At 32.6% G+C, this 57,671-nt stretch carries 53 protein-coding genes (2 of these 53 only partly in view); 21 read left to right on the top strand and 32 right to left on the bottom strand.

Annotated elements, in window-relative coordinates; genetic code table 11:
- The 6 genes in view from C8C88_RS04340 to C8C88_RS04365 are tightly spaced (at most 38 nt apart) and all read right to left on the bottom strand, a layout consistent with a single transcriptional unit that may run on beyond the window.
- Positions 1 to 216, bottom strand: the 5' portion of a protein-coding gene (locus tag C8C88_RS04340) for a quinol:cytochrome C oxidoreductase (RefSeq protein WP_121336939.1). 1,155 nt of this gene lie to the left of the window's left edge; 216 of the gene's 1,371 nt are visible here — the first part of the coding sequence; the start codon lies at positions 214 to 216; its stop codon lies off the left edge, out of view.
- A 27-nt stretch (positions 217 to 243) separates the two neighbouring features.
- On the bottom strand, positions 244 to 789 hold the full coding sequence (locus C8C88_RS04345; protein ID WP_121336940.1) for a cytochrome c: 546 nt from the start codon (positions 787 to 789) through the stop codon (positions 244 to 246).
- Between the two features lie 8 nt (positions 790 to 797).
- Complete coding sequence (locus C8C88_RS04350; protein WP_121336941.1) at positions 798 to 1,322, bottom strand: DUF3341 domain-containing protein; 525 nt, start codon at positions 1,320 to 1,322, stop codon at positions 798 to 800.
- Positions 1,315 to 2,718 (bottom strand): NrfD/PsrC family molybdoenzyme membrane anchor subunit, encoded by a 1,404-nt coding sequence (gene nrfD / locus C8C88_RS04355; protein WP_121336942.1) that lies wholly within the window; start codon positions 2,716 to 2,718, stop codon positions 1,315 to 1,317. Before nrfD ends, C8C88_RS04350 begins: the two co-directional genes overlap by 8 nt.
- A gap of 38 nt (positions 2,719 to 2,756) precedes the next feature.
- Positions 2,757 to 5,813, bottom strand: a complete 3,057-nt coding sequence (locus tag C8C88_RS04360; RefSeq protein ID WP_121336943.1) for a TAT-variant-translocated molybdopterin oxidoreductase — start codon at positions 5,811 to 5,813, stop codon at positions 2,757 to 2,759.
- A 29-nt stretch (positions 5,814 to 5,842) separates the two neighbouring features.
- The gene (locus C8C88_RS04365) at positions 5,843 to 7,144 is read right to left on the bottom strand and encodes a cytochrome c3 family protein (RefSeq protein ID WP_121336944.1); all 1,302 of its coding nucleotides are present in this window, start codon (positions 7,142 to 7,144) and stop codon (positions 5,843 to 5,845) included.
- Positions 7,145 to 7,362: 218 nt separating this feature from the next.
- Here C8C88_RS04365 and C8C88_RS04370 point away from each other — a divergent pair, with 218 nt between their 5' ends.
- Positions 7,363 to 7,752 carry an SPOR domain-containing protein gene (locus C8C88_RS04370; protein WP_121336945.1) on the top strand — a complete coding sequence of 130 codons (390 nt, stop codon included), beginning with the start codon at positions 7,363 to 7,365 and terminating at the stop codon, positions 7,750 to 7,752.
- A gap of 246 nt (positions 7,753 to 7,998) precedes the next feature.
- Here the strand turns inward: C8C88_RS04370 and infB are convergent, their stop codons facing one another.
- The 3 genes from infB to rimP form a co-directional block, all read right to left on the bottom strand.
- Positions 7,999 to 10,854, bottom strand: coding sequence for a translation initiation factor IF-2 (gene infB, locus C8C88_RS04375; RefSeq protein WP_121336946.1), 2,856 nt, complete (start codon positions 10,852 to 10,854; stop codon positions 7,999 to 8,001).
- Positions 10,855 to 10,952: 98 nt separating this feature from the next.
- Positions 10,953 to 12,206, bottom strand: a complete 1,254-nt coding sequence (gene nusA / locus C8C88_RS04380; RefSeq protein WP_121336947.1) for a transcription termination factor NusA — start codon at positions 12,204 to 12,206, stop codon at positions 10,953 to 10,955.
- Positions 12,207 to 12,219: 13 nt separating this feature from the next.
- Complete coding sequence (gene rimP, locus C8C88_RS04385; protein ID WP_199711392.1) at positions 12,220 to 12,684, bottom strand: ribosome assembly cofactor RimP; 465 nt, start codon at positions 12,682 to 12,684, stop codon at positions 12,220 to 12,222.
- A 176-nt stretch (positions 12,685 to 12,860) separates the two neighbouring features.
- Here rimP and C8C88_RS04390 point away from each other — a divergent pair, with 176 nt between their 5' ends.
- A complete protein-coding gene (locus tag C8C88_RS04390) occupies positions 12,861 to 13,694 on the top strand; it encodes a universal stress protein (protein WP_121336949.1) in 834 nt (277 codons plus the stop codon).
- 128 nt (positions 13,695 to 13,822) lie between these two features.
- Here the strand turns inward: C8C88_RS04390 and C8C88_RS04395 are convergent, their stop codons facing one another.
- Positions 13,823 to 14,119: a co-chaperone YbbN gene (locus C8C88_RS04395; RefSeq protein ID WP_121336950.1), complete on the bottom strand. Its 297-nt coding sequence runs from the start codon at positions 14,117 to 14,119 to the stop codon at positions 13,823 to 13,825.
- A 74-nt stretch (positions 14,120 to 14,193) separates the two neighbouring features.
- On the bottom strand, positions 14,194 to 15,429 hold the full coding sequence (locus C8C88_RS04400; RefSeq protein WP_121336951.1) for a metallophosphoesterase: 1,236 nt from the start codon (positions 15,427 to 15,429) through the stop codon (positions 14,194 to 14,196).
- A gap of 132 nt (positions 15,430 to 15,561) precedes the next feature.
- Here C8C88_RS04400 and polA point away from each other — a divergent pair, with 132 nt between their 5' ends.
- A complete protein-coding gene (gene polA, locus C8C88_RS04405) occupies positions 15,562 to 18,438 on the top strand; it encodes a DNA polymerase I (protein WP_121336952.1) in 2,877 nt (958 codons plus the stop codon).
- 49 nt (positions 18,439 to 18,487) lie between these two features.
- Here polA and C8C88_RS04410 read toward each other — a convergent pair whose 3' ends face one another.
- Positions 18,488 to 19,513, bottom strand: coding sequence for a LacI family DNA-binding transcriptional regulator (locus tag C8C88_RS04410; RefSeq protein WP_121336953.1), 1,026 nt, complete (start codon positions 19,511 to 19,513; stop codon positions 18,488 to 18,490).
- Positions 19,514 to 19,852: 339 nt separating this feature from the next.
- Here C8C88_RS04410 and rplM point away from each other — a divergent pair, with 339 nt between their 5' ends.
- The 6 genes from rplM (at position 19,853) to C8C88_RS04440 (ending at position 23,962) form a co-directional block, all read left to right on the top strand.
- A complete protein-coding gene (gene rplM / locus C8C88_RS04415) occupies positions 19,853 to 20,308 on the top strand; it encodes a 50S ribosomal protein L13 (RefSeq protein WP_121336954.1) in 456 nt (151 codons plus the stop codon).
- The gene (gene rpsI / locus C8C88_RS04420; RefSeq protein ID WP_073367165.1) at positions 20,308 to 20,694 is read left to right on the top strand and encodes a 30S ribosomal protein S9; all 387 of its coding nucleotides are present in this window, start codon (positions 20,308 to 20,310) and stop codon (positions 20,692 to 20,694) included. The genes rplM and rpsI overlap by 1 nt, the downstream gene beginning before the upstream one ends.
- A 175-nt stretch (positions 20,695 to 20,869) precedes the next feature.
- Positions 20,870 to 21,649 (top strand): 30S ribosomal protein S2, encoded by a 780-nt coding sequence (gene rpsB / locus C8C88_RS04425; protein WP_121336955.1) that lies wholly within the window; start codon positions 20,870 to 20,872, stop codon positions 21,647 to 21,649.
- A 110-nt stretch (positions 21,650 to 21,759) separates the two neighbouring features.
- Positions 21,760 to 22,584 carry a translation elongation factor Ts gene (tsf, locus tag C8C88_RS04430; protein WP_121336956.1) on the top strand — a complete coding sequence of 275 codons (825 nt, stop codon included), beginning with the start codon at positions 21,760 to 21,762 and terminating at the stop codon, positions 22,582 to 22,584.
- Positions 22,585 to 22,737: 153 nt separating this feature from the next.
- Complete coding sequence (locus tag C8C88_RS04435; RefSeq protein WP_121336957.1) at positions 22,738 to 23,385, top strand: queuosine precursor transporter; 648 nt, start codon at positions 22,738 to 22,740, stop codon at positions 23,383 to 23,385.
- Between the two features lie 4 nt (positions 23,386 to 23,389).
- Positions 23,390 to 23,962 (top strand): DNA-3-methyladenine glycosylase I, encoded by a 573-nt coding sequence (locus C8C88_RS04440; RefSeq protein ID WP_121338566.1) that lies wholly within the window; start codon positions 23,390 to 23,392, stop codon positions 23,960 to 23,962.
- Here the strand turns inward: C8C88_RS04440 and aat are convergent.
- The 5 genes from aat to C8C88_RS04465 form a co-directional block, all read right to left on the bottom strand.
- The gene (gene aat, locus C8C88_RS04445) at positions 23,959 to 24,594 is read right to left on the bottom strand and encodes a leucyl/phenylalanyl-tRNA--protein transferase (protein WP_121336958.1); all 636 of its coding nucleotides are present in this window, start codon (positions 24,592 to 24,594) and stop codon (positions 23,959 to 23,961) included. The genes C8C88_RS04440 and aat overlap by 4 nt on opposite strands.
- Positions 24,595 to 24,756: 162 nt before the next feature.
- Entirely contained in the window at positions 24,757 to 27,141 is a 2,385-nt protein-coding gene (locus C8C88_RS04450; RefSeq protein ID WP_121336959.1) for a ribonucleoside-diphosphate reductase subunit alpha, read from the bottom strand.
- Positions 27,142 to 27,237: 96 nt separating this feature from the next.
- A complete protein-coding gene (locus tag C8C88_RS04455) occupies positions 27,238 to 28,215 on the bottom strand; it encodes a ribonucleotide-diphosphate reductase subunit beta (RefSeq protein ID WP_121336960.1) in 978 nt (325 codons plus the stop codon).
- Between the two features lie 354 nt (positions 28,216 to 28,569).
- The gene (locus C8C88_RS04460; RefSeq protein WP_121336961.1) at positions 28,570 to 29,139 is read right to left on the bottom strand and encodes a DUF3109 family protein; all 570 of its coding nucleotides are present in this window, start codon (positions 29,137 to 29,139) and stop codon (positions 28,570 to 28,572) included.
- Between the two features lie 57 nt (positions 29,140 to 29,196).
- A complete protein-coding gene (locus C8C88_RS04465; RefSeq protein ID WP_121336962.1) occupies positions 29,197 to 30,237 on the bottom strand; it encodes an InlB B-repeat-containing protein in 1,041 nt (346 codons plus the stop codon).
- A gap of 218 nt (positions 30,238 to 30,455) precedes the next feature.
- On the opposite strand from C8C88_RS04465, the gene C8C88_RS04470 reads away from it, so the two are divergent.
- The 3 genes from C8C88_RS04470 to C8C88_RS04480 all read left to right on the top strand — a co-directional run bounded on the left by C8C88_RS04470 (position 30,456) and on the right by C8C88_RS04480 (position 31,969).
- Positions 30,456 to 31,034 carry a MarC family protein gene (locus C8C88_RS04470; protein ID WP_121336963.1) on the top strand — a complete coding sequence of 193 codons (579 nt, stop codon included), beginning with the start codon at positions 30,456 to 30,458 and terminating at the stop codon, positions 31,032 to 31,034.
- Between the two features lie 123 nt (positions 31,035 to 31,157).
- Positions 31,158 to 31,361: a hypothetical protein gene (locus C8C88_RS04475; RefSeq protein WP_121336964.1), complete on the top strand. Its 204-nt coding sequence runs from the start codon at positions 31,158 to 31,160 to the stop codon at positions 31,359 to 31,361.
- A gap of 2 nt (positions 31,362 to 31,363) precedes the next feature.
- On the top strand, positions 31,364 to 31,969 hold the full coding sequence (locus C8C88_RS04480; protein ID WP_121336965.1) for an FAD-dependent oxidoreductase: 606 nt from the start codon (positions 31,364 to 31,366) through the stop codon (positions 31,967 to 31,969).
- A gap of 30 nt (positions 31,970 to 31,999) precedes the next feature.
- Here C8C88_RS04480 and C8C88_RS04485 read toward each other — a convergent pair whose 3' ends face one another.
- The 3 genes from C8C88_RS04485 to C8C88_RS04495 are packed head-to-tail and all read right to left on the bottom strand — an operon-like array spanning position 32,000 to position 34,619.
- Positions 32,000 to 33,589 carry a S41 family peptidase gene (locus C8C88_RS04485; protein WP_121336966.1) on the bottom strand — a complete coding sequence of 530 codons (1,590 nt, stop codon included), beginning with the start codon at positions 33,587 to 33,589 and terminating at the stop codon, positions 32,000 to 32,002.
- On the bottom strand, positions 33,589 to 34,020 hold the full coding sequence (locus tag C8C88_RS04490; protein WP_121336967.1) for a dCMP deaminase family protein: 432 nt from the start codon (positions 34,018 to 34,020) through the stop codon (positions 33,589 to 33,591). The genes C8C88_RS04485 and C8C88_RS04490 overlap by 1 nt, the downstream gene beginning before the upstream one ends.
- Before the next feature lie 5 nt (positions 34,021 to 34,025).
- A complete protein-coding gene (locus tag C8C88_RS04495; RefSeq protein WP_121336968.1) occupies positions 34,026 to 34,619 on the bottom strand; it encodes a HupE/UreJ family protein in 594 nt (197 codons plus the stop codon).
- A 179-nt stretch (positions 34,620 to 34,798) separates the two neighbouring features.
- On the opposite strand from C8C88_RS04495, the gene C8C88_RS04500 reads away from it, so the two are divergent.
- Positions 34,799 to 35,230: a TerB family tellurite resistance protein gene (locus C8C88_RS04500; RefSeq protein ID WP_121336969.1), complete on the top strand. Its 432-nt coding sequence runs from the start codon at positions 34,799 to 34,801 to the stop codon at positions 35,228 to 35,230.
- 33 nt (positions 35,231 to 35,263) lie between these two features.
- On the opposite strand, the gene fbp is transcribed toward C8C88_RS04500, so the two are convergent.
- A complete protein-coding gene (fbp, locus tag C8C88_RS04505) occupies positions 35,264 to 36,283 on the bottom strand; it encodes a class 1 fructose-bisphosphatase (protein ID WP_121336970.1) in 1,020 nt (339 codons plus the stop codon).
- Positions 36,284 to 36,542: 259 nt separating this feature from the next.
- Between fbp and C8C88_RS04510 the strand changes: the two genes are divergently transcribed.
- The 5 genes from C8C88_RS04510 to C8C88_RS04530 all read left to right on the top strand — a co-directional run bounded on the left by C8C88_RS04510 (position 36,543) and on the right by C8C88_RS04530 (position 43,873).
- Positions 36,543 to 37,022 carry a GNAT family N-acetyltransferase gene (locus C8C88_RS04510; protein ID WP_121336971.1) on the top strand — a complete coding sequence of 160 codons (480 nt, stop codon included), beginning with the start codon at positions 36,543 to 36,545 and terminating at the stop codon, positions 37,020 to 37,022.
- A gap of 65 nt (positions 37,023 to 37,087) precedes the next feature.
- Positions 37,088 to 38,341 (top strand): aspartate kinase, encoded by a 1,254-nt coding sequence (locus C8C88_RS04515; protein ID WP_121336972.1) that lies wholly within the window; start codon positions 37,088 to 37,090, stop codon positions 38,339 to 38,341.
- A gap of 145 nt (positions 38,342 to 38,486) precedes the next feature.
- Positions 38,487 to 41,918, top strand: coding sequence for a hypothetical protein (locus C8C88_RS04520; RefSeq protein WP_121336973.1), 3,432 nt, complete (start codon positions 38,487 to 38,489; stop codon positions 41,916 to 41,918).
- Between the two features lie 69 nt (positions 41,919 to 41,987).
- Positions 41,988 to 42,638, top strand: coding sequence for a hypothetical protein (locus C8C88_RS04525; protein WP_121336974.1), 651 nt, complete (start codon positions 41,988 to 41,990; stop codon positions 42,636 to 42,638).
- Between the two features lie 167 nt (positions 42,639 to 42,805).
- Complete coding sequence (locus C8C88_RS04530) at positions 42,806 to 43,873, top strand: glycosyltransferase (RefSeq protein WP_121336975.1); 1,068 nt, start codon at positions 42,806 to 42,808, stop codon at positions 43,871 to 43,873.
- Between the two features lie 76 nt (positions 43,874 to 43,949).
- Here C8C88_RS04530 and phoU read toward each other — a convergent pair whose 3' ends face one another.
- The 8 genes from phoU to C8C88_RS04570 form a co-directional block, all read right to left on the bottom strand.
- On the bottom strand, positions 43,950 to 44,627 hold the full coding sequence (gene phoU, locus C8C88_RS04535) for a phosphate signaling complex protein PhoU (protein WP_121336976.1): 678 nt from the start codon (positions 44,625 to 44,627) through the stop codon (positions 43,950 to 43,952).
- An 83-nt stretch (positions 44,628 to 44,710) separates the two neighbouring features.
- A complete protein-coding gene (gene pstB, locus C8C88_RS04540) occupies positions 44,711 to 45,469 on the bottom strand; it encodes a phosphate ABC transporter ATP-binding protein PstB (RefSeq protein WP_121336977.1) in 759 nt (252 codons plus the stop codon).
- A gap of 48 nt (positions 45,470 to 45,517) precedes the next feature.
- A complete protein-coding gene (gene pstA / locus C8C88_RS04545) occupies positions 45,518 to 46,462 on the bottom strand; it encodes a phosphate ABC transporter permease PstA (protein ID WP_121336978.1) in 945 nt (314 codons plus the stop codon).
- Between the two features lie 2 nt (positions 46,463 to 46,464).
- Positions 46,465 to 47,667, bottom strand: coding sequence for a phosphate ABC transporter permease subunit PstC (gene pstC, locus C8C88_RS04550; RefSeq protein ID WP_121336979.1), 1,203 nt, complete (start codon positions 47,665 to 47,667; stop codon positions 46,465 to 46,467).
- Between the two features lie 86 nt (positions 47,668 to 47,753).
- Positions 47,754 to 48,587 carry a phosphate ABC transporter substrate-binding protein gene (locus C8C88_RS04555; RefSeq protein WP_121336980.1) on the bottom strand — a complete coding sequence of 278 codons (834 nt, stop codon included), beginning with the start codon at positions 48,585 to 48,587 and terminating at the stop codon, positions 47,754 to 47,756.
- 32 nt (positions 48,588 to 48,619) lie between these two features.
- Positions 48,620 to 49,921 carry a porin gene (locus C8C88_RS04560; RefSeq protein ID WP_121336981.1) on the bottom strand — a complete coding sequence of 434 codons (1,302 nt, stop codon included), beginning with the start codon at positions 49,919 to 49,921 and terminating at the stop codon, positions 48,620 to 48,622.
- Between the two features lie 156 nt (positions 49,922 to 50,077).
- Positions 50,078 to 51,142 (bottom strand): cell wall metabolism sensor histidine kinase WalK, encoded by a 1,065-nt coding sequence (locus C8C88_RS04565; protein WP_121336982.1) that lies wholly within the window; start codon positions 51,140 to 51,142, stop codon positions 50,078 to 50,080.
- 78 nt (positions 51,143 to 51,220) lie between these two features.
- Complete coding sequence (locus tag C8C88_RS04570; RefSeq protein ID WP_121336983.1) at positions 51,221 to 51,904, bottom strand: response regulator transcription factor; 684 nt, start codon at positions 51,902 to 51,904, stop codon at positions 51,221 to 51,223.
- 332 nt (positions 51,905 to 52,236) lie between these two features.
- Here C8C88_RS04570 and C8C88_RS04575 point away from each other — a divergent pair, with 332 nt between their 5' ends.
- Entirely contained in the window at positions 52,237 to 52,575 is a 339-nt protein-coding gene (locus tag C8C88_RS04575) for a T9SS type A sorting domain-containing protein (RefSeq protein WP_121336984.1), read from the top strand.
- A 134-nt stretch (positions 52,576 to 52,709) separates the two neighbouring features.
- Positions 52,710 to 53,690: an acyl transferase gene (locus tag C8C88_RS04580; RefSeq protein ID WP_121336985.1), complete on the top strand. Its 981-nt coding sequence runs from the start codon at positions 52,710 to 52,712 to the stop codon at positions 53,688 to 53,690.
- An 11-nt stretch (positions 53,691 to 53,701) separates the two neighbouring features.
- Here the strand turns inward: C8C88_RS04580 and C8C88_RS04585 are convergent, their stop codons facing one another.
- Together C8C88_RS04585 and C8C88_RS04590 are read right to left on the bottom strand one after the other, a co-directional pair.
- Positions 53,702 to 54,655: a DUF3078 domain-containing protein gene (locus tag C8C88_RS04585; RefSeq protein WP_121336986.1), complete on the bottom strand. Its 954-nt coding sequence runs from the start codon at positions 54,653 to 54,655 to the stop codon at positions 53,702 to 53,704.
- Between the two features lie 40 nt (positions 54,656 to 54,695).
- On the bottom strand, positions 54,696 to 56,477 hold the full coding sequence (locus C8C88_RS04590) for a 1-deoxy-D-xylulose-5-phosphate synthase (protein WP_121336987.1): 1,782 nt from the start codon (positions 56,475 to 56,477) through the stop codon (positions 54,696 to 54,698).
- A 38-nt stretch (positions 56,478 to 56,515) separates the two neighbouring features.
- On the opposite strand from C8C88_RS04590, the gene C8C88_RS04595 reads away from it, so the two are divergent.
- Positions 56,516 to 56,959, top strand: a complete 444-nt coding sequence (locus tag C8C88_RS04595) for a nucleoside deaminase (RefSeq protein WP_121336988.1) — start codon at positions 56,516 to 56,518, stop codon at positions 56,957 to 56,959.
- Positions 56,960 to 56,995: 36 nt separating this feature from the next.
- Here the strand turns inward: C8C88_RS04595 and C8C88_RS04600 are convergent, their stop codons facing one another.
- A protein-coding gene (locus tag C8C88_RS04600) for a glycosyltransferase family 39 protein (protein WP_121336989.1) crosses the window boundary here: on the bottom strand, positions 56,996 to 57,671 show its end. Its footprint extends 857 nt past the window's final position; only the last 676 of its 1,533 coding nucleotides appear in the window; the start codon falls outside the window, past its right edge; the stop codon is at positions 56,996 to 56,998.

Consider the following 57,671-nt stretch of genomic DNA (forward strand, 5'->3'; position numbering starts at 1 on the left):
ATCAGCATGCTCTTCTGAAGCAACATTTGCTTCGTGAGAAGATTTAGATTCTTCATGCTTAGCAACACCATGAGAACCATGACTATCAGCAGCAAGTATCTTTTCAACTTCTTGAATATCTTTAGGTGCAGTTAAAAAACCATATCCAATTCCTAAAAGACCTACAGCCATTAAGATGAATGAAAAAGTTTTTAATTTACTTGAAAATGTATACATATCTATTACGATCAGTTTGTTCAACAATTATAATTGGCTTTTTAGTTTTAGAACATAGTCAGCAACTAACCAGCGTTCATGGGCACTTAATTGATTAGCATGTGAACCCATTGCATTCAAACCATAAGTTATCACATGAAAAACACTTCCTTCAGTAATAGCTCTGTCAGCATAACTAGGTACACCAAGAAATTTTTCTCTTTCTACTAATTTTCCTTTACCATTACCAGCAGCACCATGGCAACTAATACAATAAATTTCAAAAAGTTCTTTTCCTTTACCAGAATTTCTTTCAATAGAATCCAAAGGTGATTTTAGATTTGCTTTCGCTAAATCATAACCAGCGGTTGTATTTTCATATTCATAAGGTTCAAAACCTCTATTGATGGTTCCAGGAACAGGAAGTTGACCTTCTTTACCATTTTTAAACGCATCAGATTCAGAGTACGTTTCATAACCTACAGATTCGTACATGTTTGGAAAATACTGATAGTTTGGCTGTGTCTTATCATGACAAGACGAAACTAAAACGGTAAAACCAAATAAAAGTGTTATTTTATATATCCTTTTCATAGCTATGATTACTGCTTTTCTATTACTTTAACTTCAACTGCTCCTGTAGTTTTGAAAAAAGAAACTAATTCTTCTTCATTTTCATTTACAGCAACTTCCATCAAAAAATGATCATCTGTTGTTCTTACGTCTGGATTTTCAGCTTCTTTAAACGGCCATAATCTACTTCTCATATAAAAAGTAATAACCATTAAGTGAGCTGCAAAAAATACCGTTTCTTCAAACATAATTGGAACAAATGCAGGCATGTTTTCAATATAACTAAAACTTGGTTTACCACCAATATCTTGAGGCCAATCTTGAATCATGATGTAATTCATCATCCAAGTTCCAAAAGATATACCACATATCCCGTATAAAAAGGCGCAAATGGCTAATCGTGTTGGGGCAATTCCCATAGCTTTATCCAATCCGTGAACCGGGAAAGGAGTAAAAACTTCTTCAATATGATAATGAGCTGCACGCGTTTTTTTAACAGCATCCATCAATATATCATCGTCATTATAAATGGCGTATATTACTTTATTACTCATGATGTGAATCTTTATTTGCTTCTCTTTCTCTTTTGTAATTATCTCCTGTTCCTTTCAATATTGTTTTTACCTCTGCTTGAGCTATCACAGGGAAAGTTCTAGAGTATAACAAAAACAACACAAAGAAGAAACCTATTGTTCCAATAAAAATTCCTATGTCAACAAATGTAGGAGAAAACATTGTCCATGAAGATGGAAGGTAATCTCTATGTAATGATGTTACAATAATTACAAACCTTTCAAACCACATTCCAATGTTTACAACAATTGAAATTATAAAAGAGAACATGATACTTGTTCTTAATTTTTTAAACCACATGAATTGAGGAGAGAACACATTACAAGTCATCATTGACCAATAAGCCCACCAGTAAGGTCCTGTTGCTCTATTCAAAAACGCATATTGTTCATATTCAACTCCAGAATACCATGCAACAAATAGTTCTGTTATATAGGCAACCCCAACAATAGAACCTGTAATCATGATAACAATATTCATCAACTCAATGTGTTGAATTGTAATATAAGCTTCAAGATTAGAAACTTTTCTCATAATGATAAGCAAAGTATTTACCATCGCAAATCCGGAGAAAACCGCTCCAGCAACGAAGTATGGAGGAAAAATTGTAGTGTGCCATCCTGGAATAACCGAAGTAGCAAAGTCCATAGATACAATAGTATGTACTGAAAGTACAAGTGGAGTAGCCAATCCTGCAAGTACCAAAGATACCTCCTCAAAACGTTGCCAATCTTTAGCTCTACCGCTCCATCCAAAACTTAATATAGAATATACTCTTTTATTAAAAGGAGTTATAGCTCTATCACGTAACATTGCAAAATCAGGCAATAAACCAGTCCACCAGAATACTAATGAAACTGAAAGATAAGTTGAAATTGCAAATACGTCCCAAAGTAATGGCGAGTTAAAGTTTACCCATAAAGAACCAAATTGGTTCGGAATTGGCAAAACCCAATATGCTAACCATGGACGTCCCATGTGAATGATTGGAAATAAACCTGCTTGAATTACAGAGAAAATAGTCATTGCTTCCGCAGAACGGTTAATGGCCATTCTCCAACGTTGACGGAAAAGTAATAATACTGCAGAAATTAATGTTCCTGCGTGACCGATACCTACCCACCAAACGAAGTTAGTGATATCCCAAGCCCATCCAACAGTTTTATTTAATCCCCATGTTCCGATACCTGTAGACACGGTGTAAATTATACAGCCTAATCCCCAAAGGAAAGCTGTTAATGCGATTGAAAACACAATCCACCAATGTTTATTTGCTTTACCTTCAACAGGTGCAGCTACATCTACTGTTACGTCGTGATATGATTTATCACCTATAACTAAAGGTTTTCTAATGGTTGCTTCGTAGTGAGACGACATAATCCTTTATCTTGTTTCTTATTAATTATTTTTTTGTACTATGTATTTCTAACTTTAACGTGATAAATCACATTAGGTTTTGTTCCAACATGCTCTAATAAATGATACATTCTATCATCAGCAGCTAATTTAGCAACTTTTGCATCTGCATCATTAACATCTCCAAATACCATTGCTCCGTTAGAACAAGCACTTGAACATGCTGTTTGGAATTCACCATCAACAATTGCTCTACCTTCTCTTTTTGCTTTTAGAATTGTAGCTTGTGTCATTTGGATACACATAGAACATTTTTCCATAACTCCACGAGAACGAACATTTACATCTGGATTTAATACCATACGACCTAAATCATCATTCATATGATAATCAAATTCACTGTTTTTGCTATACAAGAACCAGTTGAAACGACGTACTTTATAAGGACAGTTATTAGCACAGTAACGAGTACCAACACATCTATTGTAAGCCATATTATTTTGACCTTGACGGCTGTGAGATGTTGCAGCTACAGGACAAACAGTTTCACATGGTGCGTGATTACAATGTTGACACATAACTGGTTGGAAAGAAACTTGAGGATTATCTCCTGCTTTTTCCATTTCATTAAATGTAGACAAAGAACTTGACAAACCAGCAATATTTTCTTTTCTTTCGTTATCTCCTTCAAAAGTACTTTCAGAAGAATAATATCTGTCAATACGCAACCAGTGCATATCACGGCTTCTTCTTACTTCAGATTTACCCACAACAGGCACATTGTTTTCAGCGTGGCAAGCAATAACACAAGCTCCACAACCTGTACAAGCATTTAAATCGATAGATAGATTAAAATGATGTCCAACAGAACGATCAAATGAATCCCATAAATCTACTTTTGTAGCTTCAACCTCTTTGTGATCTAAAGAAACCATAGGAACTTTATTCCATTCTTTAGCATCTTTCGTGTTGAATATCTCAAGAGAAGTTTCTTTGATAATATCACCTCTACCCATCAATGTTTTCTGACCTTGAACACAAGCAAATTCATGTTCTCCATCAGCTTTAACTAATGTTATAGATTGTACATCATTAAAACCTTTATATAAAGAGTAAGCATTTAAACCTACCATCATTTCTTCTTTCAAAGCAGCTTTACGACCATAACCAAGAGACAAACCTACAGTTCCAACAGCTTGACCTGGTTGAACAATTACAGGAACATTCTCTAATTTAACACCGTCAGCAGTTGTAATAGAAGCATAACTTCCGTTCAAACCACCATTAGCTACAATTTCATTAGAAAGACCTAATGCTTTTGCATCAGCATTAGAAACAGTTACATAATTATCCCAAGATACTCTTGTAATTGGATCTGGAAACTCTTGCAACCATGGATTATTAGCTTGTTGACCATCACCCATACCTGTTTTAGTGTAAAGAACAAGTTCAAAACCTTCAGCAGATTTTGATTGTGCCAATACATTTGCAGCAGCAGTGTAATCAGCAGAAGCTGCAGATGCCGATGGAATTACACCTACATATACACCATCATGTAAAACTTTATTCCAAGAAGAACCTGCAATTATTGTTGAAGCAGTTGCTTTGATATAATCGTAATATGTTCCAGGAATACCGTTTAATGATAATAAAACGTCTTGAAATTGTTTTGTATCAAATAATGGACGAATAGTTGGCTGAGTTAAAGAGTAAGTCCCTTTAGTCAAACTAATATCATTCCATGATTCTAAATAATGAGGAACAGCAGCTGCTACAGTAGAAACTAAAGCAGTTTCATCTTCTTTCAAAGAAAAAGCAACTGAAGTATTTACTTTTTTAAGTCCTTCTACAAATGAAGCACTATCAGCTAAAGTATAAACTGGATTAACACCACTCATAATTAAAGTATGAACACTACCAGCCTTCATCTCATTAATTAATTGAGCAACTTTTTGATTAGATCCTTTTCTAATTTGTCTTGAACCTGAAGTAGTAAAAGCCTCACTAGCTAACGCTTGGTTGATAGCTAAAACTAACAATTGAGCATTTTTATCCTGAATTCCAGAAACTAAAACACCTTTAGAACCAGCAGCTTTTAATTGTTGAGCCGCTTTAGTTACTTCAGCTTTAAATTTATCATCTAAATTTACAGAAACAGCAGAACCTGTTACTATATTATATATTTGAACTAATGCTTGTTTTTGATTAGCCGTTGACATTGGTAAACGCTTATCAGCAGCAGCACCAGATAAAGTCATGTTTGCCTCTAATTGGAAATGTCTAGACATTTTACCACTTTGAGGAATTCTTCCTTTAGCGTAACCTGAATCGTATCCTCCACCTTGCCAGTCTCCAAGAAAATCTGCACCTACAGATACTATAAGAGAAGCTTTTGAAAAATCATAATCAACTAAAGCTCTTTCACCGTATACAGCTTCAAATGCATCAAGTGCTTCTGATGAAGAAACAGCATCATAAACTACATGCTTAGCGTTTGGATTTTTAGCAATAAAATCAGCAATTAACTTTTCAGTTGATGGACTTGCTAATGTATTTGTCAATAATACAACCTGACCGCCTTTTGCTTTAGCATCTACTAAACTAGAAGCTAATTTTGAATTCACCTCAGACCAAGATGCTTTTTTACCTGCAATTTTTGGTTCTTTAAGACGCATACTATCGTATAAAGACAAAATAGATGCATGAATTCTAGCATTTGCAGCAAATTTTGCTCCAGCAATAGTATTATTATCTATTTTAATAGGACGCCCTTCACGAGTTTTAACTAAAATATTCGCAAAATCAAAACCGTCAAAAACAGACGTTGCATAATAGTCGGCAACACCAGGAATAATTTGTTCTGGTTGCAATACGTAAGGTATAGACTTATGAACAGGTCCTTCGCAAGCTGCAAGTGTAGCTGCCGCAGTACTAAATCCAACGTACTTTAAAAAATCACGACGTGTTGTAGAAGAAGATGACAATGCATCATTATTACCTAAGAATTCATCCGTAGGAATTTCTTCAACAAATTCGTTATTTTTAAGCGCCTCAACAATAGAACTATTTCCGTCTAGTTCTTCAACACTTTTCCAGTATTTTTTGTTTGATGACATATATAAATATTAAAATCTTAATAATTTGATTAATAGTGACATTTACCACATTCCAAACCTCCCATTTGTGCAGCAGTCAATTTGTCTACACCATATTTTTTAGAAAGTTGCTCATGGATTTTAGTGTAATATTCATTACCCTCCATTTTAACGTCAGTTTTTCTATGGCAATCTATACACCATCCCATAGTTAAAGGAGCGAATTGTTTTTGAATTTCATACTCCTGAACTGGTCCGTGACAAGTTTGACATTCAACACCAGCAACAGTTACGTGTTGTGAGTGGTTAAAGTAAACAAAGTCAGGTAAGTTATGAATACGAACCCATTTAACAGGTTGTGTTTTTCCAGTATAGGATTGCGTAGTTTTATCCCACCCAACAGCAGTATAAAGCTTTTGAATTTGCTCATCATAAAATGCTTTGCTATACTCAGGAGTAGCAGTAGACTCAGCTACTTCAGCAATATTTTTATGACAGTTCATACATACATTCAAAGAAGGTATACCCGCATTTTTACTAACTCTTGCAGCAGAGTGACAATACTTACAGTTGATTTCATTATCACCAGCATGTATTCTGTGAGAATAATGTATTGGCTGTATAGGCTCATAATTTTGATCCACACCAACTTGCATTAAAAACCCGTATACAAAATAAGCACCCGACAACAATAATAGTATAGCAGTAACCAAAACCAAAAATTGATTTCTAGCAAATGCTTTCCAAATAGGTAATGTTGGTTCTTTTGGAGCCACTTCAATGTTGTTTGCTTTAGCTACTTTTCTTAAAACATTGTTTACCAAAAACAACATCACAACAAGCATAGCCATCACAAGACTTAAAGCACCTAAAACAATATTATTTGATAATCCCGATTCCGGAGCAGGAGCACCAGGAACAGCAGCACCAGCAGCAGCTGCAGGAGCTTCCTCTTTAGGGGTTGATGTATAAGCAATGATATTATCAATATCTCCCTCTGCTAATTGAGGAAAAGCAGTCATTGAAATTTTATTATTTTCTTCAAAAACTTTCACCGCAGCAGCATCTCCTGATTTAATCAAATCAGAACTGTTATGAACCCATTTGTAAATCCATGACATTTCATATTTACCTGCAATTCCTCTAAGGGCAGGACCCGTAGCTTTTGCATCTAATTTATGACATGCCGCGCAATTTGCATTAAACAGCTCTTTACCTTTTGCAGGATCTCCACCAGTTGCAGCTGCAGGCGCAGCATCTTGAGCAAATGAAGATAATGAGAAAATTAGCATTAGAGCTAAGCTAAAATATAATTTCCTTGACATCGAATTATGGTTACCCACCTTTTTCATATAGTATAATGATTATCTACTAAAATTGGTACGGTTTTTTCTATAAACATTTTGAGAAAAAACGAATACATTATTTTTAAACTTGGACAAAAATACGACTTAAGAACTATTCTCAAAACCTTAAAATAGTCTTAAATTCAATTTATATTAATTCTAAATAATTTTTTTAACCCGCTTTCATCCTTTAAATATTATTTTTGCGTAAAAAACATCACATTATGAGAATTTTAACGATTAAAAAATACATTTTTTACACCATTGCTATAGGTTCATCAACGTATGCATTACATGCTCAAGATAGAGTTATTACGGTAAATCAAGACCCAAAATTCGAACAATTACTCAATGAAAAGAGAAAAATAAATGCTTCATTGACTCTAAACGATCGTTATAGAATTCAAATTTTTAGTGGAGAGAGCGAAAAAGCAAAAAAAACATTAATTGAATTTAAACAAGAATTTGATAATTTGGATGGAACTATCGTTTTTAACACCCCAAATTATAAAGTATGGGTAGGTAATTTTAAAACAAGAATCGAAGCCGAAAAAAACCTGTTTATCATCAAAAAAAGATATAAAAATGTGCTTTTAATAAAGCCCAACAAATAGACTTCAAATAATAGTTTGATATTACAATAGCTAAAAAACCCACTCTAAATGAGTGGGTTTTTTTTGTTTTAGATTTCGACTTAAATCCCCACTAAATTAGATTAAAAAATACACACTAATTTATAGGTAGACTATTAAACTGATTGAAGATTAAATTATACAAATTGTAATACCTGTTGTTATCTATATAAAATAAAAAAATCCCGATTTACATCGGGATTTTCAAAAGATCTATAAAAATTTATATTATTTCAATTTCTTTTTGATAGCTACTTCATGGTAAGCCTCAATAACATCTCTTTCTTCAATATCATTGTAGTTTTTAATTTGAATACCACAATCATACCCTTTAGCAACTTCTTTAACATCATCTTTAAAACGTTTAAGCGCTAAAAGCTCTCCACTGAATACAACTACACCATCTCTAATAATTCTGATTTTAGAGTTTCTTGCAATTTTTCCATCCATTACCATACATCCTGCAATAGAACCAACTTTAGAGATTTTGAATATCTCTCTAATTTCAGCTGTACCTAGAATTTCTTCTTTCATTTCTGGAGCTAACATTCCTTCCATCGCATCTTTCAAGTCATCGATAGCTGCATAGATAATAGAGTAATAACGGATATCGATTTCTTCTTTATCAGCAAGCTGTCTTGCATTTCCAGCAGGACGAACATTAAATCCAATAATAATTGCATCTGAAGCAGAAGCTAACATAACATCAGTCTCTGTAATTGCTCCAACTCCTTTATGTATAATATTAATTTGTATTTCTTCAGTAGATAATTTAGAGAACGAGTCAGACAACGCTTCAACAGATCCATCAACGTCTCCTTTAAGGATAACATTAAGTTCTTTAAACTGACCAAGAGCAATACGACGTCCAATTTCATCAAGTGTAATATGACGTTGTGTACGAACCGATTGTTCACGCATCAATTGAGAACGTTTAGAGGCAATTTGTTTTGCTTCTTTTTCATCTTCAAAAATATTAAACTTATCACCTGCCGTAGCAGCTCCGTCTAAACCTAAAACAGATACTGGTGTAGATGGTCCTGCTTCTGTAACCACATGACCTCTTTCATCATGCATGGCTTTAATTTTACCATGATGTTTACCTGCCAACATATAATCTCCAATTCTAAGAGTACCATGCTGCACTAATATAGTAGAAACGTATCCTTTTCCTTTATCAAGGAAAGCTTCAACAACCGTACCTTGTGCTGCTTTATTTGGATTAGATTTTAAATCTAAAATCTCCGCTTCTAACAATACTTTCTCTAATAAATCTTTAACTCCAAGACCTGTCTTTGCAGAAATATCATGAGATTGAATTTTTCCACCCCAATCTTCAACAAGTAAATTCATACTTGCTAATTTCTCTTTAATTTTTTCAGGATTAGCATTTGGTTTATCCACTTTATTTATTGCAAAAATAATTGGAACACCTGCTGCTTGAGCATGACTAATTGCTTCTTTTGTTTGTGGCATGATATCATCATCCGCAGCAATTACAATAATAGCAATATCGGTAACTTGAGCACCACGCGCACGCATTGCAGTAAACGCCTCGTGACCTGGTGTATCTAAAAATGCAATTTTTTGTCCGTTATCCAAAGTTACTCCATAAGCTCCAATGTGCTGTGTAATACCTCCAGACTCCCCAGCAATTACATTTTCTTTACGAATATAATCCAGTAAAGATGTTTTACCGTGATCGACGTGACCCATTACAGTAACAATAGGTGCCCTGAAAACTAAATCTTCTTCTTTATCTTCAACGACTTGAATAGCTTCTTCAATATCAACTGTAATAAACTCTACTTCATAACCGAATTCATCAGCAACAATTGTTAATGTTTCTGCATCTAAACGTTGATTCATGGTAACCATGATACCAAGTGACATACAAGTTCCAATAACTTTAGTAATTGGCACATCCATCATGATAGCGATTTCACCTACAGTAACAAATTCAGTAACTTTAATAGTTTTACTTCCTTCATCTAAAGCTCTTTGCTCATCATCAGATTTCTGACGGTGCGTATCTCTTTTATCTCTTCTATATTTCGCTGCCTTAGATTTACCTCCTTTACCTTGAAGTTTTTCTAAAGTTTCACGAATTTGATTTTTAACTTCTTCTTCTGTAGGCTCTACTTTCGCAACGATTGCAGGTCTGTTTCCTTTTACGAAACCAGGTCTTGCACTTCGGTTTGCATTAAATCCTCCACCAGCTGCATTAGGCGTAATTTTATTTGGATTTGGAGCTCCCGGAACTCCAGGAGTTGCAGGTGGTCTCGGAGCACCTGGTTTAGGAGCAATCCTTTTACGTTTATTTTTATTAGCACTATTAGCTGCTCCAGCCGCACCAGGAACACCAGGCTTGTTTGGAGTAATTTTAGGCTCTTCTTTTTTCTTTTTAGGTTTATTAAATTGAGATAAATCAATTACTTGACCCGTTAAAGTAGTACCTGATAATTTTTGATACTGAGTTGTGATGGTTTCATCTATAGGAGCTTCTTCTGATTTTTCAACAGATTTTTCTTCCTGAACAACTTGCTTTTTAACTTCTTTTATTCCTAAAACAGGCTTAACCTCTTTTATTTCTTTTTTCTCCGAAATAGGTTTTTCTTGAACTACTTCTTTAACAACTGGTTCTTCTGATGGAATAATAGCTTTAGGAAGGTCATTTTTTTCAACCGCTGCAGGACCTGGAACAACTGAAGGTTTCTTAGGATTAAGATCTATTTTACCGACTTGAACTGGACCTGATACAATAGCTCTTGCTTTGATCACTTCCTGTTGTTTTTGTCGCTCTTCATCTTGTTTGCGTTTGTCTTCAATTTCTTTTTCTCGTTCAACACGCAACGCTTCTTTCTCTTTTCTTTTCTCTTCTCCTACTTCTTTCGAAGCCTCTTTATTCCCCTTGTCGCCCGCAAATTGACTTTGTAGGATATTAAATTCCTTATCAGAAATTTTTGTGTTTGGATTTGCATCAATAGCAATTCCCTTATCTTTTAGATAATCCACAGCTCTTTCTAACGAAATATTTAATTCCCTTAAAACCTTGTTTATTCTAATTACTCTCTCTTCAGACATAAAACCTTTTTATTATTACCTTATTTTGTTGTTTCTCAACCTAACCTTTTATAATAAAAGGAAAAATAAGGTCAAGAATTAATTGTAAAGAATTTTGATTAACTATCAAATTCTTCTTTTAGTATTCTTATTACATCTAGAATAGTTTCCTCTTCTAAATCTGTTCTTCTTACCAAATCCTCTACATCATGTTTCAAAATACTTTTTGCAGTATCCAATCCAATTTTTGCAAATTCTTCGATAACCCAATCCTCAATCTCATCAGAGAACTCAGTTAATTCAACATCATCCTCATCAGCAGTAGCTCCTGCTACATCACCTTCACGAATAACATCTAACTCATAACCTGTCAATTGACCTGCTAATTTAATATTGTGACCTCCTCTACCGATAGCTTTTGAAACTTCTTCTAATTTCAAAAACACTTCAGCTCTTTTTGTTTCTTCATTAATTTTAATTGAAGAAACTTTAGCAGGACTCAATGCTCTAGTAATATACAATTGAATATTGCTAGTATAATTAATAACGTCAATGTTTTCGTTTCCTAATTCACGAACAATTCCATGAATACGTGATCCTTTCATACCTACACAAGCTCCAACTGGATCAATTCTATCATCATAAGAATCAACCGCTACTTTTGCTTTTTCACCAGGAATTCGAACCACTTTTTTAACCATAATCAATCCGTCAAATACTTCTGGGATTTCTTGTTCAAATAATTTTTCTAAAAACTTCTCAGAAGTTCTAGACATAATAATTTGTGGTTTATTTCCTTTTAATTCAACACTTTCAATGATTCCACGAACATTATCTCCTTTTCTGAAAAAATCAGAAGGGATTTGTTTTTCTTTTGGCAATACAATTTCATTTCCTTCGTCATCAACCAAAATAACAACTCTAGGACGCACATGATGCACTTCAGCAGTATAAATATCACCAATAATATCTTTAAATTGCTTGTAAAGATTTGTATTATCGTGTTCATGAATTTTTGAAATTAAATTTTGGCGTAAAGCTAAAATAGCTCTTCTTCCTAAATCTATTAATTTCACTTCTTCTGAAACATCTTCTCCAATTTCAAAATCAGGTTCAATTTTTCTAGCCTCAGTCAAAGTAATCTCTTCGTTTTCAAAATCCAAATCCTCGTCTGCAACGATTACTCTTCTTCTCCATATCTCCATATCCCCTTTATCAGGATTTATAATGATATCAAAATTATCATCTGAACCGTATTTTTTCTTCAATGCATTTCTAAATACATCTTCCAAAATTGCCATAAGCGTTACACGATCAATAAGTTTATCATCTTTAAACTCTGAGAATGAATCGATTAATGCTAAATTTTCCATGCGAATTCTTTAATTAAAATGTTACTGTAACAATTGCTTCTTTAATATCTGCGTAAGGTAATTCTAGTCTTTTTTGAACCGTTTCTTTACCTTTTCCTATCTTCTTTGGTTCTCTTGCTTGCCACGACAAAATTACAAAATCATCATTAGCTTCCACTAATTCTGCTTCAATATTTTCTGTAGCGGTCTTTACAATCAAGGTTCTACCTACATTTTTCTTGTATTGTCTAATCATTTTTAATGGCGAACCAACTCCTACTGATGCAACTTCTAAAGAGAAATCTTGTTCTTCTCTATCCAAATTATTTTCAATTGCGCGGCTCACATCGATACAGTCTTGTAAAACTACTCCGTTATCTCCGTCTAAAGTAATAATAATTTTAAAAGCATCTGTAATGATTAAGTCAATCAGAAAAACTGTTGGTTTTTCTAAAAGACATTCTGTCAATAGCTTATTTACTTTTTCTTTAAATGTCATATTTTTATAAAAAGAGGGGACATTTAGTCCCCTCATTATCTAGATTTTAATAAATAACGGTGCAAATATAGTGTTTTTTTTATTATTTAAAATAATCGATAGCTGATAAAATATTTCTTATCTTTAATGGTGTATTAAAATATCGTGATTTTCCCACGATTTAAACTTCAAAAATCATGAAACGAATTTTAGTCCCAACTGATTTTTCAACGTATGCAGAGAACGCATTAAAGGCAGCAGCTCAAATTGCCAAGAAAAATAATAGTGAATTATTTTTACTTCACATGCTAGAATTACCGAGTCAAATGAGCGACACAATTACCGAAGGAAATAGCATCCCTGAAGTAATGTTTTTTATCGAAAAAGCTCGAGAAATGCTTGAAAGCATCAAAGAGCGCCCCTATTTAAATGGAATTATTGTTAATGAATCCGTATTATTTGAAAGTGCTTTTAAAGGCATTATTGAATTTAGCAAAAAAAACGACATCGACTTAATTATTATGGGTTCACGAGGATTATCCGGATTTGAAGAAATTTTAATTGGTTCTAATACAGAAAAAGTAGTTCGACATTCTGAAATTCCTGTCTTAGTAATTAAAAAAGACACCGTTGAATTTAAAGCTGAAAATATTGTTTTCGCATCTGATTTTTCAAAAGAAGCTAAAAAACCTTTCAAAAAACTACTTAAGTTTGCTCAAATTTTTGATTCAACCTTAAACTTAGTAATGATTTGCACACCAAGCAGTTTTAAAACAACACTAGTTGCCGAAAAATTCATAAGTGATTTTGCCGCTAACTTTGATTTAAAAAAATTCACCTCACATATTTATAATGATGCTAATATCGAAAAGGGAGTTATTAATTTTTCAAATAGCATAAATGCAGACTTAATCGTTATGTGCACGCACAATAGAACTGCACTTTCTCATTTTTTCAACGGAAGTATTAGCGAAGATTTAGTTAATCACTCCAATAAACCTGTAATTGCTTTTAAAGTAAAAAACAAATAAATTTCTATTCCTTTTAAGTTATAATTAAAAAGGGTTTTATGAAAATTCATAAAACCCTTTTTAATATCATTTATTGAATCAAATCCAATTGTGTTATTTCAAGTAATAGTTACGCTGCTCTAAACAAGTTACAACTGTTCTTGAACCAATCCTATAATAGTATTCGCATCTAATTCACCAGATTGCCTCCAGATCATCTGCCCTTCTTTATAAATCATCAATGTAGGAAGTCCTTTAATCCTTAAAGCATCAGCTAATTCCTGATTTTTATCTACATCTATTTTTATCACTTTGGCTTTATCACCAAGAGCGGCAGCTACATCTCTAATTACAGGATGCATCGAAACAGATGACTCATTCCATTCTGTGTAAAAATCAATTAACACAGGGACTTGCGCATTTATAAGTTCTCCAAATTTTGACATAAAAGCAAAAATTTTAATTTTCTAAATCTACTGAAAAGAGATAATTATTTTACAAATGTAGCATTTTTAACGAATTAAGCCACATTTGCACCTTTTTTTAGTTCAATGACTGTGATTTCTGGCATAATTCCTACTCTTCCTGGGTACGCATGATATCCAAATCCTCTATTTACATAGACATAACGACCAAGATTTTCATATAAACCTGCCCATTGTTTGTACACATATTGCGCTAAGCTCCATTTGAAATATCCTGGAATTTCTATCCCAAATTGCATTCCATGGGTATGACCTGATAACGTTAAATGAAAGTTTTTTTCATGATGTTGCACTTCATAATCCCAATGAGATGGATCATGTGACATTAAAATTTTAAAATCTTCTTTACTCAAATGTTGGGCCGCTTTATTCAAATCACCTGCTTGTTTAAAATTATGGCCCCAATTTTCAACACCAACTAAAGCGATCTTAGAACCTTCTTTTTCGATAAAAGTATGTTCATTAAGCAATAATTTAAATCCTATTTGACCGTATAGATTTTTTATATCCTGAAAATTTTCTTCTTTAGCGGCTTCTGTAGGCCAGGTTACATACTCACCGTAATCATGGTTTCCTAAAACAGAGAATTTTCCGAATTCGTAATTTTTTATTTTATTAAACATTTCAATCCAAGGAAGCATTTCTTTTGCAGCAGTATTTACAATATCCCCTGTAAATAAAATCATATCCGCTTGTTGCTGATTTATTAAATCTATAGCATATTGTATTTTCTCTGGATTATCAAAACTACCGCTATGTACATCTGAAATTTGAGTAATTTTGAATCCATCAAATGCATCTGGTAAATCTGGAAAAAAAATACGCTGCTTGATTACTTTATAGTTATACCTTCCTTCAAATATTCCATAAATTAAAGACAAGAACGGCACTGCTGCTAATCCAACACCTATTTGACTAACAAATTTTCTTCTGGAAGCAAAAAATGCAACATCTTCATTCTTGGTAATAAAAAAATTCAGAGAGCCTGCACCTATTCTAAAAATATCTTCTCCAAGTAAAACAAGTGTCAATACTAGTTTAGGAATATACACTAAAAGTACCAATCCCATAGTAAACATAGTTTGTTTTGTTTGACCCACAGAGCGATCAAATTGCATAAAGGAATAAATAATAAAAATCAACAGAAACAAACTGATAACTTGATATGCTATCAAGACTGACTTTACCTTTATCAAGGTTCGTAAAGCCTGAAAGGCATAAAATTCAACCGCTAAAAGAATCAGGAAAAGAAACAGAAATCTAAAACCCATTTTATACATATTTTACACAAAATAACAACAAAATTGAACTAAATGGATTTTAATTAATTAAAATTTAACTCTAAAAGTAAACTTTCACCCTGATTGTTTATTTTTACAAATTCATAATTCACAATTAAATATATGTCTTCTCAAAAACGTCTTTTTCTACTCGATGCCTATGCATTAATCTTTCGAGGCTATTATGCTTTTATAAAAAACCCAAGAATAAACTCCAAAGGAATGGACACATCAGCTATTATGGGATTTATGAATTCGCTGATGGACGTAATCAAAAGAGAAAAACCAGATCATTTAGCCGTTGCTTTTGATAATGGCGGAAGTGATTTACGAAATGAAATTTTTCCTGAATATAAAGCTCATCGTGATGCAACTCCTGAAGCCATAAAAATTGCCATTCCGTACATTCAAGAATTACTCAAAGCCATGCACATTCCTATCATTGAAGTCAAAGGATTTGAAGCAGATGATTTAATAGGAACTATTGCAAAACAAGCTGAGAAACAAAATTATAAAGTCTTTATGGTAACTCCTGATAAAGATTTTGCTCAATTAGTTTCCGAAAATATATTTATGTACAAACCTGCCCGAATGGGTAATGGAATAGAGATTTGGGGAATTCCTGAAGTATTGGAAAAGTTCGAAATAGAAAGACCTGATCAAGTCATTGACTTTTTAGGAATGATGGGTGACGCTGCTGATAATATTCCTGGATTACCAGGCGTAGGAGAAGTTACAGCAAAAAAGTTATTAAAAGAATTTGGCACTATGGAAAACCTTTTGGCTAATACCGACAAGCTGAAAGGGAAAATGAAAGAAAACATTGAAGCCAATAAAGACAAAGGATTGTTATCAAAAACACTTGCAACAATTCTTTTAGACTGCCCAGTTGTTTTTGACGAAACAGATTATGAATTATCAACTCCTGATGTAGAAAAAACAGATGCACTTTTCAACGAATTGGAATTTCGCCAAATGAAAGCTCAGTTTGATAAATTTTTTGGAACTGGAAAAGAGTACGATGAAATTGACACCAATGGAAATGAAAATAGTAATGACAATGAAAAAATAGCCAAAAAAGCTCCTGTTAAAAAATCCAATGAAGACCAATTCGATTTATTTGGTTTTTCTGATGAAGAAAGTGGCGAAATAAAAACGAATTCTCATTACGCAACTTTAGAAAACACCAATCATAATTATACTATTATTCAAGGTGAATTGGGCACAAAATTATTTTTACAAAACTTAATGAATCGAACTTCCGTATGTTTTGATACCGAAACCACAGGGATTGATGCTTTAAATGCCGAATTAGTTGGAATGTCATTTTCTTGGGCAAAAGGAGAAGCGTTCTATGTTCCATTTTCAGAAAATCAAGAAGAAGCTCAAGTTTTAGTGGATAAATTCAAACCGTTTTTTGAAAGCGAATCCATCGAAAAAATTGGTCAGAATATCAAATACGATTTGAAAATTCTATCTCATTATGGAGTTCAAATCAAAGGTAAATTATTCGATACCATGATTGCGCATTATTTAATAAATCCAGATATGCGCCATAATATGGATGTTTTAAGTGAAACTTATTTAAAATATTCTCCAAAATCTATTGAAGACTTAATTGGTAAAAAAGGCAAAAATCAAAAATCAATGCGTGAAGTTGCTTTGGAAGACATCAAAGAATACGCTGCCGAAGATGCTGATGTTACGTTTCAATTGAAACAAAATTTCAGTCCAATTTTAGACAAAGCCGAAACCAAAAAATTATTTGACGAAATCGAAATTCCGTTAATTCCTGTTTTGGCAGCAATGGAATTAGAAGGAATTAATCTTGATGTGCCTTTTCTAAAAGAAATGTCAGTTGAAATGGCAAAAGAAAGTTCTGAATTAGAACAAAAAATATATGAAACCGCTGGCGAGAAATTCAATTTGGCTTCGCCAAAACAATTAGGCGACGTTTTATTTGACAAAATGAAAATTGGCGGAGCTAAACAAAAGAAAACCAAAACCGGTCAATATGCAACGGGGGAAGAAATTTTAACTTATTTAGCAAATGATAATCCAATTGTAAAAGATATTCTCGAATGGCGCCAAATGGTAAAATTGCAAAGTACTTATATTGATGCATTACCAAACCAAGTTGATCAAAAAACTGGACGCGTTCATACCGATTACATGCAAACCGTAGCCGCAACTGGAAGATTGAGTTCAAATAATCCGAACTTGCAAAATATTCCTATTCGTACAGAACGAGGTAGATTGATTAGAAAAGCATTTATTGCTCGTGATGAAAATTACACCCTAGTTTCTGCCGATTATTCTCAAATAGAACTTCGAATTATCGCTGCTTTATCTGGCGAAGAAAACATGATAAAAGCGTTTCAAAACAACGAAGATATTCATAGAAGTACCGCTGCAAAAGTATTCAATGTTCCGTTAGAAGAAGTTACAAAAGAACAGCGTAGTAATGCCAAAACCGTGAATTTCGGAATTATCTATGGCGTTTCTGCTTTTGGACTTTCCAATCAAACTTCACTTTCAAGAAAAGAAAGTGCAGAGTTAATTGAGGCTTATTATGCAACCTACCCCAAACTGAAATCGTACATGGCTAACCAAGTTGATTTTGCTAGAGAACATGGCTATGTTCAAACAGTTTTAGGGCGTCGTCGCTATTTGAAAGACATTAATTCAGCCAATCACATAGTAAAGGGTGGTGCTGAACGAAATGCAGTAAACGCCCCAATTCAAGGTTCGGCAGCCGATATTATTAAAATTGCAATGATTAATATTCATAAAAAATTAACCTCTACGAATCCCGACGGTTCGAAATGGAAATCAAAAATGCTATTGCAAGTGCATGATGAGCTTGTGTTTGATGTTCACAACTCTGAATTAGAAAAAATCAAGCCAATGATAAAACACGAAATGGAAAACGCCTTCAAACTTGAAGTTCCATTGGAAGTCGAAATTGGAATGGGGAAAAATTGGCTGGAAGCACATTAAAATTAATTTAAATCAAAAAAAAATCCATTCAAATGAATGGATTTTTTTATTATAATTTTCTAGTAGTCTCTCGTTCTTTTAATTTAGTTTTAATCACTATCGTTTCATAAACTGAATTCTCTTCCTTTTTCTCTAATCTATTAATAAGAAGTTTAGCCGCTTCCTCTCCAATTTCAATACCATGCTGACTCACTGTAGTCAAACTTGGCGAAAGTCTTCTTGAAGCTAGTATTCCATCCGCGAAACCAATAATTGAAAGTTCTTCTGGGATTTTATATCCTTTTTTCAATCCAATTCGTAATGCAGCAACTGAATCGTTTTCTTCAAGAGCAAAGATTCCGTCAATTTTATTGTTATCAAAAACGCCTTCTATTCTATCTTTTAAATCATCCTCTGAATCTGTTCGGATAATTAAATTTGGGTTTACTGGAATTTTATTATTTTCTAATGCTTTTAAATATCCTTCCGCTCTTAATTTTCCAACACTCAAATTATCAACAGAAGAGAACAAAGCAATATTCTTACATCCTAAATCAATTAAACGTTGTGTTGAATACAAAGCAGAATCAAAATCATCTACTACTACTTTATCACAATCAACACCTTCAGCAATTCGATCGAACATAACAATAGGTGTCCCATCATTGATAATTTCTTTGAAATGATTGTATTCATGAAGTTTTTGAGCTTCTTCAGAAACAGATAAAATAAATCCATCAATAGTTCCATTACTCAACATTTCAAGCGTATGAGCCTCTTTCTCTAGAGATTCATTAGAAATACACATAATTACATTGTAACCTTTTTTATCAGCTATCTTCTCAATACCACTAAATACTTTGGCAAAAAAGGAATTTAAAATATTAGGAATAATTACCCCGATGGTTTTTGTCTTTCTATTCTTAAGGTTTAAACCAATAATATTTGGTTTATAATTTTTAAGCTTTGCGTACTCTTTGATTTTTATTTTGGTTTGTTCGCTAATTTCAGGGCTGTCATTAAGTGCTTTAGAAACTGTAGAAACAGAAACGTTTAATTCTTTTGCAATTTGTTTTAAAGTTGCTTTTGCTTTCATAAGTTGGTATTTAATGTCTTTTTTTGGTTAGAAAAACGAATGTCAAATTCATAATTTCTATCAAAACACACGAAAATGATTTGATTTTATAACCAATTATAATAAAAACTTGTAAGGTACAAAATTTATTTGATTACAAAAATAAAACAAAAATTCAAATTCTATATATAAGGTGTGATTCAAAAAAGAAGAGTCTAAATATTAGATTAAATATATATTTGATTATCAGCTTAGAACCTTAAAAAAAATAATCTTTTAAGGTATTTGCATTTAAAATAATTAATTGTACTTTTGCAACCCCTTTATTGGGGATGGAATGTTTAATTAAAATATATTATTGTGAACGCATTAAGCTACAAGACAATTTCAACAACAAAAGCCAATTCTACAAAAGAATGGATTGTTGTAGATGCTGACGGTCATAACTTAGGTCGTCTTGCTTCAAAAGTCGCTATGATTTTGAGAGGTAAGTACAAGCCAAGTTATACGCCACACGTGGACTGTGGAGATAACGTAATTGTTATCAACTCAGAAAAAATTAACCTTACAGGTAACAAAATGGATGAAAAAACATACATCCGTCACACTGGTTACCCTGGAGGACAAAGAACTTTAACTGCTAAAGTATTGCAATCAAAAAATCCTGCATTACTAGTAGAGAAAGCAATAAAAGGGATGTTACCTAAAAACAAATTAGGAGCTGAGCTTTTTAGAAATTTAAATGTTGTTGTAGGACCTGAGCACAAACAAGGAGCTCAAAAACCTAGAACTGTTAACCTAAACGATCTTAAGTAATGGGAGTTATTCACAAAATCGGTAGAAGAAAAACCGCTGTTGCACGTGTTTATGTTTCAGAAGGAACAGGAGTAATCACTGTAAACAAAAAAGAATTCGCAACTTACTTTCCAACTGCAACTTTACAGTACAAAGTTTTACAACCAATGTCTATGACAGAAAACGTAAACAACTTTGACGTAAAAGTAAACGTTTACGGAGGTGGTTCAACTGGTCAAGCAGAAGCTGTAAGAATGGCATTAGCACGTGTTATGTGTGAAGTAAATGCTGAAAACAGAGGAATATTGAAACCAGAAGGTTTATTAACAAGAGACCCAAGAATGGTTGAACGTAAAAAATTCGGTCAGAAGAAAGCTCGTAAGAGATTCCAATTCTCTAAACGTTAATAGTACCTGTCTTGTTCAAATGGGACAAGATATCGTTTATTTATTATTGAATTTAAAAAAAACAGTTATTGTTGCTCTCCTACCGAGGTAGGAAATAGTTTAGCATCTAAATGTATTTAGCCGAGAAATCGCCATTAATACATTGCTAATCAACAGAACGTAAACTAGTACAAAAATGGCAAACAAAATAGAAGTAAAAGAATTACTAGAAGCAGGTGTTCACTTTGGACACATGACTAGAAAATGGGATCCAAACATGGCTCCTTACATTTATATGGAGCGTAATGGTATTCACATTATCAATCTATATAAAACTGCAGCTAAAATCGAAGAAGCTAATGAAGCTTTGAAAAAAATCGCTGCATCAGGTAGAAAAATATTATTCGTTGCTACCAAAAAACAAGCAAAAGATATCGTTGCTGATAAAGCAAAAGCTGCAAACATGCCTTACATCACTGAAAGATGGCCTGGTGGAATGCTAACTAACTTCGTAACTATCCGTAAAGCTGTTAAAAAAATGGCTACTATTGATAAAATGAAGAAAGATGGTACATTCATGACTCTTTCTAAAAAAGAGCGTTTGCAAGTTGATCGTCTTCGTGCTAAATTAGAGAAAAATTTAGGTTCAATCGCAGATATGTCTAGACTACCAGCTGCATTGTTCGTAGTTGATATCAAAGCGGAACACATCGCTATAAAAGAAGCTCAAAAATTAAACATTCCAGTTTTTGCAATGGTTGATACAAATTCTGATCCACGTGAAGTAGAATACGTAATTCCTGCAAATGATGATGCTTCTAAATCAATTGATAAAATTTTAACTTTAGTTACTGCTGCAATCGTTGAAGGTCTTTCTGATAGAGGATCTGAAAAAGAAGGTGAAGCAACTCCTGAAGTAGCTCCTGCTGCTGAAGTTGAAGTTGAAGCAGCTCCTGCTCCAGCAACTGAAGAATAAATAAAATAAATTTAAAGATTGAAGGATTTAAAGATTAAAAATTATTGATTTTAGAATTAATAATTAAATCCTTGAATTTTTCAATCTTTTAATCTTTAAACAAAAAAATTATGGCAACAATTACTGCTGCAGACGTAAATAAATTAAGAACAATCACTGGTGCAGGAATGATGGACTGCAAAAAAGCCTTGGTTGAAGCAGAAGGAGATTTTGATTTAGCAATCGAAAACTTACGTAAAAAAGGACAAAAAGTGGCTGCTAACCGTTCAGACAGAGAATCTACTGAAGGTGCTGTAATCGCTGTTGTTAACGCTGAAAAAACTGCTGGTGTAGTTATCTCATTAAACTGTGAAACTGACTTCGTAGGTAAAAACGAATCTTTCGTAAAATTAGCTCAAGACTTAGCTGCTTTAGCATTAAACTTTGATAACAAAGAAGCATTTTTAGCTGCTGATTTCAACGGAATCACTGTTGCTGAAAAATTAATTGAGCAAACTGGAGTTATTGGAGAAAAAATTGAAATCGGTTCTTTCGAAAGATTAGAAGGTGCTTTCATTGGATCTTACATTCACGCTGGAAACAAAATCGCTACTTTAACTGCTTTATCTGCTAATGTAGCAGGTGCTGATGATGTAGCAAGAAACGTATCAATGCAAGCTGCAGCTATGGCTCCAATTGCTTTGAACGAAGATGGTGTTGATGCTGATACAATCGCTAAAGAAATCGAAATTGCTAAAGACCTTTTACGTCAAGAAGGAAAACCAGAAGCTATGTTAGATAACATCGCTAAAGGTAAATTAGCTCGTTTCTTTAAAGATAACACATTAGTAAACCAAGATTATATTAAAGATAACAAAATGAGCGTTGCTGCTTATGTAAAATCTTTAGATAAAGATCTTATCGTTACTGGTTTCAAAAGAGCTGCTTTAGGATAATCTATTCTAAACCTGTTTAAATAGTTTACTATTTAAAATCAAATATAAAATCCCATTCTTAACTGAATGGGATTTTTTTTTAAACTCTAGACTCCTTTTATAAAAACAAAAATTCAAATTAAAATACTAAATTTGGAAACCTAATTATAAAATATGTTTCAATCCAAAAAAGATACTGTTTATGTTATTCTAGCTGGAATATTCATAACGAATGCAGTCGTGGCAGAATTAATAGGCGGAAAATTGATTTATGTAGGTCCATATTTAATGAGTATTGGTATTTTGCCTTGGCCAATTGTATTTGTTACAACCGATTTGATTAATGAATATTTTGGAGAAAAAGGAGTTAAAAAATTATCTCTAATAACCGCTAGCCTTATCGCATATTGCTTTGTATTATTATACTTTGCCTTAAAAATACCTGCTGCAAAAGGAGCCAATTTAGTTACTGATGCTCAATTCAATGGCGTTTTTGGTCAAAGTATGTGGATAATAGTTGGGAGCATCACTGCTTTTATGGTTTCACAACTTATTGATGTTACTATTTTCCATTTCTTCAAAAACAAAACAGGAAATAAAATGATTTGGTTACGAAGTACAGGATCAACTGTTATTTCGCAACTATTTGACAGTTTTATCGTATTAGGCATTGCTTTTTGGATGACTGGAAAAATGACTACCGAAACATATATAGCTTCCGCATTTACAGGCTATTTTGTAAAACTTAGCATTGCTGTTTTACTAACCCCGTTAATCTATTTAGGTCATTCTCTGATTGAAAAATACATTCATAATAAATAATTCTATGGAAACTAAAATACGTTGCAGTTGGTGTAATTCAAGTGATTTATATAAAAAATATCATGATGAAGAATGGGGAGTTCCTGTTTATGATGATGCTACGTTGTTTGAATTTTTAATTTTAGAAACTTTTCAAGCGGGATTAAGTTGGATAACTATTTTGAATAAAAGAGAGAACTTCAGAAAGGCTTTTGATGCTTTTGATTATAAAAAAATTGCTAGTTATTCAGAGGATAAAATCCAAGATTTACTTCTTGATTCTGGTATTATTCGCAATCGGTTAAAGGTTAGAGCTGCCGTTTCTAATGCAATTGCTTTCATGAATGTCCAAGAGGAATTTGGTAGTTTCTCTAGCTATATATGGAAATTCGTAGACGGAAAACCAATTATAAACAAGCTGAGAAATTCTTCGGAAGCAAAAGCTACTACACCGCTTTCAGACACTATTAGTAAAGATTTGAAAAAACGTGGTTTTAAATTTGTAGGTTCAACCGTTGTCTATGCACACATGCAAGCTACTGGAATGGTTAACGATCATTTTGAAGATTGCTGGAGAAGAAACACCGTAGAAATTTAGCTTTTTAAAATCGCTATAAATTCCTCTCTCTCAATTTCACGACATCCTAAACTTTCTAGATGTGTATTGTATACCTGGCAATCCAACAACTTGTAATTGGCTAATTTTAATTGGTTTACCAATGCTATAAAAGCTACTTTTGAAGCATTTGAAACTAAGGAAAACATGCTTTCACCACAAAATACAGTTCCTAAATCTATCCCGTATAACCCTCCTACTAAAATATCATCTTGCCAAACCTCAACTGATTTTGCCACACCCAATTCATGAAGCTTACAATAGGCTTCAATCATATCATTTGTAATCCAAGTTCCGTTTTGTCCCTCACGCTTTATGTTTTGACAATTCGAAATAACATCTCTAAAATTCTGATTGAAGGTTACTTTAAAAATATTCCTATTCCGTATGTTCCGCATACTTTTAGAAACAACCAACTCGTCTAAAAACAAAACCATTCTGGGATTAGGTGACCACCACAGTATGGGCTCACCTTGTTCAAACCATGGAAAAATTCCACTATTGTAGGCTAGTTGTAAACGCTCTGGCGATAAATCACCCCCAACCGCAAGAATTCCGTCCGCATTAGCTTCGGAAACAGGAGGGAAAAATAAGGATTCAGATACGTAATACATGATATTGACTGATATGTTCTAGCCCAGATAGCAGCAGCATCCTTTTACAGGTTTTTTTTACCTGGAAAAGATAAAGCGGATAGCTGGAATTAGCTCCTAAAAAAACAGCCATCAATGAATGATAGCTGTTTGTAATTTATAATTGTTGCTTTTTATAATGAATTAAGAACCGCACATTTCGCAATCCTCAGGACCTGAAGCTTGTGCCTTCATTAACATTGCTTTGTATTCTTCAACGCTCATTGGCTCTGCTTCATCAGGTATAGCTTCTGCTTTTTTATCATTATTTAAGGTGAACTTAATGGCATCAACTGCTGATTTTGTTCTCAAATAATACATTCCCGTTTTCAATCCAGATTGCCAAGCGTAGAAGTGCATTGATGTCAATTTTGAATAGTTTGCATCTTGCATAAACAAATTCAACGATTGAGATTGATCAATAAAATAACCCCTTTGACGCGACATATCAATAATGTCCTTCATGGACATTTCCCAAACAGTTTTGTACAATTCTTTAAGGTCCTGTGGAATCACATCAATATTTTGAACAGATCCATTGTGACGCATAATTTCTTGTTTCAAAGTATCATTCCATAAACCTCTTTCAACTAAATCATGTAATAAATGTTTGTTTACAACAATAAACTCCCCTGAAAGTACTCTACGAGTATAAATATTTGAGGTGTAAGGCTCGAAAGCTTCATTGTTACCTAATATTTGTGATGTAGAAGCTGTAGGCATTGGAGCAACTAATAATGAGTTACGAACCCCATGTTCCACTACTTCTTTTCTTAACGAAGCCCAGTCCCAACGTCCTGATAATTCTTCATCTTTCATCCCCCACAAATTGTGTTGGAATTCACCTTGAGAAATTGGCGACCCTTTGAAAGTTGAATATGGACCTTCTTCTTTGGCCATCTCCATCGAAGCGGTAACTGCTGCAAAATAAAGAGTTTCGAAAATTTCTTGGTTTAATTTTTTAGCTTCATCACTAGTAAAAGGCATACGCAACATAATGAAAGCATCTGCTAATCCTTGCACTCCAAGACCTACTGGTCTGTGACGTAGATTAGAGTTTTCTGCTTCTTTTACTGGGTAATAATTTCTATCAATTACTTTATTCAGGTTTCTAGTCACTCGTTTAGTTACATTGAACAATGCTTCGTGATCAAATTTACCATTTTCAATAAACATTGGTAATGAAATAGATGCTAGGTTACAAACTGCAATTTCATCTTTAGAAGTGTACTCCATAATTTCGGTACACAAGTTAGAAGAACGAATAGTTCCTAAATTCTTTTGATTTGATTTGCGGTTTGCAGCATCTTTATAAAGCATATATGGTGTTCCAGTCTCAATTTGTGATTCTAGAATTTTCTCCCATAACTCACGTGCTTTGATCGTTTTTCTACCTTTTCCTCTTGCTTCATAATCTGTGTACATTGCTTCAAATTCTTCACCGTATACATCATATAATCCAGGACATTCGTTTGGACACATCAAAGTCCAAGTAGTATCTTCTTGAACACGTTTCATGAATAAATCCGAAGTCCACATAGCAAAGAATAAATCTCTTGCACGCATTTCTTCTTTTCCAGTATTTTTTTTCAAGTCTAGGAATTCGAAAATATCAGCATGCCAAGTTTCAATATAAATAGCAAAACTTCCTTTACGTTTTCCACCACCTTGGTCTACATAACGCGCCGTATCATTGAAAACTCTCAACATTGGAACAATACCGTTTGAAGTTCCATTAGTACCACGAATGTAAGAACCAGTTGCTCTTACATTGTGAATAGAAAGCCCTATTCCACCTGCTGATTGAGAGATTTTTGCCGTTTGTTTCAACGTATCATAAATACCATCAATACTATCATCTTGCATAGCCAAAAGGAAACAAGAAGACATTTGTGGCTTAGGTGTACCTGCATTAAATAATGTTGGAGTAGCATGTGTAAAGAATTTTTTCGACATTAAGTCGTATGTTTCTATTACAGATTTCAAGTCGTTTAAGTGAATTCCAACTGAAACTCGCATCAACATGTGTTGAGGACGTTCAACAATTTTACCGTTTAATTTCAGTAAATAAGAACGTTCTAAAGTTTTGAAACCAAAATAATCATAATTGAAATCTCGGTTGTATATGATATGAGAATCTAAGAATTCTGCATTTTCAAGAATTACATTAAATACTTCATCAGAAAGCAAAGGTGCTTCTTGTCCATTTCTTGGATTAACATAGTGATACATATCTTTCATCGTCTCTGAGAAAGATTTTTTTGTATTTGAATGCAAATTCGAAATAGCAACACGAGCAGCTAATTGCGCATAATCTGGATGTGCAATAGTCATCGAAGCCGCAGTTTCAGCTGCAAGATTGTCTAATTCTGATGTAGAAACACCATCATATAAACCTTCAATAACACGCATTGCTACTTTTACAGGATCAACTAATTCGTTTAACCCGTAACATAATTTTTTTATTCTGTCCGTAATCTTATCAAACATTACTGGCTCTTTATGGCCATCTCTTTTTACTACATACATAAGGTTACTTTTTTAATTTATTATTGAAAAAAAACTAAAGATCAAAAAAATGCTTTTCTTTCTTTATGTCACTTAATTTTTAGGAGTGTTTACTTTTTAAAAATCCGCATCAAAACTAATTTTTTGAGCATCACTATCGGTATTCATTACACCTGATTTTTGATATTCACCAACTTTTTTCTCAAAGAAGTTTGTTTTTCCTTGAAGCGAGATCATGTCCATAAAATCAAAAGGATTTGCAGTATTATATACTCTATCACATCCTAATTCTACTAACAATCTATCCGTTACAAACTCTAGGTATTGCGTCATTAATGTTGCATTCATTCCAATCAAACTTACCGGTATTGATTCGGTGATAAATTCTCTTTCAATATCTAATGCATTAACAATAATTTCTTTAATTCTATCTTTTGGTACTTTATTTATCAAATGATGATTGTGTAAATGCACCGCAAAATCACAATGAACTCCTTCGTCACGAGAAATCAATTCGTTAGAAAAAGTCAAACCTGGCATTAATCCTCTTTTTTTCAACCAAAAAATTGAACAGAAACTTCCAGAGAAGAAAATACCTTCCACAGCAGCAAAAGCAATCAATCGCTCTGCAAAAGAATCCGATTCAATCCATTTTAATGCCCATTCTGCTTTTTTCTTAATAGCAGGAAAAACATCAATTGCAGTAAATAATTCTGTTTTCTCAGTTTCATCTTTCACATAAGTATCAATCAAAAGTGAATAGGTTTCGCTATGAATATTTTCCATCATGATTTGGAAACCATAAAAGAATTTTGCTTCTGCATATTGAACTTCGTTTACGAAATTTTCAGCAAGATTTTCATTTACAATTCCATCAGAAGCAGCAAAAAAGGCAAGAATATGTTTGATAAAATATCTTTCGTCATCACTAAGTTTATTATTCCAGTCATTTAAATCTTGAGACAAATCTATTTCTTCGGCTGTCCAGATACTTGCTTCCATTTTTTTGTACCATTCCCAAATATCATGGTGCTTTATAGGAAAAATAACGAAACGATTTTTATTTTCTTGTAAAATTGGTTCAACTTGCGTCATTGCTATTGTTTATTTTTTTGAAATTTTAACGAAATTTTGTGCATTCAGGGGATTACAAAGATTGTGAAATATTGCGGAAGTTAAAAGCCAAACTTATTCACAATCTGGTCTAGTTTTTAACAAAAATAAAAAATAAGGATACTTTTCATACAAATCTTAAATTTCTAAATATCAGATATTTAAAAATAAAAAAAGTAGTCAAGGCACTGTAAAATATAGGATTTAATAAACGTAAAACAAGAAATATTTTATTTTATTTTAAAAATAATTATTACCGTTCGTCGATTTATTTTTGAATTAATTTGCAGTAATGCTATTTTGGAAAACGAAACTAATTCTGGAAGGTGTTTTAGACTATGAATGCTTCATATCCTGAGCCACTTTTTCAAGCTCTGCAAACCAATCTTCACCAAATTTTCTAATTAAAGCTTCTTTGACAAATTTATAAACGGGTACTTCTAATTCTTTTCCTAATGAGCAAGCATCGTCACAAATATCCCATTTATCATAATTAACAGCTGCGAATTCCGTGAAGTCTTTTACTCGTATAGGATATAAATGACAGGAAACAGGTTTTTTCCAATCAACTATACCTTGATTATAGGCTTGTTCAATACCACAAAGTGCTGTTTTACCATCAAAAATAACGTAAGCACAGTCTTTGTTGTCTATTAATGGTGTTTCAAGATCCCCATCAGTTCCTTTTACCCAAGTCCCTTGCGCTTCTATAGCAGCAATTCCTTCTTTTCGTAAAAAAGGTTTAACTTTGGGATATATTTCCTCCATAATTTTTGTTTCCTCAACGCTTAAAGGCGCACCAGCATCACCGTCAACACAGCAAGCTCCTTTACAAGCTGACAAATTGCAAACAAAATCTTTTTCGAGTATGTCTTCTGAGACGATGGTTTTTCCTAATTGAAACATTATTATGAAGTAGTATGATTATAAAGTGCAAATATAGTCAAACTAACACAAAAGGGATTAATATGTGATTTTTAAAATGCTACTTAAAGATTCATAATTTGAGTTTTGATTAGACATAACCACATAAATATTTTCATCTTTATCAATCGTCATACATCTCAAACCTCCGTAATTATTATCTAAGTGAAAGGACACAACTGCGCCTGTAGGAGTAATTTTATTAATAGTATTATCAATACTACCCGTATACACATTACCTTTGCTATCACATATCAAATCGCTAGGAGGGGAATTTAAATTAGAAACTAACCAACTATATCTTCCTTTTGAACTTATTGTGCCAATACTTGAATGATCTGCCAAATAATAATTCCCATAAGGATCTATCGTAAAGTCTCCAACCAATCCATAGCCAGACGCAAATTGAGAACTATTTCCTAATGCATCAATCTTATTCAGTTTTCCGAATGAAAAATTATTGATAAATAACTCCCCATTCTTTTTATCAAAAAACAAATTGCTTGCAAAATAATCAACCCTTAAAAAAGGGGTAGCAATTCCAGAAACATCAATTTTATCAATATTTGACAAGGTATTCTCTGGCTTTAGAGCGAATAAATTACCTTTGGAATCAAAAGCCATTCCCCAATAGTTACCGCTTACAAAAGAAGAAATAGCCCCAGAAGAAGTTATTTTATAAATACCTGCATCTGTTGATAAATATAAAATTCCCGATTCATCAAATATTAAATTATGAGGAAAAGAGAGAATTTGATTCATATTTGAAGAATAGGAAGTTGTAACGGGATTTATAACATTTGGCGCCCATTTAGCATATAAAGTGCTATTTTCTCGTATCACATTCGAATACTTAAACGGAAGCTGCAATTCCTCATCATAGTACCAACCTACAAATGTAAATCCCTTGTCTACTGGAGTACTTTCTTTGACCAAGGATCCTGAATTAAAAGTTTGTGGAGCTAAATCATTACCCCCTTTTGAATCAAAAGTCACTGTTATCATCACTTCGTCTTCCGTTTTAGAACATCCAACAAGCAAAAACAACCCAATTAAAAACAATACTATTCCTTTATTCATATTACCGATTTTAAGTAAATTAACAAAAATATTATTTTATTATAAAATTTAAAAACATAAAACATAAAAACCCTCAAGAATCTCCATTTTTTAAAATACGCTAGAGTTAACGAATAAAGCGTTAAAAAACAAGTGTTTTAAATTCTTTAAAATATTTCAAAAAGGAAACCAAAAACAGATACTAGAATAAAAATGTACCTTTGCAAACAAAAAAAGCTATGTTAGAAATTGACTTTAAAGAAATCATAACCGTTGGAATGGTGCTTTTTGCCGTAATTGATATCGTAGGAACCATTCCTATTATTGTTGATTTAAGAGCCAAACATGGCCATATCGAATCTGAAAAAGCTTCTCTTGTAGCTGGATTTATCATGATTGTTTTTTTATTTATCGGTGAAGAATTTTTAAGCCTAATAGGAATCGATGTTCATTCTTTTGCTGTTGCGGGTTCATTTGTATTGTTCTTTTTAGCACTTGAAATGATTCTGGGAATTCGCCTTTACAGAGACGAAGAAGCAAATACTGCTTCTATTGTTCCGCTTGCATTTCCATTGATAGCTGGAGCAGGAACAATGACCACTTTGCTTTCTTTACGATCACAATTTCACACCATAAATATTGTTATTGCAATTGTTCTAAATATTATTTTAGTTTACATCGTTCTAAAATCGTCTTCAAAACTCGAAAAAATGTTAGGAAAAAACGGACTTGGAGTAATTCGTAAAGCATTTGGCGTTGTTCTTCTTGCCATTGCTGTTAAATTATTTGCCGCTAATGTTAAAGGTTTGTTTGTCTAAAATAAATTTTTATAAATTTACTGCCGATGTTATTTATAAATAGTTTTGATTTTTTGGAAATGCATTACATTAACTAATTTCCAGAACTATTCTTTTTTATAATAAAAAACAAAAAATTATCTTATGAAAATTTTCACTACCGTTTTAGTTTTTTTAGCACTTGCTTTAACTATCTTCAACATTACATTACTTGATTTCAAAAATCCGTTACAAGGAGACAGTGTTGTTGCTCTTATTGGGGTTGCTGCTTCTTTTTGTGCTGTGCTAATTCTTTTAATTTTTAAAATGTCAAAAAAGATTGAAGAAAAAATGAACGACAAACTTTAATAATGTTTGACGTTTTAATCATTGGCGGAGGTGTTTCAGGAATGTCTTGCGCACTTGTTTTAGGTTCAGCAAAAAACAAATCCTTTGCTTCTGATAAAAAAATAGGGATTTTAACCCATCAAAAAAATTCAGCTCTTCAAGAAGCACTATTTAACAATGCATACGGAATTGCTCCAGGCAAATTAGGTTCTGAATTATTAACAGAGAGTATTCAGCATTTGTCTACCATTTACCCTCATGTTTTACAAATCCCCAATGAAAAAGTCTTCAAAATAGAAGGCGAATATCCCCATTTTAAAGTTAGCACCAATAAAAATTCTTATACTACCAAAACTATTGTAATTGGTATTGGTTCAGCAAATACTTTTGCCATCGAAGGATTGATGCAATTTGTAGAATCACATCAAAAATCGCTACCTGAAAAACAGCGTATTCAATTACAAAACAAGGATCATAAAGTTACCGAAGGTATTTATGCAATTGGAACATTAGCAGGCTGGAGAAGCCAACTAGCAATTGCTTCTGGAAGTGGCGCAGCCGTCGCCACAGACATTCTTACGCTATGGAATGGAGGCGTTCAGACACATGCTCACGACAGCATCCGATAATTTTTCTTTGAAATTTTACAGGAATAAAATTTAGTTTTTAGGATTTGAGATTTTCCCTAAAACTGTTTTTATCATAGTATCTTCTTTTAGTGAAATTTGGTAGTAATACTCTTCACCAAACAATTGTCTAGCAAATTCAGCATTGATATACCGTTTTACCATAGCTTTGTTTTTATTGAATTTAATATCCAATCCATTTTCAAAAATATACTTTTGAAACAAATTAAAATACAAATCTGTTTTATTCATTCTATCAACAAAGTCGCCAAAAGTCACTCCTTTAAAAAGATTTCTATTTTTGTCCAGTTGTTCAAAAACAAAATGACCCACAACTCCTGATTGCATTATATAGGCTGTAGTTTCATTACCGTGTTCTACTTCAAGAGGCACAAAAACATCCGGCACAATTCCGCCGCCGCCATATACAATTCTACCTTTTTTAGTTTTAAACTTTAAAGAATCTGTTACTTTTATACTGTCTTTTTCATACAATTCCCCATTTATAAAACGAGAATCCGATTCTTTAAAATAGCTTTCATTCCCTTTAGAATATGGTTTTTGTATCGAACGCCCTGTAGGTGTATAATATCTAGCAATGGTTAATCGTACGGCGGAACCATCTTGAAAATCCATTTCGCGCTGCACTAATCCTTTTCCAAAAGAACGACGCCCAACAATAGTTCCTCTATCATTATCCTGAATAGCTCCAGCAAGAATTTCGCTTGCCGAAGCGCTATTTTCATTTATCAACACAAATAGTTTTCCGTTTTCAAAACTTCCTTCTCCAGTGGCAAATGTTTTATCGATTGCTCCTTTTTTATTTTTGGTAAAAACAATCAATTGCTTGTCTTTCAAAAATTCATCCGCAATAGCAATGGCTTCTTCCATGTATCCACCCCCATTATCACGCACATCCAAAACGAGCGATTGAGCTCCTTGTTTCTTTAATTTATCCAAACCTTTTTTGAATTCCTCAAAAGTAGTTTCGGCAAATCTGTTTATTTTTATGTAGCCTGTTTTAGGATTTAAGAGTAAGGCAACATCAACACTTTTTAAGGCAATGACATCTCGCTTTACTTTTATTTTCAGTTTTTTACGTTCTGCTTTTCTGTAAACCGTAATATCAACTTCAGAACCTACTGTCCCTTTGAGTTTAGAAAACAAAGTATCATTAGGTAATTTTCGTCCAAATAATTTTGTTTTATCCGCATATAAAATTCGGTCACCCGCTTTAATTCCAGCTTTGGCCGAAGGACCATTATCAACTGGCTTTATAACAGCAACAGAATCATTGTACATATAGAAATTGATACCAATACCCACAAAATTACCTTTCATGTTTTCCGCAACTTCTGCTTGTTCTTTTGGTGGAATATAAACAGAATGCGGATCTAGTTTAGCTAAAATATTGTCAACGGTAAGATTCACAATAGAATCTGTATTGACATCATCGACATATTCATTATCAATAAAGTCGATGAGTTGATTCAGCTTGTTTTTCGAATTGTTTTTGGCTAAAAAATGATTGCTGTTATTGAAATTTAACATGCCACCAAGTAGTATTCCAACAACTAGTGAAGTTCCAATAACAATTGGTAAATATTTAAGGTTGAATTTCATTATTCTTCTAATACCGGAATATGCTCTATTTCCACGCCTGCTTTAATCAAAAATTGAATCCCTGAATCATCACGATATCCATTATGAAAAACCACTCTTTTTATTCCTGATTGATGAATCAATTTGCTACACTCTTTACAAGGTGAAAGTGTAATATATAAAGTTGCTCCTTCACAAGATTGTGTAGATCTAGCCACTTTTAAAATTGCATTCGCCTCAGCATGCAAAACATCCCAACGTGTTAATCCCTCTTCATCCTCACAACAATTCTCAAATCCTGATGGAGTACCGTTGTATCCATCAGAAATTATCATACGATCTCGTACTATTATTGCGCCTACTTGTTTGCGTTTGCAATAAGACAAAAAACTCCATTCTTTTGCAATTCTAAGATAGGCTTTGTCGTATTTATTTAATTTTTTTTCGTTCATCTTATTTATCTGTTCCAAATTTCACTTTCTAAAATCATTGGTAAAACCACCCCTATTATAAATGCTGACATTACTAAAGTCCAATCCCGTTTAGAAAACCTAAAAACAGTTTGAACAATATATGATAGCACAAGAACTACAAAAACCACTATAATCTGAGCAGCCTCAATTCCTAATGCAAATTCTGACAATGGTATTAATTTTGAATTGGCACTTCCGCCAAGTATTGTTTTAAAATAGTTTGAAAAACCTAATCCATGTATAATTCCGAAAAACAATGTTATAAAAAAAACCAAATTCAAGCTTTCTTTTTTACTTGATTTTCCAGCTGTAAAAAGACTAAATAATGCTGTTACAAAAATAGTTATAGGAATCAAAAACTCAACAACATTTACCTTTATAGCTACAATTTCATAAACCGAAAGTAGCAATGCCATAGTATGACCCACTGTAAAAAGCGTTACTAAAAGAACTATTCGTTGCCAATCTTTAAATGTAAATGGGACAGCTAAAGCTACTAAAAATAAAACATGATCATAGGCATAAATATTCAAAACGTGTTTTAATCCAATTTGAAAGTAAATCCAAAAATCTGACATAGATTACTAATTTATTAAATTGACAATGGGGTTGTAAACTTACGATTAATTTTGAAAATGATGATTTTGGATTAACAAATCATTTGGTAAAAAACCGAAAAAAATCATATAAATTTAAAAGCCATATAGAAAGCAATTCTCAAAAAAGAAGTATCTTTATATTATAAAAACTAACTATTATGTCATTTTCAGATTTATTCGACAGCGAATTTAAACAAAGAAATAAAGGTCATTTCTCTGCCATTGTTCGCGTGGCGCTTGCTGATGGGAAATCATCCCCAGAAGAAAAAGCTTTTTTAGACAAACTGGCCACAAACCTTGAAATCATCCCTTCAGAATATGAAGAGATTTTAGAAAACCCTTTAAAATACCCTATCAATCCTCCTTATTTACATGTGGAACGATTAGAACGTTTGTATGATTTAGCAAGAATCGTTCATATTGATCATCATTTAGGAGACAAGAGAGAAAAAATGCTTTTAAAATTTGGATTAGCATTAGGATTTACTCCTGGAAATGTAAATTACATCGTCAATAAGGCTTTAACCCTAGTGGATAAAAAAGTAGATTTAGATACTTTTATCTATGAAATGAAAAACATGAATAAATAATTAAAAAGCTCCCAATTGGGAGCTTTTTACATTTTAATATTTGCTTAGTTTGGCAAGGCGCATAAAATCCTCCGCCTTTTCTACCATATTTAAACTTCCACAAAAGAAAGGCGCTCGCTCATGTAATTCTGTAGGTTGTATTTCCATTATTCTATTAAATCCATCCGAAGCTTTCCCTCCTGCTTGTTCCGCAATAAATGCCATAGGATTGCATTCATACAGTAATCGCAATTTCCCTTTAGGTGCTTTTGAGCTTGTTGGATATAAATAAACCCCACCTTTTATCATATTTCTATGAAAATCAGAAACTAAGCTTCCGATGTAACGAGACGTATAAGGCCTATCGTCCTCTTCCAGCTGGCAATATTTGATATAATCTTTTACTCCTTGCGGAAAATGCACATAATTCCCCTCATTAATGGAATAAATAGTTCCATTTTGTGGGAATTTCATATCTGGATGTGACAAGTAAAAAGTACCAATCGCAGGATTCAAAGTAAACCCATTTACACCGTGACCAGTAGTGTAAACTAACATCGTTGAAGTACCATAAATAACATATCCTGCTGCAACTTGATTAATTCCGGGTTGCAAAAAATCTTCAATTGTTACTGGAGTTCCAATAGGAGTTATCCGTCTAAAAACCGAAAAAATTGTTCCTACCGAAACATTTACATCAATGTTTGACGATCCATCTAAAGGATCCATCAAAACCACATATTTATTGTTATGGGCATTGTCTGAACCTTGCACGGTTATAAAATCATCATTCTCTTCAGAAGCAATTCCGCATACAATTTCGCGATTAATTAAAGTTTGAATAAAAATTTCATTTGCATAGACATCTAATTTTTGTTGGTCTTCGCCTTGGATATTTTGTTCTCCTGCGGCACCTACAATATCTACTAACCCAGCTTTATTTACTTTATAATTAACCACCTTAGCGGCCAATCGGATAGAGTTAATAATTCGGGATAATTCGCCTGACGAGTATTGAAAGGCATTCTGGTTTTCGATGATAAATTCACCTAATGTTTTGTTGCGTTGTTCCATTACGAAATCGTTGTAGTTGTTTTGAGGTAACAAATATCGCTTTTTTTGTGAAAACAACATGAATACTATTTATTTAGTTTACCGTATTGTATATTTGCTTAAAAATTGTTGATTTTTGGCAGAAATTTGCGTTAATTTGGCCAATTCAACAATTAAAATTAAGAATTTACAAAATGAGCATTCCGCGGAGTTTGATGCAAACATCAATTTAAAGACATGCGGATTTTAGATTCTAATAAAAAACAAATAAAAACCACGTATGAATATCAGAAAAGGAAATCCTGAAGACATGAAAGCCGTTTTAGGACTCATTCAGGAGCTGGCAGAATTTGAAAAAGAACCAAATGCTGTGCTTATAACTGTTGATGATTTAATTCGCGATGGTTTTAGCGAAACGCCTTTATTTCATGTTTTTGTAGCAGAATTAGATTCTGAAATTGTGGGAATAGCATTGTATTATTATCGTTATTCAACTTGGAAAGGAAAGACAATCCATTTAGAAGATTTAGTTGTAAAAGAAAAAATGCGCGGAACAGGTCTAGGATATGCCTTGTATTCTGAAATTATAAAACAAGGACAAAAAGATAATGTACGAAGAATTGAATGGAATGTCCTAGATTGGAATACGCCTGCAGTTGAATTTTACGAAAAATCAGGAGCAAAAGTTCTTGACGATTGGAGAGTTGTACAAATGGACCAAGAAGCAATTAATTATTTCGTTGACAATAAGTTAAAATAAAAAATAAATAAGCTTGTAGTTTCATATAAAATATGAAATCTAGAATCTGAAATCTTAATTTTAAAATGAGAGTATTCAAATTTGGTGGTGCTTCTGTAAAAGATGCCGAAGGAATTAAAAACGTATATGACGTTTTGCAAAAAGTAGGTTACGAAGATGTATTATTAGTTGTTTCAGCAATGGGAAAAACTACAAATGCACTTGAATTAGTAATAAAGAACTATTTCGAAAAATCAGCTGAATTAAATTCATCTGTTCAAGAAGTAAAAAAATACCACAATCAGATTTTGTTGGATTTATTCGAAGACGACAAAAATGCTGTTTTTGGAGCTGTGAATTCTCAGTTTTCGGACTTAGAATATTTTTTAGCACACAACAAATCACCAAATTATAATTTTGTTTACGACCAAATTGTAAGCTATGGTGAACTTATTTCTACTACTGTTTTGAGCCATTATATGAACTATATGGGAATCAATACGCAGTGGTTAGACGTACGTAATTTTGTAAAAACAAATGCTAACTACAGAGATGCCGAAGTAGATTGGGAATTGACACAAAAAAATATTGCGAAAAACGTAAAACGTAAAATATTAAATATCACACAAGGATTTTTAGGTTCTGACGAAAACAACTTTACTACAACTTTAGGTCGTGAAGGTTCGGATTATACAGCGGCAATTTTTGCATATTGCTTAAATGCCGAAAGTGTAACCATCTGGAAAGACGTTCCTGGAGTTATGAATGCGGATCCTCGTTATTTTGAAAATGCGAGCTTATTGAATCAAATCTCTTATCGTGAAGCAATTGAATTAGCTTTTTATGGCGCAACGGTTATCCACCCAAAAACGTTGCAACCGTTGCAGAAAAAGGAAATTCCTTTGTACGTAAAATCATTTATCAATCCACTATTAAAAGGAACAAGCGTTTCAAAAGGAGTTGATTTAGAACCATACTTGCCTTGTTTTATTGTAAAAAGAAACCAATTATTGATTTCACTTTCTTCTATAGATTTTTCATTTATTATGGAAGAAAACATCAGCGAAATTTTTGCTTTGTTTCACCAATTCAAAATCAAAGTAAACTTAATTCAGAATTCTGCAATTAGTTTTTCTGTTTGTGTGGAAGATAAATTTGAAAATTTCAATGAATTAAATGCAATTCTTTCTAAGAAATTCAAAGTTGAGTTTGATGAAAATGTAACTTTATATACCATTCGTCACTTTAATGATCAAGCGGCACAAACTGTTGAAAACAATAAAGTAGTTTTATTAAAACAAGTAAGCCGTGAAACCATGCAAGTGGTAACCAAAGAATAGATTACAAAATTTGTTACTATACAAAAGGGAAGTCGATGCTATTGACTTCCCTTTTGTTTACCTATCAAATTACAATCAAAAACCTAGACTTCTCTTTTTTAACATTTATAAATACTACTTTTGGAACTCTTGAGTTATTCTTATTATGTTGAAGAAATTACTTTTTTGGATAGTAATCTGTTTTATTTCTGGGCTTCAGGCACAGGAAAATAACACCTTGTTTCAAAGTAAAAAAATTCAAACAACAAAAGACACTATTTACCTTGAAAGCAACAGTATAAATTCTAGCTTTTTCAAAGTTCTTGATAAAAATAACGCTCCTATTGACAGCACTTTATACAAAGTCAATTTCCAAAAAGGAACATTAATTCTCAATGAGAAAATTGCTCAAATTCGCGATTCTGTAACCGTTAGTTATTTGAGATTTCCTGATGTTTTAACCAAAGAATACCGTATTTACGATCCAAGCAAAATAGTTAGTAATAAAGCATTATCTGGCGAATTGTACCAAATTCAAACAGATTCTCCGCAAAAAAACATTCCGTTTGACGGCTTAATTACTTCCGGAAGCATTACCAGAGGTGTAACCGTGGGAAACAATCAAAATACTTCCTTAAACTCCAATTTAGACTTACAAATTACCGGCAAGATTTCTGAAAAAGTAAGCTTACGTGCTTCTATACAGGATAGTAATATTCCGCTGCAAGAAGGCGGTTATTCACAAAAACTAGATCAATTTGATAATATTTTTATCGAAATGTTCCGTGATGATTGGAACGTGCGAGCGGGAGATATTTTTCTTGAAAATAAAAATACACAATTTTTAAATTTTAATAAAAAAGTCCAAGGACTATCCACCAGCTTTGATTTTGGAACAAAAAACAACCACACTAATGTTTTTGCATCTGTGGCTTTAGTAAAAGGGCAATATGCCAAAAGTAATTTTAAAGGGCAAGAAGGAAATCAAGGTCCTTATAAACTAAAAGGTCAGAACGGCGAATTATATGTATTAGTAATTTCAGGATCTGAGCGTGTTTATGTGAATGGTATTTTATTAAAACGAGGTGAAAATAACGATTACACCATTGATTATAATGCAGGAGAAATTGTTTTCACGCCACTTTTTACTATTACTTCCGAAATGCGAATTACAATTGAATACCAATATTCCGATCGAAATTACACGCGTTTTGCAACCTATGCAGGAGCTTCTCACGAAACCGAAAAATGGAATTTTAGTGGTTATTTATATTCTGAAAGTGATTTAAAGAACCAACCGCTACAACAAAATCTTTCTCAAGATCAAACACAAATTTTAGCAAATGCTGGAGATAATTCAAGCTTAATGACAGCACCTTCAGCTTATGAAGATTCCTATTCTGAAAACAAAATTCTTTATAAAAAAATACTGCTTAATGGCGTTGAAACGTATGAATATTCTAACAATCCTTATGATGTTTTGTACAGCCTTAAGTTTAGTTTAGTTGGTGCCAATAAAGGAAACTATATCTTGAGTAACGCTGTAGCTATTACTAAAATTTACCAATACACTGCTCCAATAAATGGAATCCCTCAAGGAAATTACGAACCTACTATACAATTAGTGGCACCAACAAAAGTTCAGGTTGCTACTTTTTTAGGAAAATATAAACCTACCGAAAAGACGTCTGTTGATTTTGAAATTGGCGTAAGCAACAATGACAAAAATTTATTTTCTTCAATAGATGATGGTAATAACAAAGGTCTAGCTGGTAAAATAAACATTAAACAACGCTTGTTTTCCAAAAGATGGAACACAGATGCCTTTGTAAATTATCAATTCATAAAGGAAAACTTCTCTTCTGTTGAACGCCTAAATACAATTGAATTTAATCGCGATTGGAATTTACAGCTCAATGCTTCAGGGAATCAAAGTTTATTAGTTTCTGGATTGAACTTTAAACTAAATCCAAAAAACAACACCCAAAACAAAGGCTTAATTAATTATCAATTTGAAAAATTAGATTTTTCAAATACTTTTTCAGGAAATAGACATAGCGTCAATGGTCATGTTAAGTTAAAAAATTGGAGTTTTCAAAACCAAGGGAGTCTTTTAAAAAGCGAAAGCACTGTAGCAAATTCTAAATTCTTAAGAAATCAATCACAAATGCGTTTCCATTTCAATAAAAACTGGATTGGAAGTAGCTTACGATTAGAGGATAATCAAGAAAAAAATACAGCTACACATCAGCTTTCTGCTCTGAGTCAACGGTTTTCAGAATATGGTTTTTTTGCAGGACGAGGAGATAGTACCAAAGTTTTTGTTGAATTGGGTTATCTAAAAAGAACTAATGATAGTTTACAAAAAGGTATAATTGAACGTGTAAATAACTCTCAAACTTTTGTTTTAAAATCAAAACTAATTCAAACCAAAAAAAGCGATCTATCCGTTTATATGAACTACCGAATCTTTGACTTTGTAACCAATACAAAACAAAAAGAATCTTCATTGAATTCTAGAATACTTTATAACAATCAGTTTTTTAACCAATTAATACAAAGTACAACTGTTTACGAAACAAATTCTGGAACCATTCCTCAACAGGAATTTACCTATCTTGAGGTAGCTGCAGGGCAGGGCGTATATACTTGGAATGATTATAATAACAACGGCATTCAAGAGTTACAGGAATTTGAAGTAGCGCCTTTTATTGATCAAGCAAAATACATTCGCGTATTTCTACCCAACCGAATTTATATTAAAACCAACCAAAATAAATTCTCCCAATCTTTAGTTATAAATCCTAATCAATGGCAAAACGAAAATGGTATTAAAAAAATACTGTCTTATTTCTATAATCAAACTTCATTTATTATCGATCGCAAAGCAAAAAATGATGGCGATAATTTTGATCTCAATCTATTTAATTCTTCTCAGAAAAACGCATTAGGATTAAATTCAAGTTTCAGAAATAGTTTGTTCTACAATCGAGGGAAGCAACATCATTCTATAACCTATACTTATTTACAAAATAATGCGAAAAATTTATTGTCAATTGGTTCGCAAGAAGCCACAAACGCATCACATCAATTACAGTATAATCATTTGTACCAGAAAAGTTGGTTACTAGGTTGTTTTCTAAAAACTATAAAAACTTCAATGTTATCTGAAAACTTTCCTGATAAAAACTATGCTATCAATGGCTACCTTATAGGGCCAAAAATCAGTTATTTATTTTCTAAAAATACGAGTTTGGATCTGTTTTATGAATTACAGAACAAAGAAAACCAAATTCGAAATTCAGAAACACTACTTCAAAATAGGTGGGGAAGTTCTTTTTCTTACTCAGGTGACAAAAAAATAACGCTAAATGGAGAACTCTCTTTTTATCAAAATAAATTTAGTGGAAACGCATTTTCATCTGTAGGATTTCAAATGCTTGAAGGACTACAAGCTGGACAAAACTTAACCTGGAGATTATTACTACAAAAGAATCTAACACAGTTTTTAGATATAAACTTAAATTATCAAGGAAGGAAAAGCCAATCAAGCCAAACCATCCATACTGGCAACATTCAACTAAGAGCATATTTTTAGCATCTCATTTAATTAAACAAGAAATAATTCTTAATTTTAGTATCTTAAAATTTAAATCCCCCAGTAAATATGAAAAAATTAGTGTTATTATTTTTGCTTTTTGCTTTTTCAAATAGTTTTTATGCTCAAGAAACTACTACTAAGAAAAAAACAAAAGCGAAAACAGAGAAAGCAGCTAAAGTTGTAAAAGAAAAACAAGAAAAAGCTAAAAAGAAAGCTAAAGAAAAAAAAGAAGAGGCTAGCGCTAATGCTGCAGAAAAAAAAGCTAAAGCAAAGGCAACCAAAGCTGATGCTAAAGCAAAAAAAGAAGCAACTGAAAGTAAAAGCAAAGCAAAACTGAATAAGGCTGATGCTAAAATTAAAGACGAAGCAGCCGAAGGTAAAAGCAAAGCAAAGGCAACAAAAGCGGATGCTAAAGCAAAAAAAGACGCAATTGAAAGCAAAGGCAAAGCAAAACTAAATAAGGCTGATGCTAAAATTAAAGAGGAAGCAGCCGAAGGTAAAAGCAAAGCAAAACTAAATAAGGCTGATGCTAAAATTAAAGAGGAAGGAAAAAAAGTTGAGAAAAAGGCTGTAAAAGTAAAAGAAACAACTGAGAAAGCACCTAAAGTAGCAGATAAAATCACTGGTGAATACAACGGTAAAAAAGTTTATACAGGACCAAGAGGAGGAAAATATTACATCAATTCAAATGGTAATAAAACATACATTCAAGAATAATTTAATTTGAATAAACAAAAAAAGGCTATCCAATGGGTAGCCTTTTTGTTTATAAACACAGACAAATCAATTACTGATAAAATAATAGTTTGGTAATCTAATGGAAATATAAAATGGGAAACTGTTTATGTATCTTTCCATTTTAAAATAAAATGATAAATTGAACTATGACTTCTTCGGAAAATACCAATAAAACAATTTTGATTGCTCCACTAAATTGGGGATTAGGACACGCAACTCGTTGTATTCCTGTCATTAAAGCTTTACAAGAAAACAATTATATCCCAATAATTGCTTCCGATGGCATTGCATTAGCCCTTTTAAAAAAAGAATTCCCTTATATTAAAACCCTAAAATTACCTTCATACCAAATTGAATATGCCAAAAACGGCAAAAACTTTAAATGGAAATTAATAAAGAATAGCCCAAAAATGATTCGTGCGATTTGGGAAGAAAAAAGACTGATTAAAAAGTGGGTTAAAAAGCATGCTATTGATGGAATTATTTCTGATAATCGATTAGGTGTTTTTAGCAAAAAAGTACCTTCTGTATTTGTAACGCACCAGCTTAATGTTATGACAGGAAACACCACTTGGATAACGAGCAAATTACATCAAAATATTATAAAAAAATATACGGAATGTTGGGTTCCAGATGTTGCGACTTTACCTAATTTAACGGGCGAACTTGGGCATTTAAAAAAAGATTCTTTGAATCTTAAATATATTGGTCCTTTAAGTAGAATGCATAAAAAAGAAACCCCAAAGCAATATGATTTAATGATTATTCTTTCGGGTCCTGAACCTCAGCGTGGCCTATTAGAAGATAAACTAAAAACAGAAGTTGTTCATTATACCGGAAAAGTAGTTTTCATCAAAGGAATCATTCAAAAAGAGCAAACGAAAGAACAAATAGGAAATGTTACCTATTATAATTTCATGAATACACGTCAACTTGAGCAAACATTCAATGAAAGTGAAACCGTATTATGTCGTTCTGGATACACTACTATTATGGATTTAGCAAAACTAGAAAAAAAGGCTTTTTTTATTCCAACACCTGGTCAATATGAGCAAGAATATTTGGCAATAAAACTAGCGAACGAAGGATTGGTCCCTTATGCAACTCAAGAGGAGTTTAAAATGGAGGATGTATCCAAAATAAATACCTACAAAGGATTGCTAGCAATTGACAACACAATTGTATGGTCGGATTTATTAAAAGTTTTTGAGTAATAAGTAGCCTTCTGGAAATAAAAAAAGCGCTGATTATAAATTATAATCAGCGCTTTTTAGATAGAATAAACTAGGATTAATTATCCGATTTTTTATCGTCAAATTTTTCGTGTTTAATAATTTTAGCATTAATCATAAAAAAAACATTTTCAGCAATATTTGTACAATGTTCAGAGATACGCTCTAAATGTTTCATCACAATTACAAGATTCGTTCCTGAAACAACTGTTTTAGAATTTGTTTTCATCTCGTTAATGATACTATGAATGGTATTGTCACATTTGTTTTTAATACTTTTATTCAAAACAAATATTTCGCCAATGGTATTCTCGTCGCGAGTCAAAAAACACTCGTTTGTTTTTATAGTAATAGATTCAACTTGTTTAGCCAATTCATCTACATTAAACTTAGAAATCAAATCATACTTGTCTTTTATATTTTTTGACTTTTTAATGATGCTTATTGCTAAATCTCCTATACGTTCAATTTCATTGCTAATTTGCATTGCAGACATAATAAAACGCAAATCTGAAGCTACTGGTTGTTGCAACGCAAAAATACTTTGACAAATTTCATCGATTTTAATATCTAATTTGTCAATTTTATGTTCCGTTTTCTTTACTTCTTTTCCTTCGGTAATTGGTTCAGAAAGCAATGCTTTGACCGCCTCACCAACTTGATGTTCAGCAAGAAGACCAATTTTTTCAATTACATTTTTTAATTTTTCTAGTTCTATTTCAAAGTGTGTTGCCATATTTTTTTATTTAAAATTAAAAGATTTACAAGGTTAAATCAAGTAAGGCTTTAAATTAATTAAGCCCGCTAAATTTAATAATTTTATCCAAATCTACCTGTAATATAATCTTCTGTTTGTTTTTGTTCTGGTTTTGTAAATATCGCATTTGTTTTGCCTATTTCTATTAACTCCCCTAAATAAAAGAATGCGGTATAATCACTAGTCCTAGCTGCTTGTTGCATATTATGCGTCACAATAATTATAGTGTATTGTTCCTTTAATTCATGAACCAATTCTTCAATTTTTGAAGTTGAAATTGGATCCAAAGCACTTGCAGGCTCATCCATAAGAATAATATCTGGGCTTACAGCCAATGTTCTTGCAATACACAAACGTTGTTGTTGACCTCCAGAAAGTCCTAAAGCTGAATCTCCTAATCTATCTTTGATTTCATCCCAAATAGCTGCTTTACGCAAAGAAGTTTCAACAATTTCGTCCAATTCCGTTTTGTCTTTTATTCCGTTAATTTTAGGACCATAAGCTATGTTCTCATAAATGGACTTTGGAAAAGGATTAGATTTTTGAAAAACCATTCCGATTTTTTTTCTGATATTAACAACATCTACGTTTTTATCGTAAATATCAACGCCCTCAACAAGCATACTCCCTGTAATTTTCACATCAGGAATAAGGTCATTCATTCTATTAATACATCTTAGGAATGTTGATTTTCCACAACCAGAAGGTCCTATTAATGCAGTCACTTTATTTCTTGGAATCTGCAAAGAAATTTCTTTCAATGCCTTTTTTTCTCCGTAATATAATGATAAATCTTTTACTTCAATTTTAATGTCTTTCATGTCTATTAATGTTATCTAAAACAATAAATGATTAGTTTAAATTTCTAATTATTTTGCTCTTCGTCTAATTCTTGATCTAATAACTACTGCTACTAAGTTTAATGATAGGGTAAGGATTAACAATACTAATGTTGTAGCGAACTGAATTGGCATTGTTTTTTCTACGTCAGAAGATTGAGTTGACATGATATAAATATGGTATCCCAAATTCATAAATTGGTCACTCAAAGAACCTGGCAAAGTTGCTAAATAATAAGCAGCTCCAGTAAATAAAATAGGAGCAACTTCACCAGCACCTCTACTAACAGCAAGAATTGTCCCTGTCATAATTCCAGAAATTGACCCTGGGAAAACTACTTTTTTAATGGTTTGCCATTTTGTAGCTCCTAAAGCTAAACTTGCTTCACGCAATTCACGAGGAATTGTTTTTAAAGCTTCTTCTACAGAAACTATAATAACTGGAAGTGTTAGCAAAGACATTGTAAGACTCGCCCAAAGTATATTTGGTTGTCCCCATCTTAATGCTCCTCCATTAAAAACAGTATCAGCACCAGCACCTACAAATTGGATGAAAAATCCAAGTCCAAAAAGACCAAAAATAATCGAAGGTACTACAGCAAGAGTTCTAATCGAAAATCGAACGGCAGCAGCAAATTTTGAATTTTCTTTTGCATATTCTGTTAGATAAATTGCAGTAATTGTTCCAAAAGGCACTGCTGCAATCGACATAACAATTACTAATATAAAAGTTCCTATCAAAGCTGGAAAAATACCTCCTTCAGTCATTCCATTTGTTGGAAATGAACTTATAAATTCCCAAGAAAACTTCTCGCGTCCTTCATAAACTATGATTCCTAAAATAATAAAAAGAATCGCAATAATCAATAAAACTGCTATTTGAGTAATTCCTACAATTAACTTTCCTTTTATGTCAACACCTTTTCCTTTACTAGAAAAAAAGTGCTTTTCTGTTTCATTTATATCTTTACTCATGATTATTTACCTTGAAATTTTTTGATTAATTTACCTTTTACGTAAAACTCAGCAACGGCATTTAATGCGAATGAAAAAATGAAAAGCAACGATCCAATAAAGAATAAAACACTATAATGCGTTTCTCCAAAAACAGTTTCGGCCATTTCGGCACCAATTGTGGCTGCAAATGTTCGCACACTCTCAAAAGGATTTGTAGACAATAATGCTGCATTTCCAGTTGCCATAAGTGCGATCATAGTTTCACCAAAAACACGACCAACTCCTAAAAGCAAAGCTGCAAAAATTCCTGGTGTAGCTGCCGGCAAAATTACAAAAAAAGCGGTTTGCCACTTACTAGCTCCTAAAGCTAAACTTGCTTCTGTAAGGGTTTTTGGTATCGCAGAAAGTGCATCTTCTGATATCGTGTAAATAATTGGAATAGCCGCTAATGCCATTGCAACTCCACCTATAAAGGCATTTAATCTTGAATCATATCCAAAAATATTTTGAAAAAATGTCGCTAAAACCATTAAAGCAAAAAATCCAATAACAACAGAAGGAAAAGCGGCAAGCATTTCTATAATTGGTTTTATAATTTCTTTGACTTTTTTTGAGGCAAAACAAGACGTATAAAGTGCTGCTAAGACTGCAAGTGGTCCAGCAATTAACATAGCAATTATGGTAACCTTTAGCGTTCCGACAAGAAGTCCTAACAATCCAAATCTAGGATGTTCAGAAACAGGGACCCATTCCGTTGTGAAAAAAGTACTCCAGGTTTTATCAGCTCCTTCATTATTTTCCGAAACTGCTTCTGGAGTTTCTTCAGAAGAAACAGCAGTAGGTTCTGCAGTTACATCTCCATATGTTTCTGGTTTCAAGTCTTCTTGCGAAACTGGTTCTGATCCATATGTTTCAGGCTTTAAATCTTCTGTTGGTTCAGAGCCATATGATTCTGGTTTCAATTCACCAGCTGGTTCAGCACCGTATGATTCAGGCTTTGAACCTGATTCAGTAGCTTGAATTTCTGTTTTTACAGCTTCTTTTCCAAAATTAAAGATTGGCAATGATTCTTTAAAAACAAAAACAAAAATTAGAAAAATTATTGCAATAGATAAAAATGCAACTGATGAAATAATTTTCTCTGCTAGAAACTCTGAAAGTCTGAATTGTTTTTTCAGACTCTCTTTAGTAAAGCTTCTATTAATTGGATATTGTGAATTCATTTATTTGAATTAAGAAATTCATATTTTTTTAAATACAAAATTATCCCTAACCAGAAACCGGAAAGGGATAATAGATTTGCTTTTTATTATTTTACAGGGAAGTAACCCACTGAAGTAATCAATTTTTGACCTTCTGGACTTAAAATCCAATCAACGAATTTTTTAGTTTCTCCTGTTGGTCTAGATTTCAAATACATGTATAAGTATCTTGTGATAGGATATGTTTTGTTTTTGATTGTTTCAGCAGTTGGATAAACTCCTGGAGTTTTATCATCTTTCTTTACTTTACAATCTTTAACTCCTTCTGCGTAAGCAGCACCACCGTATCCAATAGCATATTTATCTTTTTTAACTGCATTTACAATTGCTGCAGTTCCAGGCAAAGTTTGACAACTTGGTGCATAATCTGTTTTTACAACATTGTCTTTGAAGAAAACAAATGTTCCAGAGCTACTTTCTCTACCGTACAATCTAATTCCTGCATCAACTCCACCTACTTGTTTCCAGTTTGTGATTTTTCCAGAAAAGATATCTCCAATTTGTCTTACTGTAAGCTCAGAAACACCATTAGCTTTGTTTAAATAAACTGACAATCCGTCTTTTGCACAAGGAATTTCAATTCCAAGAGTGTTATATCTTTGTTTCAATTTATCAACTTCAGAAGCTTTCATTGGACGACTAGAGTTTGCAATATCTGTAGAACCATTGATTAATGCTGCAATACCTACTCCAGATCCACCACCAGTAACTTGAATTGTAGCTCCAGGGTTTTTTTGCATATATACTTCAGCCCATTTTTGAGATAAAATAACCATAGTATCAGAACCTTTAACTGTTATTTTATTCAATGTTGTAAATGAAAATCCTATTGTCATCACAACTAATAAGATTGCTGCTATTTTAATTTTTTTAGTTTTCATTATTTTTTTATTAAGGTATATTTTTAATTATTTTAGAACTTCGCTTGAATTCTTATTGTGAAAGTGTTATCTTTTTTATCTCTATTTAAGTAATCAGCTCCAACACCTGAATTAGTACTTTTTTCGTTTGTTGGCAATGAATATCCAAAATTGATTTTGATGTTATCATCATAAAAATACTGCCAAGAAAGTGCTAAAGTTGTATATTTTAAATCAGCCGCAGTAGTAACTAAATTTCCAGCTAATTTTGAATTTGGATCAAATGAATCATAACGAGCGATTAATTGGTTTTTAACCCCGATGTTTTTAATGAATTGCACATAGAATCCTTTGAAATCTCTAAGACCATCAACTTTGAATTCTTTGTTATAATTTGCATAAGCACTGTTTTTCACCCCTGAAAGTGTTCCTGAGATATATTCCCCTTTTAAAGCTGCGCCACCTAAAATATCATAGTAGATTTGCATTTCAGCTCCAAACCATTTTTTGTCTAATTTATCCCCTACATTTACAGTTAAAGCTTCTCCATTAACTCCAGTAAATCCTGTTAGTGTTGAACCTGAAAGAATTTCAGTTTTTCCAAAATACCCATGTCCTCCAAAATCAATTCCAAGACCAGAATTTGGTAATTTTATAGAATATACCGCTCTAGCTATAACATCTTTATTGTTGTCAATATCTTTAACTTGGTTAGTAGTAGTTCCTTGAGCAAAGTTTCCATTTACTACTGCTAATTGCAATTTCAAAGGGAAGTTGTATTTAGTATCAAAATTAGCTTCTAATTTTGCTCCTAATTCTTTTTCACCTGGATACAAAACACTCGCCATTCTTGTTCTTTCTAACATTTCCATAGATCCTGAAGAGTATTCAACCTCATAACTTGGTCTATCAAATTGTCCTAAAAATAAAGAGAATGTTTTTGACCAACGGTCGTTTAAAACTACATAAGCATCTTTCAAAGAAACTTTATCGAAAGAGAAATCAGGTTGCAATACAAACTTTACTCCGTCAGTTGCTTCGTAAGCAAATTTAATTCTAGCTCTTCTTAAATAAAATGAATTTGAAATTCCATCACGAGCTCCTGAAGCTTTCCAGCTATCATACATGTCATATTGGGCTTGGATATATCCTGATACTTTAATTTTTGTCAATTTTCCTAGATCTGCATCTGAAGTAGCAAGTCTTTCTTCTAAGCCTGCAAATTTCATAGAGTGTTCGTCAACAGATTCTTTTAATGATTCGATACTAGCTGATTTTATTGTATCATTTTGCACGTCTTGTGCCTTAGCTACGAATGCGCCTAATAATAAAAACGCTACAGTAATTTTTTTCATTCTTAGTTTTATTTGATTAATTTTCTGATGCAAAGATGCGGCAGCAATGTTAACCAAACGTTAAGATGATATTATGTTGTGAAGAAATAATTGTTACTCAATTGTTATACAAATTTGCTTTCGGCATAAAGTACCTAAAAACAAGAACAAAAGGGGTTAGTCTTTTTTGACCGCTTTATCAAGAGTGAAGGAAAATTCAGAACCTATTCCAAATTCACTTTCTACATAAATTTTCTCTTTATGAGCCTCAATAATGTGTTTTACAATTGACAAACCTAATCCAGAGCCACCTTCAGAGCGAGAGCCGCTCTTGTCTACACGATAAAAACGTTCAAAAAGTCTCGGAATATTTTGCTTTTCTATTCCTTCCCCATTATCGCTTATTCTTACTAAGACTTTTTTCTTAGTCAAATTAACAATTCCAACTTCTGTTAACCCACCTTCTTTACCATATTTAATGGAATTGACTATAAGGTTTTCAATTACTTGTTGGATTTTATCTTTATCTCCTTTTACAAAGACAGGCTGGATATGATAGTTTTCAAATGCTAATGTAATCTTCTTTTTATCTGCCTTCATTTCTAATAAATCAAAGACATTTTGAATCAGCTCTACAATATCAAATTCGGAAAATTCCAAATTCAAATCTCCGACTTCGAGTTTAGTAATCATATCTAAATCTTCCACAATATAGATTAATCGCTCTACTCCTTTTTCGGCACGTTTTAAATATTTTTTTCGAATGTTTTTGTCTTCCATCGCTCCATCGAGTAATGTAGACAAATAGCCTTGAACCGTAAACAATGGTGTTTTTAATTCATGCGAAACATTTCCAAGAAATTCTCTGCGGTATTCTTCTCTAATTTGCAACATTTGAATTTCTAATTTCTTATCTGTAGCAAACTTTTTTACTTCTCGAGTAAGTGTCTCAAGATCTGTAGTTATAGGTTGATTAATAAACGAACTTGTCTCTAACAAAGAAACATCATCATAGATTTTTTTTACCCGTCTGTAAATAAATCGTTCCACTCGATATTGCAGAACAAGGAAAGAGAAAATAGAAAAAATAAGAAAAAAAACAGACCCTAAAAAAAGGATGTTTTGGCTTTCGTATTTTGCCATAAATTTAAATAACAGCATTACAAATCCTGCTGCAAAAAGACTAACATATAGCGCTGATTTTACAGCAAACTTATAGTTCTTTTTAAAATTTATTTTCATCTATTTTACCCCTAAACTTTTTAAGAAAGCAATCCATATAATTCCTTTCATTGATACGAAATACAAAGTATATTTCTTTTAAACTTCAAATTTGTAGCCTACTCCTTTTATGGTTTTAAAAAGATCTTCTCCTATTTTTTCACGAAGTTTTCGAATGTGAACATCTATTGTTCTACCTCCAACAACAACTTCATTTCCCCAAACTTTATCCAAAATTTCTTCTCGTTTGAATACTTTTCCAGGCTTTGAAGCTAACAAATATAACAATTCAAATTCTTTTCGAGGCAATGCAATCTCAATATTATCTTTTATGATTTTATATTCCTCACGGTTTATTTCAATACCGCCTACATTCAAAGTTTCACTATTTTGATCTTGATCTTTTAATCTACGCAATAATGCTTTTACTTTACTAACTAATAATTTGGGTTTAATCGGCTTAGCAATATAATCATCAGCTCCCACATCAAATCCTGCAACTTGTGAATAATCTTCGCTTCTTGCAGTCAAAAAAGTAATAATTACATGATTTAGTTCTGGAATCTTTCTGATGTTCTCACAGGCTTCCATACCATCCATTTCTGGCATCATGACATCCATTATGATAAGATCTGGAATTTCTTTTTTAGCTTTTATTATTGCTTCCTTGCCATTAGCCGCAGTAAAAATTTGATATCCTTCTTGCGCAAGATTATATCCTACAATTTCTAACACATCTGGTTCATCATCAACTAGTAAGATTTTTGTGTTTCTTTTTTTCATAATGTAACAACAATAGTATGTTCGTATTTTAATGTAAATATAAAACAAAAGCACCAAAGGTGTTAACTAGAGTTTAATAAGATAATAAATTGATAACAATTGTATAACATAGCGTTTTTCATTTGAATTTTGCCAAAACCAAAACCCTATTACATATTAATTTTCTCAGTAAAATTAGATGTTGACAGCCGGCAACTGATTTTTTTAAATTTCAAGAACTAATTTCTTTTGAGTTACTACTCCTTCATAATCAACCCTTAGTATCGTGTTAAGAATCATTTGGCATACTATTTGAAATATTTTTTTTATCTTTACGTACCAAATCAAAGCTAATGACAAAAAACTACTCTTACCTAATTATTGCATTGCTGTTTTTCTTTTCACTGAACCTACGTGCACAAGAAACTAAACAGCAATCTAAACTGCAAGAAAACGCCTCGATTGAAGGCTTTAGCTTGTACCCGAACCCTGTGAGTAATGGCAAAGTATACATTACATCAAAAAATGATTTAGACAAAGAAATTCAAATTTTTGATGTTTTAGGAAAAAAAGTGCTTCAAACCATGTTGAGCTCAAAAGAACTAAATGTATCCAATCTTTCCCCCGGTGTATACATTATAAAGATTAAAGAAGAAGAAGCATCGACAACAAGAAAACTTATCATTCGATAAAAACATTCGATAAAAAGCCTCAAATTATTTTGAGGCTTTTTTTATAAATTGTCCCAAAAAAGACCGTTGCCATTCCTGATTATTTTCAATATGCATTCCATTTAATTTTAATTACTTTTGTAAAAAAATAATTCTTGATTACTTCTACTGATATATTTACGATTACAAATCAAAAGCAATTTGAAAAAATAGCTTTGAAAGTCTTCCGTTTTCAATATGAAAATAATCCTGTATACCATGAATTCTGCGACTTTTTAAAAACTGATGTGCAAAAAGTAAAATCTATAATTCAGATTCCTTTTTTACCTATTCAATTTTTCAAAAGCCATTCTGTTGTTTCTAATTCAAATCCCGTTCAAGCCACATTTACAAGTAGCGGAACAACAGGAATGACTACAAGCAAACATATTGTGACTGATGTTTCTATGTATGAAGAAAGTTATCGCAAAGGATTTTCTCAGTTTTATGGAAATATTGAGAACTATGTAATTCTTGCTTTACTACCATCTTATCTAGAAAGAGAAGGTTCTTCTTTGATTTATATGGTAGAAGATTTAATCCAATTATCAAATCATTCGGAAAGTGGATTCTATCTCAATAATCATGATGAACTTATCAAAAAATTAATTGATTTAGACCAAGCTGGACAAAATGTCATTCTGATTGGAGTTACTTATGCCTTATTGGATTTAATCGAAAAATCTTCTTTCAAATTACAAAACACCATTATTATGGAAACAGGTGGTATGAAAGGAAAACGCAAAGAAATGATTCGAGAAGAATTGCACGAACAACTTTGTCATGGTTTTGGAGTCCAAGCGATTCATTCAGAATACGGCATGACTGAATTACTTTCTCAAGCATATTCTCTTGGTGAAGGTGTCTTTGAATGTCCTTCTTGGATGCAAATACTAATTCGTGATACAGAAGATGCTCTGAGCTATGTAACCGAAGGTAAAACGGGTGGAATTAACGTAATTGACTTAGCTAATATCAATTCTTGTTCTTTTATTGCCACACAAGATTTGGGTAAAAAAAATGCAAACGGAACATTCGAAGTTTTAGGCCGTTTTGATAATTCTGATATCCGAGGTTGTAATTTAATGGTTTTATAAACCGTCTTTAATTACTGAAAAGCATATGTGATTCCAACACCTAAAACTTGTTTCAACTGCGCTTTTGGCCCAACAGTAATCTGCTCTCCTCCTTTTTCTTCTCTAGCTTTTATATCATCATCATACATGATTCGGGCGCCAATATTTGCTTTTACATATTGGTTTACTACCAAATCAAATAAAAGATCATAATCAACATCAATGTTTCCAAATTTATTGATATAATCAGAATACAAGCTCACTTTATTTACCATGTTTATATTCTTAACAATTTCTTTTTTATAGAAACTTGTTATCAGCATTCCTAATTCCATTTTTGATTTTTTACCCAAAGAAATCAAATTCCCATTCAAATCATATTGTGCTTTATTAACCCCAAAAGCACCCTGATTAGCTAATCTTTGATCTAAAACTAAGGTTGTTTTGAAAGTAAAAGGAGAAAAATAAAATATTCTATTCTTTTCTTTATTTGCATTTTCCGCTCCCACACCCATAAATACATAAGCTGGCGCAAAAGGCTTTGAAATTGCTATTTCTTTATTAGGATAAGCGTATCCATTAGTGAACTGTGTATTAAAATTAAACTTAGCAGAATGATACCAGTTTGTTATCGTATCTTTTCTGTAACCAAAGGTTGAGTTAAAATGAATTGCATCGTCTGTTTTTCGCATTTCAAGTCCATCTTGCTTATTCAAACCATATCGAATTATAAGTTCATTTACCCATTTGCGATTTTTTTTGGCATATATTCTAGAAAAATCTCCTTTCACCAATCCTGAAACTGAACTTGTTCCTCCGGCACTCCAATTGACAAAAGCAATTTCAGAAATATCAAAACCAAGCTGATTTTTTTTAGTCCAAGGAGAAAGTGTATCTGGTGTTTTAGGATTTACAACTTCTTGTGAAAAACCTAGGTTGCAAATTATAAATAAGACAAATGTAAAAACGAAAGAGGATAACTTCATTATAAAAAAATTTGATTTAGGATGTGCAAAATTATTATTTTCAATATGCTGAAAAAATTATTTCTAGACTTTTAACGTCAATTTTGCAATATTGTTGTAATTGCGCTACAGTTCCTTGTTCAATAAATTCATCTGGGATACCAAGAATGTGAATTTTAGCATAGTAATTATTGTGCGATGCAAACTCTAAAATTGCACTACCAAAACCGCCTTTAACCACTCCGTCTTCAATAGTTATTATCGTAGTAAATTCTTTGAAAATTGTATGCAGCGCTACTTCATCTAGAGGTTTTACAAAAGGAAAATCATAATGTGCAATTCCCTCTGGATTATTCATTTTCTCTAAAGCTGAAGTAACATTATTCCCGATTGTTCCGTTTGACAAAACAGCAACTTTTGTTCCTTTTTTGAGGCATTCAGACTTTCCAATTTCTATTTTATTATAAGTCCCGAATCGTCTGGATTTCCAATCTACAATTTGTCCTCGCCCACGTGGATAACGAATAGCAATTGGATTATTAAGTACTAATTGAGCCGTATATAATATGTTTTGCAACTCTATTTCATTTCGTGGCGAATACACAATCATATTAGGAATACAACGCAAATACGCTAAGTCAAAAACCCCATGATGAGTAGCTCCATCTTCACCTACTAATCCAGCTCTGTCCAAACAAAATATAACGGGTAAATTTTGCAAAGCCACATCATGAATCACCTGATCATAAGCCCTTTGTAAAAATGTAGAATAGATATTACAAAAAACAATCATTCCTTGCGTAACCATTCCTGCTGCTAATGTCACTGCGTGTTGTTCTGCAATTCCTACATCAATGGCACGATCCGGCAATTCATCCATCATAAATTTCAATGAACTTCCAGATGGCATTGCAGGAGTTATACCAACAATATTCTTATTTTTTTTGGCTAAATCCAAAACGGTTAAACCAAAGACATCTTGATATTTAGGCGGTAAATTCTCTTCTGATTTCGGAAGCAATTCACCTGTCATAGCATCAAATTTTCCAGGCGCGTGGTATTGCACCTGATTTTGTTCGGCTTGTTGTAATCCTTTGCCTTTTGTAGTAATAACGTGAAGGAATTTTGGGCCTTTTATTTTTTGCAAACGCTTTAATTCTTTGACTACAGCAGTGATGTCATGACCATCTATTGGCCCCGAATAATTAAAATTCAAGGACTTAATCATGTTATTTTGTCTCGGGTTTTTTCCTTCTTTTACGGCAGTGAGATATTTTTTCAAAGCGCCTACACTTGGATCAATTCCAATAGCGTTGTCATTAAGAATAACCAACAAATTAGCATCTGTAACTCCCGCATGATTCAACCCTTCAAACGCCATTCCTGATGCAATAGAAGCATCACCTATTACAGCAATGTGTTGTTTACTATAATCGCCTTTGAGGTTTGAAGCAATTGCCATTCCTAAAGCCGCCGAAATAGATGTGGAGGAATGGCCTACGCCAAAAGCATCATAAACACTTTCGCTTCTTTTTGGGAAACCAGAAATACCGTCTAACTGCCTATTCGTATGAAAATTGGCTCTTCTTTCGGTCAAAATTTTATGACCATACGCTTGATGACCTACATCCCAAATCAACAAATCATTGGGGGTATCAAACACATAATGCAAGGCGATTGTCAATTCTACAACACCTAAACTGGCTCCTAAATGCCCTTCTTTTACAGAAACAACATCAATAATAAAATCACGCAATTCCTGCGCTACTTGAGGAAGTTGACCTTCATCAAGCAAACGTAAATCGGTGGGATTGTTTATGTTTGAAAGTAAATTAATTGACATGAAGCAAATGTACGAATTGAATTCTTATTTTTGTACTTATGGAAAACCCTTTCACCGACGAATACTTTATGAAAAAAGCTTTGCAAGAAGCTGAAATGGCTTTTGAAAAAGGCGAAATCCCTGTTGGAGCCATTATCGTTATTGCTAATAAAGTAATTGCAAGAGGCCATAATCTTACCGAAATGTTGGTTGATGTTACCGCTCATGCCGAAATGCAAACCATAACTGCTGCTGCTAATTTCCTTGGCGGAAAATACCTAAAAGACTGTACCCTTTATGTTACTTTAGAACCTTGCCAGATGTGTGCTGGTGCTTTATACTGGAGTCAAATTTCAAAAATTGTATATGGCGCAAGTGATGAAAATCGTGGTTTTGTAAAAATGGGAACGCAATTGCATCCTAAAACTACTGTGGTTTCAGGAGTTTTAGCAGAAGATGCAAGTGAATTGATGAAACGTTTTTTTGCCGAAAGAAGGAAGTGAGTTATCAATATCTGACTAGACAGACATACATTATTCCTATCTCCCCTTATAACCTTCAAGCAAATAAACAAACATATTTCTTGCTGGTTTTTTATTTCGAAACTGTTTTATAAGTACAGGCGGATTAATTTTTTGAAAAATCTTTTTGTATTCCTCATTCGGATCTTTAAAATTAGTAGAAACAGTAATAAAATAAGCATCATCTCCTTTCACCATTTTTTTTCTGAACTTATTTAGCCAATCGTAGGTATGAATGTCTTCAAGTTTACCAATTGCGATAAAATCCAACTGCAAGGGTTGTACAATATAATTATCAATGTGAGCCCCTGGAAACCATTTGTTATTAATAATAAAACTAGTCTTGGTCCTTCCAGATTGCATGTCTTTATCATGTACTTTTTTAAACTCATTTTTAAAAAAATCCCAATCATACATATCTAATGTAACATCTCCTTTGCCTAATAATTCTTCTTTTTTATTTCCTATTGTTCCAGGATAATAATTGATTACAGCAATTCCCGAAAATGAAATTATAATTATAAAAACACAAGAAATAGCTACAGATTTAGGTAATCTAAAATTTGCATTTAAACCTTGTATAGACTCTGCTATATAGCAGGCCGTAAGCATAATTAATGCTGTAAATGCTGGTCCTGACCAATGAGGTAAAGTGTCTCTAAATAACGAAATAAAAAGCAACAAAATAATTAGC

The organism is Flavobacterium sp. 123 (assembly GCF_003634825.1).
GTDB lineage: Bacteria > Bacteroidota > Bacteroidia > Flavobacteriales > Flavobacteriaceae > Flavobacterium.

What these genes read in the sequence shown, in the direction of transcription:
- infB (WP_121336946.1), bottom strand. Translation starts at nt 10,854, where the DNA reads ATGTCTGAAGAGAGAGTAATTAGAATAAACAAGGTTTTAAGGGAATTA.
- C8C88_RS04570 (WP_121336983.1), bottom strand. Translation starts at nt 51,904, where the DNA reads ATGAAAAAAAGAAACACAAAAATCTTACTAGTTGATGATGAACCAGAT.
- C8C88_RS04450 (WP_121336959.1), bottom strand. Translation starts at nt 27,141, where the DNA reads ATGTATGTAGTAAAAAGAGATGGCCATAAAGAGCCAGTAATGTTTGAT.
- fbp (WP_121336970.1), bottom strand. Translation starts at nt 36,283, where the DNA reads ATGGAACAACGCAACAAAACATTAGGTGAATTTATCATCGAAAACCAG.
- C8C88_RS04490 (WP_121336967.1), bottom strand. Translation starts at nt 34,020, where the DNA reads ATGAACGAAAAAAAATTAAATAAATACGACAAAGCCTATCTTAGAATT.
- C8C88_RS04475 (WP_121336964.1), top strand. Translation starts at nt 31,158, where the DNA reads ATGAAAATTTTCACTACCGTTTTAGTTTTTTTAGCACTTGCTTTAACT.
- C8C88_RS04530 (WP_121336975.1), top strand. Translation starts at nt 42,806, where the DNA reads ATGACTTCTTCGGAAAATACCAATAAAACAATTTTGATTGCTCCACTA.
- C8C88_RS04350 (WP_121336941.1), bottom strand. Translation starts at nt 1,322, where the DNA reads ATGAGTAATAAAGTAATATACGCCATTTATAATGACGATGATATATTG.
- C8C88_RS04360 (WP_121336943.1), bottom strand. Translation starts at nt 5,813, where the DNA reads ATGTCATCAAACAAAAAATACTGGAAAAGTGTTGAAGAACTAGACGGA.
- pstA (WP_121336978.1), bottom strand. Translation starts at nt 46,462, where the DNA reads ATGAGTAAAGATATAAATGAAACAGAAAAGCACTTTTTTTCTAGTAAA.
- C8C88_RS04590 (WP_121336987.1), bottom strand. Translation starts at nt 56,477, where the DNA reads ATGTCAATTAATTTACTTTCAAACATAAACAATCCCACCGATTTACGT.
- pstB (WP_121336977.1), bottom strand. Translation starts at nt 45,469, where the DNA reads ATGAAAGACATTAAAATTGAAGTAAAAGATTTATCATTATATTACGGA.
- C8C88_RS04370 (WP_121336945.1), top strand. Translation starts at nt 7,363, where the DNA reads ATGAGAATTTTAACGATTAAAAAATACATTTTTTACACCATTGCTATA.
- C8C88_RS04395 (WP_121336950.1), bottom strand. Translation starts at nt 14,119, where the DNA reads ATGTCAAAATTTGGAGAACTTATAAATGCGCAAGTCCCTGTGTTAATT.
- nusA (WP_121336947.1), bottom strand. Translation starts at nt 12,206, where the DNA reads ATGGAAAATTTAGCATTAATCGATTCATTCTCAGAGTTTAAAGATGAT.
- C8C88_RS04480 (WP_121336965.1), top strand. Translation starts at nt 31,364, where the DNA reads ATGTTTGACGTTTTAATCATTGGCGGAGGTGTTTCAGGAATGTCTTGC.
- rpsB (WP_121336955.1), top strand. Translation starts at nt 20,870, where the DNA reads ATGGCAAACAAAATAGAAGTAAAAGAATTACTAGAAGCAGGTGTTCAC.
- C8C88_RS04455 (WP_121336960.1), bottom strand. Translation starts at nt 28,215, where the DNA reads ATGACGCAAGTTGAACCAATTTTACAAGAAAATAAAAATCGTTTCGTT.
- rimP (WP_199711392.1), bottom strand. Translation starts at nt 12,684, where the DNA reads ATGACATTTAAAGAAAAAGTAAATAAGCTATTGACAGAATGTCTTTTA.
- C8C88_RS04565 (WP_121336982.1), bottom strand. Translation starts at nt 51,142, where the DNA reads ATGAAAATAAATTTTAAAAAGAACTATAAGTTTGCTGTAAAATCAGCG.
- C8C88_RS04465 (WP_121336962.1), bottom strand. Translation starts at nt 30,237, where the DNA reads ATGAATAAAGGAATAGTATTGTTTTTAATTGGGTTGTTTTTGCTTGTT.
- C8C88_RS04560 (WP_121336981.1), bottom strand. Translation starts at nt 49,921, where the DNA reads ATGAAAAAAATTACTGTAGCGTTTTTATTATTAGGCGCATTCGTAGCT.
- C8C88_RS04485 (WP_121336966.1), bottom strand. Translation starts at nt 33,589, where the DNA reads ATGAAATTCAACCTTAAATATTTACCAATTGTTATTGGAACTTCACTA.
- C8C88_RS04595 (WP_121336988.1), top strand. Translation starts at nt 56,516, where the DNA reads ATGGAAAACCCTTTCACCGACGAATACTTTATGAAAAAAGCTTTGCAA.
- C8C88_RS04500 (WP_121336969.1), top strand. Translation starts at nt 34,799, where the DNA reads ATGTCATTTTCAGATTTATTCGACAGCGAATTTAAACAAAGAAATAAA.
- nrfD (WP_121336942.1), bottom strand. Translation starts at nt 2,718, where the DNA reads ATGTCGTCTCACTACGAAGCAACCATTAGAAAACCTTTAGTTATAGGT.
- rpsI (WP_073367165.1), top strand. Translation starts at nt 20,308, where the DNA reads ATGGGAGTTATTCACAAAATCGGTAGAAGAAAAACCGCTGTTGCACGT.
- aat (WP_121336958.1), bottom strand. Translation starts at nt 24,594, where the DNA reads ATGTATTACGTATCTGAATCCTTATTTTTCCCTCCTGTTTCCGAAGCT.
- C8C88_RS04365 (WP_121336944.1), bottom strand. Translation starts at nt 7,144, where the DNA reads ATGAAAAAGGTGGGTAACCATAATTCGATGTCAAGGAAATTATATTTT.
- C8C88_RS04520 (WP_121336973.1), top strand. Translation starts at nt 38,487, where the DNA reads ATGTTGAAGAAATTACTTTTTTGGATAGTAATCTGTTTTATTTCTGGG.
- C8C88_RS04555 (WP_121336980.1), bottom strand. Translation starts at nt 48,587, where the DNA reads ATGAAAACTAAAAAAATTAAAATAGCAGCAATCTTATTAGTTGTGATG.
- C8C88_RS04435 (WP_121336957.1), top strand. Translation starts at nt 22,738, where the DNA reads ATGTTTCAATCCAAAAAAGATACTGTTTATGTTATTCTAGCTGGAATA.
- C8C88_RS04510 (WP_121336971.1), top strand. Translation starts at nt 36,543, where the DNA reads ATGAATATCAGAAAAGGAAATCCTGAAGACATGAAAGCCGTTTTAGGA.
- phoU (WP_121336976.1), bottom strand. Translation starts at nt 44,627, where the DNA reads ATGGCAACACACTTTGAAATAGAACTAGAAAAATTAAAAAATGTAATT.
- C8C88_RS04515 (WP_121336972.1), top strand. Translation starts at nt 37,088, where the DNA reads ATGAGAGTATTCAAATTTGGTGGTGCTTCTGTAAAAGATGCCGAAGGA.
- C8C88_RS04410 (WP_121336953.1), bottom strand. Translation starts at nt 19,513, where the DNA reads ATGAAAGCAAAAGCAACTTTAAAACAAATTGCAAAAGAATTAAACGTT.
- C8C88_RS04585 (WP_121336986.1), bottom strand. Translation starts at nt 54,655, where the DNA reads ATGAAGTTATCCTCTTTCGTTTTTACATTTGTCTTATTTATAATTTGC.
- C8C88_RS04470 (WP_121336963.1), top strand. Translation starts at nt 30,456, where the DNA reads ATGTTAGAAATTGACTTTAAAGAAATCATAACCGTTGGAATGGTGCTT.
- C8C88_RS04525 (WP_121336974.1), top strand. Translation starts at nt 41,988, where the DNA reads ATGAAAAAATTAGTGTTATTATTTTTGCTTTTTGCTTTTTCAAATAGT.
- C8C88_RS04460 (WP_121336961.1), bottom strand. Translation starts at nt 29,139, where the DNA reads ATGTTTCAATTAGGAAAAACCATCGTCTCAGAAGACATACTCGAAAAA.
- polA (WP_121336952.1), top strand. Translation starts at nt 15,562, where the DNA reads ATGTCTTCTCAAAAACGTCTTTTTCTACTCGATGCCTATGCATTAATC.
- C8C88_RS04440 (WP_121338566.1), top strand. Translation starts at nt 23,390, where the DNA reads ATGGAAACTAAAATACGTTGCAGTTGGTGTAATTCAAGTGATTTATAT.
- C8C88_RS04400 (WP_121336951.1), bottom strand. Translation starts at nt 15,429, where the DNA reads ATGGGTTTTAGATTTCTGTTTCTTTTCCTGATTCTTTTAGCGGTTGAA.
- C8C88_RS04575 (WP_121336984.1), top strand. Translation starts at nt 52,237, where the DNA reads ATGACAAAAAACTACTCTTACCTAATTATTGCATTGCTGTTTTTCTTT.
- tsf (WP_121336956.1), top strand. Translation starts at nt 21,760, where the DNA reads ATGGCAACAATTACTGCTGCAGACGTAAATAAATTAAGAACAATCACT.
- C8C88_RS04390 (WP_121336949.1), top strand. Translation starts at nt 12,861, where the DNA reads ATGAAACGAATTTTAGTCCCAACTGATTTTTCAACGTATGCAGAGAAC.
- C8C88_RS04495 (WP_121336968.1), bottom strand. Translation starts at nt 34,619, where the DNA reads ATGTCAGATTTTTGGATTTACTTTCAAATTGGATTAAAACACGTTTTG.
- C8C88_RS04345 (WP_121336940.1), bottom strand. Translation starts at nt 789, where the DNA reads ATGAAAAGGATATATAAAATAACACTTTTATTTGGTTTTACCGTTTTA.
- pstC (WP_121336979.1), bottom strand. Translation starts at nt 47,667, where the DNA reads ATGAATTCACAATATCCAATTAATAGAAGCTTTACTAAAGAGAGTCTG.